Origin of the sequence: Enterobacter sp. 04-C-12-SI-ECC, assembly GCF_047530715.1 — a bacterium.
GTDB classification, from domain to species: domain Bacteria; phylum Pseudomonadota; class Gammaproteobacteria; order Enterobacterales; family Enterobacteriaceae; genus Enterobacter; species Enterobacter bugandensis.
Window position 1 is genome coordinate 1 of sequence record NZ_JBLKDI010000028.1, and the last position, 51,106, is coordinate 51,106.

General features: G+C 54.7%; 58 protein-coding genes and 2 pseudogenes. 15 read left to right on the forward strand and 45 right to left on the reverse strand.

All coding sequences use genetic code 11. From position 1 onward, the window contains the following. Positions 1 to 78 precede the first annotated feature (78 nt). The 3 genes and pseudogenes from ACMWL8_RS23200 to ACMWL8_RS23210 form a co-directional block, all read left to right on the forward strand. The gene (locus ACMWL8_RS23200; RefSeq protein ID WP_308464179.1) at positions 79 to 267 is read left to right on the forward strand and encodes a hypothetical protein; all 189 of its coding nucleotides are present in this window, start codon (positions 79 to 81) and stop codon (positions 265 to 267) included. A gap of 159 nt (positions 268 to 426) precedes the next feature. Continuing rightward, positions 427 to 1,395 (forward strand): IS5 family transposase, encoded by a 969-nt coding sequence (locus tag ACMWL8_RS23205; RefSeq protein WP_013815101.1) that lies wholly within the window; start codon positions 427 to 429, stop codon positions 1,393 to 1,395. Positions 1,396 to 1,510: 115 nt separating this feature from the next. Next, positions 1,511 to 1,840 (forward strand): annotated as a pseudogene (locus tag ACMWL8_RS23210) (ArsC/Spx/MgsR family protein); the annotation flags it as partial. A gap of 57 nt (positions 1,841 to 1,897) precedes the next feature. On the opposite strand, the gene arsH reads toward ACMWL8_RS23210, so the two are convergent. Then, positions 1,898 to 2,611 (reverse strand): arsenical resistance protein ArsH, encoded by a 714-nt coding sequence (gene arsH, locus ACMWL8_RS23215; protein ID WP_025801347.1) that lies wholly within the window; start codon positions 2,609 to 2,611, stop codon positions 1,898 to 1,900. A 5-nt stretch (positions 2,612 to 2,616) separates the two neighbouring features. Continuing rightward, complete coding sequence (locus ACMWL8_RS23220) at positions 2,617 to 2,949, reverse strand: ArsR/SmtB family transcription factor (protein WP_001549890.1); 333 nt, start codon at positions 2,947 to 2,949, stop codon at positions 2,617 to 2,619. Between the two features lie 285 nt (positions 2,950 to 3,234). Between ACMWL8_RS23220 and ACMWL8_RS23225 the strand changes: the two genes are divergently transcribed. The 4 genes from ACMWL8_RS23225 (at position 3,235) to ACMWL8_RS23240 (ending at position 5,438) form a co-directional block, all read left to right on the forward strand. Further along, on the forward strand, positions 3,235 to 3,504 hold the full coding sequence (locus ACMWL8_RS23225) for a hypothetical protein (protein ID WP_033488184.1): 270 nt from the start codon (positions 3,235 to 3,237) through the stop codon (positions 3,502 to 3,504). A gap of 353 nt (positions 3,505 to 3,857) precedes the next feature. Beyond that, positions 3,858 to 4,748: a hypothetical protein gene (locus tag ACMWL8_RS23230; RefSeq protein ID WP_241276709.1), complete on the forward strand. Its 891-nt coding sequence runs from the start codon at positions 3,858 to 3,860 to the stop codon at positions 4,746 to 4,748. Between the two features lie 4 nt (positions 4,749 to 4,752). After that, positions 4,753 to 4,947 carry a hypothetical protein gene (locus tag ACMWL8_RS23235; protein ID WP_123922236.1) on the forward strand — a complete coding sequence of 65 codons (195 nt, stop codon included), beginning with the start codon at positions 4,753 to 4,755 and terminating at the stop codon, positions 4,945 to 4,947. Continuing rightward, positions 4,947 to 5,438, forward strand: a complete 492-nt coding sequence (locus ACMWL8_RS23240; protein WP_050515910.1) for a DUF6884 domain-containing protein — start codon at positions 4,947 to 4,949, stop codon at positions 5,436 to 5,438. The genes ACMWL8_RS23235 and ACMWL8_RS23240 overlap by 1 nt, the downstream gene beginning before the upstream one ends. A 242-nt stretch (positions 5,439 to 5,680) precedes the next feature. Here the strand turns inward: ACMWL8_RS23240 and ACMWL8_RS23245 are convergent, their stop codons facing one another. Then, positions 5,681 to 5,893: a hypothetical protein gene (locus tag ACMWL8_RS23245; RefSeq protein ID WP_032663669.1), complete on the reverse strand. Its 213-nt coding sequence runs from the start codon at positions 5,891 to 5,893 to the stop codon at positions 5,681 to 5,683. Between the two features lie 204 nt (positions 5,894 to 6,097). Between ACMWL8_RS23245 and ACMWL8_RS23250 the strand changes: the two genes are divergently transcribed. The 6 genes from ACMWL8_RS23250 to ACMWL8_RS23275 all read left to right on the forward strand — a co-directional run bounded on the left by ACMWL8_RS23250 (position 6,098) and on the right by ACMWL8_RS23275 (position 9,287). Then, positions 6,098 to 6,400 (forward strand): type II toxin-antitoxin system HigB family toxin, encoded by a 303-nt coding sequence (locus ACMWL8_RS23250; RefSeq protein ID WP_029403837.1) that lies wholly within the window; start codon positions 6,098 to 6,100, stop codon positions 6,398 to 6,400. Positions 6,401 to 6,405: 5 nt separating this feature from the next. Continuing rightward, on the forward strand, positions 6,406 to 6,765 hold the full coding sequence (locus ACMWL8_RS23255; RefSeq protein ID WP_032663667.1) for a helix-turn-helix domain-containing protein: 360 nt from the start codon (positions 6,406 to 6,408) through the stop codon (positions 6,763 to 6,765). A gap of 59 nt (positions 6,766 to 6,824) precedes the next feature. Continuing rightward, entirely contained in the window at positions 6,825 to 7,319 is a 495-nt protein-coding gene (locus ACMWL8_RS23260) for a thermonuclease family protein (protein WP_033488181.1), read from the forward strand. A 12-nt stretch (positions 7,320 to 7,331) separates the two neighbouring features. Next, the gene (locus ACMWL8_RS23265; protein ID WP_033488180.1) at positions 7,332 to 7,829 is read left to right on the forward strand and encodes a hypothetical protein; all 498 of its coding nucleotides are present in this window, start codon (positions 7,332 to 7,334) and stop codon (positions 7,827 to 7,829) included. 349 nt (positions 7,830 to 8,178) lie between these two features. Continuing rightward, entirely contained in the window at positions 8,179 to 8,949 is a 771-nt protein-coding gene (locus ACMWL8_RS23270) for a TraX family protein (protein WP_029403832.1), read from the forward strand. 14 nt (positions 8,950 to 8,963) lie between these two features. Then, positions 8,964 to 9,287, forward strand: coding sequence for a hypothetical protein (locus tag ACMWL8_RS23275; RefSeq protein WP_029403831.1), 324 nt, complete (start codon positions 8,964 to 8,966; stop codon positions 9,285 to 9,287). Here ACMWL8_RS23275 and ACMWL8_RS23280 read toward each other — a convergent pair. From ACMWL8_RS23280 to ACMWL8_RS23460, 37 genes are all read right to left on the reverse strand, one after another. Further along, positions 9,265 to 10,068, reverse strand: coding sequence for a DUF4225 domain-containing protein (locus ACMWL8_RS23280; protein ID WP_033488179.1), 804 nt, complete (start codon positions 10,066 to 10,068; stop codon positions 9,265 to 9,267). The genes ACMWL8_RS23275 and ACMWL8_RS23280 overlap by 23 nt on opposite strands. Before the next feature lie 888 nt (positions 10,069 to 10,956). After that, on the reverse strand, positions 10,957 to 11,970 hold the full coding sequence (repA, locus tag ACMWL8_RS23285; RefSeq protein WP_033488178.1) for a plasmid replication initiator RepA: 1,014 nt from the start codon (positions 11,968 to 11,970) through the stop codon (positions 10,957 to 10,959). Positions 11,971 to 12,549: 579 nt separating this feature from the next. Then, the gene (locus ACMWL8_RS23290; protein WP_032663653.1) at positions 12,550 to 13,338 is read right to left on the reverse strand and encodes a DsbA family protein; all 789 of its coding nucleotides are present in this window, start codon (positions 13,336 to 13,338) and stop codon (positions 12,550 to 12,552) included. A gap of 28 nt (positions 13,339 to 13,366) precedes the next feature. After that, a complete protein-coding gene (gene traI, locus ACMWL8_RS23295; protein ID WP_241276710.1) occupies positions 13,367 to 18,868 on the reverse strand; it encodes a conjugative transfer relaxase/helicase TraI in 5,502 nt (1,833 codons plus the stop codon). Continuing rightward, on the reverse strand, positions 18,865 to 21,465 hold the full coding sequence (gene traD / locus ACMWL8_RS23300; protein ID WP_032663650.1) for a type IV conjugative transfer system coupling protein TraD: 2,601 nt from the start codon (positions 21,463 to 21,465) through the stop codon (positions 18,865 to 18,867). The genes traI and traD overlap by 4 nt, the downstream gene beginning before the upstream one ends. Before the next feature lie 115 nt (positions 21,466 to 21,580). Then, on the reverse strand, positions 21,581 to 21,892 hold the full coding sequence (locus ACMWL8_RS23305) for a hypothetical protein (protein ID WP_032663648.1): 312 nt from the start codon (positions 21,890 to 21,892) through the stop codon (positions 21,581 to 21,583). 192 nt (positions 21,893 to 22,084) lie between these two features. Continuing rightward, a complete protein-coding gene (gene traT / locus ACMWL8_RS23310; RefSeq protein ID WP_032641144.1) occupies positions 22,085 to 22,816 on the reverse strand; it encodes a conjugal transfer complement resistance protein TraT in 732 nt (243 codons plus the stop codon). Between the two features lie 147 nt (positions 22,817 to 22,963). Further along, positions 22,964 to 23,653 carry a hypothetical protein gene (locus ACMWL8_RS23315; protein WP_032663645.1) on the reverse strand — a complete coding sequence of 230 codons (690 nt, stop codon included), beginning with the start codon at positions 23,651 to 23,653 and terminating at the stop codon, positions 22,964 to 22,966. 1 nt (position 23,654) lies between these two features. After that, positions 23,655 to 26,945, reverse strand: a complete 3,291-nt coding sequence (gene traG / locus ACMWL8_RS23320) for a conjugal transfer mating-pair stabilization protein TraG (protein WP_032663643.1) — start codon at positions 26,943 to 26,945, stop codon at positions 23,655 to 23,657. Next, positions 26,945 to 28,309, reverse strand: a complete 1,365-nt coding sequence (gene traH / locus ACMWL8_RS23325) for a conjugal transfer pilus assembly protein TraH (RefSeq protein WP_032663642.1) — start codon at positions 28,307 to 28,309, stop codon at positions 26,945 to 26,947. The genes traG and traH overlap by 1 nt, the downstream gene beginning before the upstream one ends. Beyond that, entirely contained in the window at positions 28,302 to 28,706 is a 405-nt protein-coding gene (locus ACMWL8_RS23330) for a hypothetical protein (protein WP_032663640.1), read from the reverse strand. The genes traH and ACMWL8_RS23330 overlap by 8 nt, the downstream gene beginning before the upstream one ends. Continuing rightward, positions 28,703 to 28,966, reverse strand: coding sequence for a hypothetical protein (locus ACMWL8_RS23335; protein ID WP_029403816.1), 264 nt, complete (start codon positions 28,964 to 28,966; stop codon positions 28,703 to 28,705). Before ACMWL8_RS23335 ends, ACMWL8_RS23330 begins: the two co-directional genes overlap by 4 nt. Positions 28,967 to 28,983: 17 nt before the next feature. Next, complete coding sequence (gene trbB / locus ACMWL8_RS23340; protein ID WP_029403815.1) at positions 28,984 to 29,595, reverse strand: F-type conjugal transfer protein TrbB; 612 nt, start codon at positions 29,593 to 29,595, stop codon at positions 28,984 to 28,986. Beyond that, a complete protein-coding gene (locus tag ACMWL8_RS23345; protein ID WP_029403814.1) occupies positions 29,585 to 29,803 on the reverse strand; it encodes a hypothetical protein in 219 nt (72 codons plus the stop codon). Before ACMWL8_RS23345 ends, trbB begins: the two co-directional genes overlap by 11 nt. Further along, complete coding sequence (locus ACMWL8_RS23350) at positions 29,800 to 30,267, reverse strand: hypothetical protein (RefSeq protein ID WP_045340589.1); 468 nt, start codon at positions 30,265 to 30,267, stop codon at positions 29,800 to 29,802. Before ACMWL8_RS23350 ends, ACMWL8_RS23345 begins: the two co-directional genes overlap by 4 nt. Positions 30,268 to 30,276: 9 nt before the next feature. Continuing rightward, complete coding sequence (traF, locus tag ACMWL8_RS23355; RefSeq protein ID WP_032663638.1) at positions 30,277 to 31,059, reverse strand: type-F conjugative transfer system pilin assembly protein TraF; 783 nt, start codon at positions 31,057 to 31,059, stop codon at positions 30,277 to 30,279. Beyond that, complete coding sequence (gene traN / locus ACMWL8_RS23360; protein ID WP_032663637.1) at positions 31,056 to 32,915, reverse strand: type-F conjugative transfer system mating-pair stabilization protein TraN; 1,860 nt, start codon at positions 32,913 to 32,915, stop codon at positions 31,056 to 31,058. Before traN ends, traF begins: the two co-directional genes overlap by 4 nt. Next, positions 32,912 to 33,535 carry a type-F conjugative transfer system pilin assembly protein TrbC gene (gene trbC, locus ACMWL8_RS23365; protein WP_032663636.1) on the reverse strand — a complete coding sequence of 208 codons (624 nt, stop codon included), beginning with the start codon at positions 33,533 to 33,535 and terminating at the stop codon, positions 32,912 to 32,914. Before trbC ends, traN begins: the two co-directional genes overlap by 4 nt. A gap of 10 nt (positions 33,536 to 33,545) precedes the next feature. Further along, complete coding sequence (gene traU, locus ACMWL8_RS23370; protein ID WP_029403807.1) at positions 33,546 to 34,544, reverse strand: conjugal transfer pilus assembly protein TraU; 999 nt, start codon at positions 34,542 to 34,544, stop codon at positions 33,546 to 33,548. After that, on the reverse strand, positions 34,541 to 34,864 hold the full coding sequence (locus ACMWL8_RS23375; RefSeq protein WP_032663634.1) for a hypothetical protein: 324 nt from the start codon (positions 34,862 to 34,864) through the stop codon (positions 34,541 to 34,543). Before ACMWL8_RS23375 ends, traU begins: the two co-directional genes overlap by 4 nt. Positions 34,865 to 34,919: 55 nt before the next feature. Next, positions 34,920 to 35,135 (reverse strand): hypothetical protein, encoded by a 216-nt coding sequence (locus ACMWL8_RS23380; RefSeq protein WP_029403804.1) that lies wholly within the window; start codon positions 35,133 to 35,135, stop codon positions 34,920 to 34,922. 103 nt (positions 35,136 to 35,238) lie between these two features. Then, positions 35,239 to 35,784 (reverse strand): hypothetical protein, encoded by a 546-nt coding sequence (locus ACMWL8_RS23385; RefSeq protein ID WP_072254587.1) that lies wholly within the window; start codon positions 35,782 to 35,784, stop codon positions 35,239 to 35,241. Next, on the reverse strand, positions 35,775 to 36,053 hold the full coding sequence (locus tag ACMWL8_RS23390; RefSeq protein ID WP_032663633.1) for a hypothetical protein: 279 nt from the start codon (positions 36,051 to 36,053) through the stop codon (positions 35,775 to 35,777). Before ACMWL8_RS23390 ends, ACMWL8_RS23385 begins: the two co-directional genes overlap by 10 nt. Further along, on the reverse strand, positions 36,044 to 36,436 hold the full coding sequence (locus ACMWL8_RS23395) for a hypothetical protein (RefSeq protein ID WP_032638128.1): 393 nt from the start codon (positions 36,434 to 36,436) through the stop codon (positions 36,044 to 36,046). The genes ACMWL8_RS23390 and ACMWL8_RS23395 overlap by 10 nt, the downstream gene beginning before the upstream one ends. Beyond that, the gene (gene traW, locus ACMWL8_RS23400) at positions 36,433 to 37,068 is read right to left on the reverse strand and encodes a type-F conjugative transfer system protein TraW (protein WP_032663630.1); all 636 of its coding nucleotides are present in this window, start codon (positions 37,066 to 37,068) and stop codon (positions 36,433 to 36,435) included. The genes ACMWL8_RS23395 and traW overlap by 4 nt, the downstream gene beginning before the upstream one ends. After that, positions 37,065 to 37,481 carry a type-F conjugative transfer system protein TrbI gene (trbI, locus tag ACMWL8_RS23405; protein WP_032663628.1) on the reverse strand — a complete coding sequence of 139 codons (417 nt, stop codon included), beginning with the start codon at positions 37,479 to 37,481 and terminating at the stop codon, positions 37,065 to 37,067. Before trbI ends, traW begins: the two co-directional genes overlap by 4 nt. Continuing rightward, positions 37,478 to 40,087 carry a type IV secretion system protein TraC gene (gene traC / locus ACMWL8_RS23410; protein ID WP_063438678.1) on the reverse strand — a complete coding sequence of 870 codons (2,610 nt, stop codon included), beginning with the start codon at positions 40,085 to 40,087 and terminating at the stop codon, positions 37,478 to 37,480. Before traC ends, trbI begins: the two co-directional genes overlap by 4 nt. Beyond that, positions 40,084 to 40,338 carry a hypothetical protein gene (locus ACMWL8_RS23415; RefSeq protein ID WP_032663625.1) on the reverse strand — a complete coding sequence of 85 codons (255 nt, stop codon included), beginning with the start codon at positions 40,336 to 40,338 and terminating at the stop codon, positions 40,084 to 40,086. The genes traC and ACMWL8_RS23415 overlap by 4 nt, the downstream gene beginning before the upstream one ends. Further along, positions 40,335 to 40,889 (reverse strand): type IV conjugative transfer system lipoprotein TraV, encoded by a 555-nt coding sequence (gene traV, locus ACMWL8_RS23420; RefSeq protein WP_032663624.1) that lies wholly within the window; start codon positions 40,887 to 40,889, stop codon positions 40,335 to 40,337. Before traV ends, ACMWL8_RS23415 begins: the two co-directional genes overlap by 4 nt. A gap of 58 nt (positions 40,890 to 40,947) precedes the next feature. Next, complete coding sequence (locus tag ACMWL8_RS23425; protein ID WP_032663621.1) at positions 40,948 to 41,343, reverse strand: hypothetical protein; 396 nt, start codon at positions 41,341 to 41,343, stop codon at positions 40,948 to 40,950. 61 nt (positions 41,344 to 41,404) lie between these two features. Beyond that, a complete protein-coding gene (locus ACMWL8_RS23430; RefSeq protein ID WP_196481024.1) occupies positions 41,405 to 42,232 on the reverse strand; it encodes a prohibitin family protein in 828 nt (275 codons plus the stop codon). Between the two features lie 130 nt (positions 42,233 to 42,362). Next, a complete protein-coding gene (locus ACMWL8_RS23435) occupies positions 42,363 to 42,827 on the reverse strand; it encodes a hypothetical protein (protein ID WP_032663619.1) in 465 nt (154 codons plus the stop codon). 95 nt (positions 42,828 to 42,922) lie between these two features. Further along, the gene (gene traB / locus ACMWL8_RS23440) at positions 42,923 to 44,326 is read right to left on the reverse strand and encodes an F-type conjugal transfer pilus assembly protein TraB (protein ID WP_033488185.1); all 1,404 of its coding nucleotides are present in this window, start codon (positions 44,324 to 44,326) and stop codon (positions 42,923 to 42,925) included. Positions 44,327 to 44,328: 2 nt separating this feature from the next. Then, entirely contained in the window at positions 44,329 to 45,069 is a 741-nt protein-coding gene (gene traK, locus ACMWL8_RS23445) for a type-F conjugative transfer system secretin TraK (RefSeq protein WP_033488176.1), read from the reverse strand. Positions 45,070 to 45,080: 11 nt separating this feature from the next. Next, positions 45,081 to 45,662: a TraE/TraK family type IV conjugative transfer system protein gene (locus ACMWL8_RS23450; RefSeq protein WP_033488175.1), complete on the reverse strand. Its 582-nt coding sequence runs from the start codon at positions 45,660 to 45,662 to the stop codon at positions 45,081 to 45,083. A 6-nt stretch (positions 45,663 to 45,668) separates the two neighbouring features. Beyond that, positions 45,669 to 45,971, reverse strand: a complete 303-nt coding sequence (gene traL, locus ACMWL8_RS23455; protein WP_023338040.1) for a type IV conjugative transfer system protein TraL — start codon at positions 45,969 to 45,971, stop codon at positions 45,669 to 45,671. Positions 45,972 to 45,974: 3 nt separating this feature from the next. Further along, positions 45,975 to 46,328 carry a type IV conjugative transfer system pilin TraA gene (locus ACMWL8_RS23460; protein ID WP_032645467.1) on the reverse strand — a complete coding sequence of 118 codons (354 nt, stop codon included), beginning with the start codon at positions 46,326 to 46,328 and terminating at the stop codon, positions 45,975 to 45,977. A gap of 196 nt (positions 46,329 to 46,524) precedes the next feature. Between ACMWL8_RS23460 and ACMWL8_RS23465 the strand changes: the two genes are divergently transcribed. Continuing rightward, on the forward strand, positions 46,525 to 47,166 hold the full coding sequence (locus ACMWL8_RS23465; protein ID WP_032663733.1) for an Arc family DNA-binding protein: 642 nt from the start codon (positions 46,525 to 46,527) through the stop codon (positions 47,164 to 47,166). Between the two features lie 38 nt (positions 47,167 to 47,204). Here ACMWL8_RS23465 and ACMWL8_RS23470 read toward each other — a convergent pair whose 3' ends face one another. Further along, a complete protein-coding gene (locus ACMWL8_RS23470) occupies positions 47,205 to 47,591 on the reverse strand; it encodes a relaxosome protein TraM (RefSeq protein ID WP_032663732.1) in 387 nt (128 codons plus the stop codon). A gap of 644 nt (positions 47,592 to 48,235) precedes the next feature. Here ACMWL8_RS23470 and ACMWL8_RS23475 point away from each other — a divergent pair. Continuing rightward, entirely contained in the window at positions 48,236 to 48,775 is a 540-nt protein-coding gene (locus tag ACMWL8_RS23475) for a lytic transglycosylase domain-containing protein (protein ID WP_032663727.1), read from the forward strand. 28 nt (positions 48,776 to 48,803) lie between these two features. Here the strand turns inward: ACMWL8_RS23475 and ACMWL8_RS23480 are convergent, their stop codons facing one another. The 4 genes and pseudogenes from ACMWL8_RS23480 to ACMWL8_RS23495 form a co-directional block, all read right to left on the reverse strand. Continuing rightward, positions 48,804 to 49,625: a DUF932 domain-containing protein gene (locus tag ACMWL8_RS23480; protein ID WP_032663726.1), complete on the reverse strand. Its 822-nt coding sequence runs from the start codon at positions 49,623 to 49,625 to the stop codon at positions 48,804 to 48,806. 16 nt (positions 49,626 to 49,641) lie between these two features. Further along, positions 49,642 to 49,935 carry a hypothetical protein gene (locus ACMWL8_RS23485; RefSeq protein WP_032663725.1) on the reverse strand — a complete coding sequence of 98 codons (294 nt, stop codon included), beginning with the start codon at positions 49,933 to 49,935 and terminating at the stop codon, positions 49,642 to 49,644. Positions 49,936 to 50,813: 878 nt separating this feature from the next. Beyond that, positions 50,814 to 50,972, reverse strand: a complete 159-nt coding sequence (locus tag ACMWL8_RS23490) for a type I toxin-antitoxin system Hok family toxin (protein ID WP_013087178.1) — start codon at positions 50,970 to 50,972, stop codon at positions 50,814 to 50,816. Between the two features lie 71 nt (positions 50,973 to 51,043). Beyond that, positions 51,044 to 51,106: pseudogene (locus tag ACMWL8_RS23495) on the reverse strand (type II toxin-antitoxin system mRNA interferase toxin, RelE/StbE family); the annotation flags it as partial.

Here is a 51,106-nt window from a genome sequence, read left to right on the forward strand (position 1 = left end):
GCCTCAGCATTTTATTATGGTGATCCCCTGGGCGAAATGCGCCTGGTAAGCAGAGTTTTTGAAATGTAAGGCCTTTGAATAAGACAAAAGGCTGCCTCATCGCTAACTTTGCAACAGTGCCGAAAAAATAGCCTAAATAGGTTGATTCGATGTGTTTGCGGGAAAAAAATCGGCCCAGATCCGCGAAATTTTAATCAGCGAGTCAGCTTGGGAAGAAATGACCTGCTTATTCGCACCTTCCTTAGCAAAACAGAAAGCTGGCACTAAATAAAAATCCGTTTCTGCCGATACTGCCTCTGCGGGCTGTGCCTATTTCAGGCCAATGGACTCTCACCCGTTAAGAGATGGGGAAAATGAACTGGCAGCGCTTCAACAAAGTAAGTAGTTTTTCAGGGGCTTTGTTGAATAAATCGAACTTTTGCTGAGTTGAAGGATCAGATCACGTATCTTCCCGACAACGCAGACCGTTCCGTGGCAAAGCAAAAGTTCAAAATCACCAACTGGCCCACCTACAATAAAGCCCTCATCAACCGTGGCTCCATAACTTTCTGGCTGGATGATGAAGCTATTCAGGCCTGGTATGAGTCAGCAACACCTTCTTCACGAGGCAGACCTCAGCGCTATTCTGATCTTGCCATCACGACTGTGCTGGTCATTAAACGCGTGTTCAGGTTGACCCTGCGGGCTGCACAGGGTTTTATTGATTCCATTTTTACACTGATGAATGTTCCGTTGCGCTGCCCGGATTACACCAGTGTCAGCAAGCGCGCAAAGTCGGTTAATGTCAGTTTCAAAACGTTCACCCGGGGTGAAATCGCGCATCTGGTGATTGATTCCACCGGGCTGAAGGTCTTCGGTGAAGGCGAGTGGAAAGTCAAAAAGCATGGCCAGGAACGCCGCCGTATCTGGCGTAAGCTGCATCTCGCCGTTGACAGTAAAACACATGAAATCATCTGCGCTGACCTGTCGCTGAACAATGTGACGGACTCAGAAGCCTTCCCGGGTCTTATCCGGCAGACTCACAGAAAAATCAGGGCAGCATCGGCAGACGGCGCTTACGACACCCGGCTCTGTCACGATGAACTGCGGCGTAAGAAAATCAGCGCGCTTATCCCACCCCGAAAAGGTGCGGGTTACTGGCCCGGTGAATATGCAGACCGTAACCGTGCAGTGGCTAATCAGCGAATGACCGGGAGTAATGCGCGGTGGAAATGGACAACAGATTACAACCGTCGCTCGATAGCGGAAACGGCGATGTACCGGGTAAAACAGCTGTTCGGGGGTTCACTGACGCTGCGTGACTACGATGGTCAGGTTGCGGAGGCTATGGCCCTGGTACGAGCGCTGAACAAAATGACGAAAGCAGGTATGCCTGAAAGCGTGCGTATTACCTGAAAACACAACCCGCTACGGGGGAGACTTACCCGAAATCTGATTTATTCAACATTTCAATTTAAACAATGAATTAACTTCTTAGCGTACGTTTTCGTTCCATTGGCCCTCAAACCCCTATCTGGAAACGCCGCCGTCACGCGATGAGCTGAAGAAGCTGATTGCGGATATGGGCATCGGCGTGCGCGACCTGCTGCGCAAAAATACCGAACCGTACGAACAGCTCGGCCTGGCAGAAGACCGCTTCAGCAATGACGAACTGCTCGATGCCATGCTGGCTCATCCGATCCTCATTAATCGCCCGGTGGTAGTGACACCGCTCGGCACGAAGCTGTGCCGTCCCTCCGAAGTGGTTCTGGACATACTGCCGGACCCGCAGCAGGGCGCGTTTACCAAAGAGGACGGCGAAGCCGTCATTGATGAGCACGGGAACCGCGTCAGCCACTGATTTTTTACCAGGCTGCGGGCATAACAGTGTGGAAAAAGCCGGCATCTGCCGGCTTTTTTATATGCTGCGCTGGTTGACCCGCTCAGAAAGCTGCGCGGCACTCTCTTTCCTTTCGCTGTAGCGGTCGGTGAGATAATCACTGCGACCGCGCGTCAGCAGGGTGAACTTCATCAGTTCCTCCATGACGTCCACTATGCGGTCATAATACGAAGAAGGCTTCATGCGGCCATCCTCATCAAACTCGGCCCAGGCTTTTGCCACGGATGACTGATTCGGGATGGTGATCATCCGCATCCAGCGTCCAAGAATACGCATCTGATTTACAGCGTTGAACGACTGTGAGCCGCCGCTGACCTGCATGACGGCCAGGGTTTTTCCCTGTGACGGGCGGACCGCGCCTGACGTCAGCGGTATCCAGTCAATCTGGGCCTTCATGATGCCGGTCATGGCCCCGTGACGCTCCGGAGAGCACCAGACCATGCCTTCCGACCAGAGAACCAGCTCCCGCAGCTCAGCCACTTTCGGGTGCGTCTCCGGCGCATCATCGGGCAGTGGCAGGCCGGACGGGTTGAAAATTTTCACCTCCGCGCCCATGGCCGTCAGCAGCCGGGCACCTTCTTCCGTTGTCAGCCGGCTGTAAGAGCGCGCCCGCAGCGAGCCGTAGAGCATCAGGATGCGGGGCGGATGCGTTATCTCTCTGGCCTTCAGCTTATCTTCCGTCAGCGGCGCGTCCAGGAGGGCCGGATCGATATTTTTCAGGGCATCAGTCAGGTTGTTCACAATGGGGTCTCTTCGGGAGTCTTTGCGGGTGACAGACTGCAGCTGCCGCCTGCGCAGCATTCTTCTGTCAGAAAGGCCATCAATTGCTCAAGCTGCGCATAGCAGGGCCTGCAGAACAGGGTACGACTCTGCCGTTCCTGGCTTATGAGTCCAGCGGATATCAGCGCTGAAAGATGATGGCTGAGCGTGGAGGCAGGAATCTCAAGGTGCTTCTGCAGTTCGCCAACCGGCAGGCCTTCATGACCCGCCCTGACCAGCTCCCGGTATATGCTGAGACGTGTCGGGTGGCCCAGTTCTCGAAGTGCGTTTGCAGCAGTGTTTAAATCCATAATACCTCCTTTATCTATATTTCCAGAATAATAGAAATATAGCCTGCGTCAATCGTTTCTGCCGTGAGGGTACCGCTTTCCCAATCATGCTCTGTCCGCCAGGTTATGGGGGGCAGAGCCAGAGCACTACCGAAATCCTTGCGAATACCCGTGCAGGGAATAATTTCCGCCCCCTTTATGGCCGGAAAAAAAACTGATAAACGTCGCCTTTTCAGAAGGTTGCTTTCTTAACGTGGTTTTTCGCATGGTTGGACCTCAGACCCCTTATCTGACGGAGCGTGCAGGATGGATGAGAAAGAAGTGACGTTTCCACTCAGCTATGAGCAGATGACCTCGGCTGCGGAGGAAGAGATAACAAGACTGCTGAAGAACCAGGACACCGCCACTCTTCTTAACCGGTGGGAGCAGGCATCCGGAGTGCAGACCTTCTGGAATAATTTGGCGATCAACTTTTATGAAGCCAAAGATGCTGCCCAAAGGAACAGGATATCTGAGGACGGGAGACGGCTGCAGCGCCTGCTCGGATTGCGCCCCGCAGGAAACAACTCGTTATGACAGAGCTCCGGATGCGCCGCCCTTCACCGCTGCAGCGGCGGGTACTGATTGTGCTGGCCGCCCTCGGTGCGAAAAGTCCGGGACCGGTGGCCACGCGGGATATTGAGCGGGTGCTGGAGCAGGGCGGGGACGCCCCGGTGTACGGGACTAACCTCCGCGCCTCCTGCCGGCGCATGGAAGCCGCGGGCTGGCTGCGCACCCTGCGCGCCCCGAACATGCAACTGGCCGTTGAGCTGACGGACGCCGGCCGGGCGCTGGCCGCCCCGCTTCTCGCTGACGAACAGGCGCGTGTCCTGGCGGAGCAGCGCGCAACGGCGGTCCGGGTTCTGCCCCTGGTCCCGCACAGCCAGACAGTGAAAGCTGACGACCGCCCGGTGGCGCTCGAGGGTTTATGGCACCTGGCGTGCCGGGGCGACTACGTTATCCGTCTTGACGGTACCACCTGCCTGCAGCTGTGGAGCGTGGCCGGGCAGGTGACGCGCCTCGAAGGCGATCCCCTGCAGGTCGCCGCCTGGCTGCAGGCCTGCCATGAAGCGGGGATTGCGTTCCGGGTGCAGATCAATGAGAGCGCCGCGCCGGAGGAAGGTTCACCGGACGGAACCGCGCCGGCGGACCTGACCGGCACCTGGTACCGCCAGCTGGACACCGCGCTGCAGGCCCTGGGGATCACCGGGCTGACTGAGGATATTCGCCTGGCCGTGGTCAGGCCTGAAGCGTCCCTGCAGATGCAAGCGGCACCTGCGCGCCTGCTGCACGTTCTGCGCGAAAGCCCGGAGGCGTTCCCGCTCACGGCGGCCGGCTGTGAGGATGACTCGCAGGCCGCGCTGGCTGACCTGCTGGCCCGCGCAGGGTTCACGGGCGACCAGGCGCAGGAGCTGCAGCTGCACCGCATCCGCTGGCCGCAGATGAGTCAGGAAGAAGCTGACCGGCGCGAGCTGAACAGCCTTCTGGATGAACTGGAACAGCGACAGCTGTACTGCAACCGCGGGCAGCTGACGGAGATTGTGTTTTCGCCGGTCCGCAAACCCGGCGAGCGCTGGACGGAACGTCTGCAGTGGCTCCTGATGACGGACGCATTCGGGTTCCGGAGTCCGCAGTCCCGTGACGCAGGCTCCAGGGCTCTGGCGTTCCTGGCCGGTTACACGGGGCAGGAGGTGGCGGACCATCTGGCCAGGGTGATTGTGTGGAACGACGCCGGAGCAGTGGCCGGTACGTCTTCATTCCCTCGTCCGCATGAGGAATAGAAAATTGCCAGAAAATACATCTATTTATGTATCAATTATTGCCATGATAATTGCATTAACCGCAATGCTGGTCAGTATTCATACATGGAGAAGAGCGAAGAGATACAAAATTATATTTAAAAAGCTGAAACATGGGGATGAGCTGGATGACAGGGAAATTTTACTCCTTCAGAAGCTTCGTAAACCGGTTCGAAAATAATGTCTGTCTGTTATAAAACGCGACCTGACGTCCATCTCATCGTCACCTGCACGCGCCGCAAAACTGTGGCTGCAGGTGATGCGGTCTTCCCGGATGAACGTGACGTGGAGAGAGCTTACAGGCTCTGGATGGAAAGACTGGCGCAGGCCCGTCGCGGATCGCCCCCCATGACCGCCGGCGAGCTATATACAGGCCAGCACTGGAGCAGGGCAGCTGCAGCTGCAGCGCGTAGTGGTGCTGAGATGTGGATTTTATCCGCAGGCCTGGGGCTACTTCATGTCTCTGATCCCGTGGTCCCGTATGAAGCGACGTTCTCCACGATGCCGTTCTGCCATCGCACTTACTGGGAAAGGCTGACAACGCGTCCACCTTCGGAACGACGGTGTACCTCCCTGAAGGCGCTGATGCAGGCAAGGCCTGACGATCGGTTTGTGGTGGCGGCCTCCCCGCTTATCTGCGTGCCGTTGAGTCAGACCTGCTCGCAGGCATGAAAGCCCTCTGCAATCCGGAACAACTGGCAGTGGTCACGTCAAAAGGCTATCAGGGAAGCCTGAAGGGCAATGTCAAGTATACGAGTGCAGACATGATGAAGGCCCTCAATACCAATATGACAGGCCTCAATTTCAATTATGCCCTGGAGCTCATTGGCTGAGGGGATCAGCACATCAGAAAAGCAGTTCAGGTAAGTATCTTCAAGAGCCGCTTTCGCGGCTCTGACTGCAACTGAATAGTTCTACGGCGCGTCAATTGCCAGGCGGTACATTTCTTCCAGTGCAAGCGGACACCTGAGCGTCAGCGTCTGTTGGTCGAAAGCCTCCCTTCCCAGCAGTACATACCAAACTTCATAGAACATTTTGGATGTATCGGTACCATGACGGCGGTAGTTCGCTCTGGCCTGTTCTGTGGTGGTAACGAGTTCGTTCAGCGTCATCTGATAATTCATCATAGATACCTCTTGTGGCCCAGGGGTATCCTGAGCCTTGTGTACCTTAGGGTCATGTCACGACTGCTGGCAGACAACAAAAAATATCAAATCACTCAGTGCAAGCATAGCCGGCCCTGACCCCTGGTATGTCTCCTCAGAAAAATAAAAGTCCCATAATGGGACAAAAAACTTGAGATAGTCCTAAAATGGGACTACCATTATGACATGAAGATAATCGCTATCAAGACACTGAGGGATTTCTGGACGGCGAATCCCGATGCAGAGCAGCCGCTAAAAGCCTGGGTAGATGAGGCCAGTAAAGCTGAATGGAAAACCCCGGCCGAAATCAAAGAACAGTACCGTAGTGCCAGTATTCTTAAAAACAGGCGAGTGGTTTTTAATATTAAGGGAAATGACTATCGGTTAATTGTTGCGATTGCATACCAGCGAGGATGGATGTTTATAAAATTCATTGGTACGCATAAAGAATATGACAAAATAGATGCTGAGACTGTCAGCCTGGAGTAAACCCTATGCAGATTAAACCAATTAAAACTGAACAGGACTATGAAGCTGCGTTACGCGCCGTAGAGCCTATGTTTGATAACGAACCTCCTGCCGATACCCCGGAGGGAGACTTTTTTGAAATCATGTGTGTGCTGATTAATGAATACGAAAATAAACACTTTCCTGTCGAAGCGCCGGACCCGATTGAAGCTATTAAGTTCAGGATGGAACAGCAGGGGCTGACGGTAAAAGATCTTGAGCCGGCAATCGGAAAATCTAACCGGGTCTATGAAGTGCTTAACCGTAAACGTAATCTGACACTGCCCATGATCAGGAAATTACATTCAATGTTCGGTATTCCTTTAAAAAGCCTCGTTGGAGGATAAGCCGAGTTGAAATTTACGTGCTTAATAACCGCAGTGTATACAACCGGGGATAACGAATAATGAAAAGGAAGTTCTGCTCGCTGGTTTTGTTCGTTGTGGCGTTTTCGGCCAGTGCAGATATCATCGGCCGGATTGTGCGCGTGCTGGACGGGGATACCGTTGAGGTGCTTGAGCCAGGAAACCAACTGACGCGCATTCGTCTGGCCGGTATCGATGCGCCGGAAAAGAGTCAGCCCTTCGGCCAGCGTTCCCGTCAGGAACTCTCATCGATGGTGGCCCAGCGGCATGTAACCGTCACCGGAAGTGATACGGATCGCTATGGACGTGTGCTCGGTACCGTGTGGCTTGGCGTGACGGATGTGAATGCCGAACAGATACGCAAAGGCATGGCCTGGGCATACCGGTACCACGGAAAACCCGTCCAGCCAGACTACGCTGTTCTGGAGGCCGAAGCCCGCCGTCAGTCAGTCGGACTCTGGTCAGAACCGGGTCAGACAGAGCCCTGGCGCTGGCGTAGTCTGCATCAGGAAGAGCTAAAAACGAATAAAAATTAAGGAAATTATTGTATGACTTTAAAATTAACCGAAAGCAAACTGGAAATTCTTGTCGATACGTTAAATGCCATTATATGCGGTGAAGTAAATATTACGCGTGAGCAGCGCGAAAATATGGTCAGGACGGTTGCAACCCTGGGTGGGTTAACAGAACGGCAGCGCCTCATCACTGCGGAAAAAGAAGCCAGAAAGCAGGTAAAAGAAGAAAAGGAAAAAAAACCACGCCTTCCTGATGAAGTGTTTCCGCGTTCTGGAAAACCGTGGGCACCGGAGGACCTGGACCTTATTCATTCGATTATTGCTGATATTCCGGATGACAGAATCGATGATCATATACTCTGGCTGTCGAAGAAGCTGCAGCGCACCCCTTATGCCATCACCCTGAAAATTGTCAGTGAAGGTCGTATGAGCGAGGAATGGGCTAAAGGGTGGAAGCCTGCCGCAAAATCTATTCGTGAAGATTTTGCTCTGGTCAAAGCAAAGACTTCAGCAAACAATACAGATAATTAATGAACGGTCTTAACTTACTTAAAATGAGTCGATAAATTGACTAAGTTTTAATGCGCTAATATGAAAAATTTATTAGGAAATTTCCTACTCCACTAAATATAATATTCATGCGGCCGATAATAAGAGTGTAAGAAAGGGGGCGGTGTGAACGATTTTCATAATTTAAGTATTTGTATTCAGAATAAGGATGTGGCAGGCGCAATGCGCGTGCTGCGTGATAAATCAGAATTTGCGGTGCGCAAGATTCTGGAGAAACTTAAGATCAGGGTCGCAACGCATACCGGCAGGGCATTCTGGCATTATGTTCAGAGCTGGCTGTTAACCGCGTGTCGCCAGGGGAATCTACAGCATGAATCGTTCAGTACCCGACGTTCTTCCCGCTATCCGGAACGCCAGCCAGCTCAGTCCCGCTGCTCTCGATATGGTCAAGCTTCTCGCGCTTCTGGCCATGATTATCGATCACACCAATACGGTGTTTCTGTCGCCAGCCTGGCCGGTGATGTATGCGCTTGGCCGGATGGCCTTCCCCCTGTTTACGCTTATATGGGCGATGAACGTACAGCGCACCCCGGAACGACTGCAGAAGAGAGCCAGTCGTCTGTGGATCTGGGCAGTCATCACGCAGCCGGTGTTCAGCCTGGCCTTCTCGCATCACCAGCCCTGGTGGGCCCTGAACATTCTGTTCGTGTTTGCAGGCGTCACGCAGCTGCATGCCCTTCAGTACCGGCACGGCCGGAAGGGAATGCTCGCCGGATATCTGCTCCTGGCCCTCATGATTTGGCCACTGGAGCCGGCAAGCTACGGGCTGGCAGGAATAACGCTCGCTATCAGTATGGCAACGGTTTCTGGCAGCTATACACCCGGAGTGCAGCGGCTGGCGGCCATCACTGCCGTGCTGTCACTGATTTGTTTAAACGGGTTATCGCATCTCCTGGATATGCCCGCAGAAACATTATTACTGGCCACGCTGCCTACTCTGGCATTCCCCCTGGCAGTAGTTTCCTTCTGCAGGCAAATCTGTCCGGACGGCCGCCGGCGTTTCATGCCGCGTAATTTCTTTTATTATGCTTACGCCGGTCACCTGGGGATTATTGGTCTGATACAGTATACTTTCGCCTGATTAGGGAGGACGTGATGGCTATCAGTGAGAAAGAGCTGCTTGAGGCAGGTTTCAGCAAGAGCGAAGTGGACAATTTACAGGGCCGGCTTGCAGCAGGCGGAGGCACCATGCAGCATCTCATCGATGCGCTATCACGGCGCTTCCGGGTGTCGGTATGGATCACTGTCGCGCTGGTTCTGGTTATGCTGGTCACCCTCATTGCTGGCAGCCGGACACACATTCTTTCCGGGGGCATGAGTTCCCTTGTCGTCCTGATCATTGCCTGGGTGACCTTCCCACCTGTACTGGGCTGGAAAGCATTCCGCCTGCAGAAGACTATTTCCCGGAAGGCTCAATAGTCAGTAAATCAAGCGCCACTTTGGCTTTAACTCCCCATCCCGCAATTTTAAGCGCCATTGCGGGACGTGGCGTGCCGGATACTTTCCTGAAGAAATCGGGCCTGGTCCAGTACCACAGCCGTTGTGCTTCGGGTTTCAGCCTCAGGCCATAAGCGCCGTACACTTCGCTGAAGAGTGTGACAGCCTTATAGGTTCCCAGCCCCTGCTGCCGGCTGAAGCCCATAAATTCAGCGAACTCCATCGATCCGTCCGCAAATATCCCCTCCGTCTGTTTATCACCGAGGAGATTGTGCGCGGCTTCCCGTGAAATCGTGTTAAAGCCATTTACGACTATCACCGCACCAGCCACCACGCCCACCGGCGTCATCGAGGACATCATGACGATCCCACCAAAGATGGCCGCACCGGCCACCACGACGTCGACCGCTGAAATGATGTAGCCCACAATTTTGTTCTCGTCCCGGACAACCTTCACCTCGGCATAGAGTTTTGCATAGCCGGTTTTGAGCGAACGGGACTGCTCCAGCAGGCTGGTATTTTCAGCCCGTAAGGCCCGCAAACAGGCCATACAGTCATCATCCGTTTTCGCCCGGCGTGCGGCCTCAAACTGGGCCATGATGAATGCCCTGATCTCATCCACAAACTGAATCCGGATAAAACCATCCTGGAGATGCATGGCCGCCACCGTGTTGGCCGTGTTAACCAGTTTTCTGGCCTCCAGGTTGATCATGGTTTCCGCCCAGGCACGGGGATTCTGGCCGGGTAAAAGCAACGTGTCCATTTTATCGCCTCGCTTATCTGTTTCTGAAAGCATATTCCCGATACGAGTTTTGACAACAAAAAAGGACACACTGCCCTGCAGAACTCACTGATGCCGCATCGCGGCATGGAGGCGCCAGCTGAAGCCAGACAGGGAGAGGAAGTCGACGGGCGCCGTGACCGGCGTAAGCCGCTGCGGTTTGAAAGGTTCTGCCTGTCCCATCCCTTACCCTGCAAAGCCATACCCGTTAACCGCCACGCCTGGTAGTGACGTGCGCGGTCGGAGTGAGCACGTCGAGGCCAGAGGCCGCTGACGGGCTGTATCTCCGCGTTAGCGCCGTCAGGCGCTTACGAGCGTGTACAGCGGGCTTGCCGCGACTCAAACTGCAGCTGCTCTTTTTTCTAGTTACAACATCCCTCTTAAAGCGAGGGTGTTCCGGCCCTGCGGGCCGGGGCGGCGTCGGTTTAGCAGGGGTCAGATATGTATGCGGTGCCGGGTTGTGGCCAGAACGGGGCCCGGCGCTTGCGACGGGAGGAACTTTTGATTTCCTTCTGAGCGCGCGGCCGTGAGGCCGCTGCATGCGAAGGCATTTTACGGTATCCACAGAGTGGCCAAAGACAAAGATCTACTCTGGAATGTAATGAACAGAGAGATAAAAAAGGTGAAGTAAGACTGTTTTGCGGAATGTCTTATATTCATTTCCGGGTTACTTCACTTATTCGTTTGCGGATTTCTGTGTAAAAAAAAGAGACAGTGGACATTGCGGGCCATAACGACCGGCAGAACGTCATGGTGACCGGAAGAAGAAAGGAGTGAAGGATAAAAAATGAGCATAATGGCCGAAAAAAACCAGCACGAAAAGCCCCGGTGAGGGGCCTGTAAACAGAAAGACATTTGTTTCGTCTGTGACTAGTCCGGTGGAGAAAGCGCCAGATCCAGCTGGTAAAGATGCTGGATGGCCAGAGCCTTCAGGCGCTCAGATGTGCACCAGTACGCTTCGTCAGGCGGCAGGGTGCGGTAAATCCATTCAGACATTGCATGGAGTCGTTCATCTGCCGGCAGCTTAATCAGATTGTTGGCACGTTTACGCTCTGCGCCTTTTTTGCGGCGGTAAACGAGTGCCTCCCGGCGCTTACGGTCAGACCAGCATTTCCGCGCGGAGTGGGGCTGAACATCATCATGTTCGCTCATCACCCCTTCCCGGATCAGCTGCTCACGCTCGGCGCTCTGACGGAGCTTCTTCTCCTGCTCTTTAAACAGCTTGTCCATATCGACGCCCAGCATCTGGAATCCCACGGGGGTGATATAGACATACGTTGGCAGCCAGGAGCGGGATTCACGATCCCAGGTGCGTTCTTCCGCAAGGCCAAGAACGCCAAACCTTACCTGTTCCTCAATAAGCCGTGAAAGGCGTGACACCGTCACCTCCGTTTCCGGAATGACATTGCCTTTTGCGTCCTTTGCACTGAGTTCTTTTGCAAGACGGGAGATACACATGCCAATGGTATGCTTGCCGGCATCACAGAAGCTGATGAGCACTGGCCAGAGCGCATCGAGCAGGCGCTGACGTTCCGGACGGAAGCCATATTTACGTCCCGCCTTACGGCGGCCGGCGACATAGAGAGGGTGACGCGAAACATGCATGCGCAGGCTGACCTGCCCGGTTTCTTTGTCTTTTTTTACCAGGCGATTGTAGGCATGACCGAGCTGTCCGGAGAGCTTTTTATAATGCTCCGGGCGATACCAGGCCGGGTTCTCACATTTGGCTTTTGTGGAATGCTCACCGCGTTTGCGGCGGGTCAGTTTTTTGATCGGTGCAATGAGGAAATTACCCTGAGTGCCGGCATCGACATCCTGCCAGAAACGGGTTAGCTCATCTTTCGGTAGATCTGACCAGTGAACAGAAATCTGATTGTCATTCACGGCGGCCTGTTCTTATGGCGGCCGGGTGTTGTTTTCTATGGTGCATGCGTTATAATCCTTCACAGGCAACGCGCCTGCTTTTGGACCCCCTGAATCTGAACCGCCCGCCAAAGTGGATACAGATTTCAGGGGGTTTGTGCATTCAGGCTCCGGGAAATCCCGTTACCTGCTCCTGAACGTTTTACTGGACACGTCCTGTCCCTGTTTGTTTCCGGAAGTCCGCATTTCTTCCGTAAAACCATCTTCTGCCACCCGCCTGCCTCACCACAAAGCAGTCAAACCGTCAGTTTGAGTTAGGTCACAAAAGTAATCTGAATCAACAATCTGTCCCACCACAAGACGATCGCTGACGATCCGAATACTACCTTCTCGTCAGTAATTTTTCCAGATGTTAGACCAGATAACCGTCCATAGTTTGCATGCTAATTGCCCTTAAGGGACTATAACCGGCAGCGCTCGCCGCAGTATCAGGCCGGCAGGCCTGATCGAGGAAGCGCAGGAGAACGGAACGGGAAGATGGCAATTACGCGCGGAACATGAAAAACAGTCTCTGGCGGGAGACGTTCTTCGGGCTGAGGATCATTTCACTCTGGTGGCTTTCCGGATTGCTGCCTGGAGTCTTTCAGCGGTTACGGCTTCCGGGAAAACTGTGATGGTGTCGGGAGTCGCACCGCTAACGGGCATGACGATGATCCCCGGCGTTCCGGTGAGTCCCAGTTCCTCTGCCAGGTTACTGTTTTTCTCAAGGGATGCGGTATGGTCGCCAGGAGCTGGGGCAGCCAGTCCTGCCTTTGACGCTGCCGCGAGAATATCCTCCGCCGTCAGCTTGCCTTCATTATGGCCGGTGGCGTAGACGGCATTGTGATAGGTGACATAGGCCTGCGGCCCTTTCTTTTGCCAGACCGTCAGCCCCTGCTGCGCTGCCTGCAGTGAAGCTTCCCAACGACCACCAAATATTGGCCACTCCTTAAAGAGGTAGCGGACGTCCGGCTGCGCTTTCATAACCTTCTCCAGCTCCGGCGCGAAGCGGCTGCAGAACACGCACTGGTAATCAAAGAATTCAATCACCGCGACCTTTGCGTTATCAGGCCCGTAAGCCGGTGTGTCCGGATCATGCAGAAGGTTCGCCTGATTCTCCATTACGCTGAGTGCAAACATCTTCTGCTTACGTGCCTCCTGCTGTTCCTGCAGCTTATGACTGACCGTCACCAGAATCTCCGGGTGAGAAACCAGATAGTCGGCAGCGATTTCGCCGATACGTGCCTCCTGCTCCGGGCTGAATAATGGCTGAGGGGCTGAAGCGTGTGCCGTTGAAATAAAGCCAATGTATGTTGTAACTATAAATGCTGCTAATTTGTTTGCTTTCATTGTCTGATTCTCGTGGTTAAAAGTGAGATTAACGTTCTTTCTGAATGGTTCGGGTGAGTGTCTGTTCTTCGCGCTCCGGCATCCTTCCACGCTCACTACTGTCTGGCTGACGGACGATATCGCTCTCACTGTTGACCAGCTGTCTGCCCATACGTGACGCCATATGTTGCTCACGGTCAGAAAGGGATTTGTCCGCTACATTATCGCGACCGTCCACTCTTCCCACGTCCTTCGCCATGCTACTGTCCCTGTCCGCTATCTGTTTCACCTTCCAGTGTTCGGGTTTATGTGGTTCTGTGCTCTGATTGTCAGCGATCATGTCAGGCCTGATGCGCACCGTATCCTCAACCGGAATCGAGTATTTTTCCTGCTCATCTTTGGGCGCATTCTCCTGTATCAATGCCTTACTGATACCTGGTTCATCTTGCTGTCGTCTTTCTTCTTCCTGTGCCAGCGCTGCCTTAAGATCAGCAGTTTCCGCCAGGGCTTCGTGCAGCACGGTTTTTGCCGGAAGTACAATTTCGCTTTCTTTGCCGATAACGTGCTGAGCGAGTCCCTCTTCCTCTGCCCTGATAATTCCGCCACTAACTTTTAACAGATGTGTCGAGAGTGACTCATTTCCCGTCTGCCAGACCACGCCGTCCTTTGGATGATTTCGTACTGCCTCGAGTGCGGCCGTCAGGTCGCTGGCCACAATCGTGTTTCCGGACTGACTCCGCTGCAGCACGGCGCCACGGGCACGTTCTGTCATGACCATCCGGGTCTCACCCTGCGTCATCCGTCCTTCCGGGCTGGCAACCAGGGAAACCAGGGCCAGACCCGCACTCCTGCCATTGTTGTCATACACCGGCAGCGCCAGCGCCGGTTCAGGAAAACGCCGGGTGGCCGGGATGATTTTTGCCGTCAGTGACGCATCCTGCATGCCCTGATGGCGCACCCAGGCGCGACCGATGGCCGTTTTCTTCACCGGCTGCCCCATTGCCCAGATGGCTTTCGCCTGTTTACGCTGCGTTTCAGGCGCCAGCGCATCGTGCGCCGTTTTGATATCACGCTCCGGCGTTTTTATCGCCTTAACCCAGTCCGCTTTATTGTCGGTGTAAATCTGGACGTGCTCCTTGACGCGGGAAGTTGAGATGTAGAAGGCCCGACGGGAAGCCAGCGCCTTACGCCCGTCTTTCGTGCCCTCAAGCGCAATGACATAATCGCTACTTGCCCCCTGTGCACCGTAGCCGGTAACGGCCCATCCGTAGTCGAGATGCTGCTGCGCCCGGACCTTCTCCGGATTGATGGTGACGCGACCGTTCTCCCCCTTCAGACGGATATTCCCCTCCTCGCTGACCGACTCCACCGTATAGCGCTGGTTGGCCATCTGCCCCTGTTCGCGATCGGTCGCCGTGAACTTAAGCAGATCGCCGGAACGGACTTCCATCTCGCTGCGGCGAAACAGCTGCACGTCACCGGTGATCAGCTCCTTCGGTGAAACCAGACCAATCTTCCCTTCCTCATCACGTACCGTCACCGTGCTGCCGTTACGGTCAACGGCCAGCACATCCTGGTAGCGATCGCCGCGTTTAACCACCATCCCGGCTTCCCAGGCCTCTGTTTTGTTGAACTCATGGCGGGTATGGGTGATTTTATCGAGCACGGGCACCTTAATGGCCTTCTCTCCAAGTTCCCCCCGCGCAGCAAGCACGGCATGAATGCCGGCATTTATCGCCTTACGGTCGGCGTTCAGCTGCGCAATGATGAGCGTGCGGGACCGGGCCTCCGGCGTCCGGTCCGTCCAGTCCTCCACGATATCGTTAACGGGCGCCTCCGTTTCCTGAATGGCACTCTCCGGGAGCGCGGCTGAAGCGCTACGCGCAACGCGGTCAGCCGTCTGGGTTTCAATACGCTGCAGGGCCGCATCGATCCGGTTATCAATGATGTCGTGAACGGCACCGCGCAGCTGCAGGTCTTTCTGACGGACGATTTGCTTCATGATGGCCACATCCATCGGGCTTCGCTCCTGCATCAGCTTAAACGGCGCGCCCACGTCGACCGCTTCAAACTGGTCGATATCCCCCATCGAGACTGCGCGACCGCCGCCGCTGGCAATGGCCTGGAACAGTGCCGCCGTATCCTGGTTGCCTGCCATTGAGGACTCATCGATAAGAAACACCTGGCCTTTATAGTCAGGCTTCCCGCCTGCGGCCGTCGCCTGGTCATGCTCAACGACAAAGGATTTGATTGTCTGCGCCCGTACACCGACGTCGCTCATCTCTTTCACTGCCTGGTGCGTAGGAGCAAGCCCCGTCATCACCGGGCGAACGTCCGCCGGTAAGGTCTCCAGTGCAGATATCACCGCCTTCAGCTGCGTGGTTTTCCCCACGCCGGCATAGCCCTGAATCCCGATAAACTGGTCCGTGGTACCCAGCACCAGGGTGGTCGCCTTTTTCTGGCCATCCGTCAGGCCGTTCAGCACGGCCTCCGGTACCTGTTCCAGCAACGGCTGCTGCGTGCCCTTTCCTTCCTCCACCACGCGCAGAATGGCTTTCTCCATCTCCCAGGTGGACCGGGAAACCAGTACCGGCTCTCCCCCTGCAGATACGGATAACAGCTCGCCGTTTTTGATCATCGCGCCAATTTCATTCCCGATGGCCTCAAGGTCGGGATGATATTTCTGCGCTTCCGTCGCGAGCTTCAGCTCGCTGATAACCACGGTGCGCTGGTCGTTAATGGCACGCCAGACGGCAAGTCCCGCGTCCGTCCGGACGCTGTCATGCAGTGAATCCACCGCCTGACTGACGTCCTGGTGTCCGCTCAGGTTTTTGACCAGCTGCACGGGAGAGGCATTTGTCTTCATGCGCTGCAACCGGGCTTCAGCCCGGTCCTGCACTTCGGCGGTGAACACTTCCGCACGGTGGCCACTCTGTGCCAGCGAGTTCATGGTCTGGGTCGATATGTCGCGGCTGTTCAGCGCGGCCAGCACCACGCCGGTGTCGTTATCCCGTCCGCCCGGCGCGGTCACGTAAGCATGTGACAGATAGAGCGGCTGGTCTTTTGGCAGCGTCAGGGTGTCTTCCCCCCGTTTAACCTCAATCCCCTTTTCACTTATCCCGGTCACCTCAAGACGATCTTTGGCCTTCAGGCTGTGCTCGCGGTCGCCCGCCACGGACAGCAGTTTTTCGCCGGTGGCCACGCTGAGGGTTTCACGGCTGAAAAGACGCCAGTCAGCGCTGATATCACCGATTTTCATCCGGGTCAGCACGCCGTCCCCGTCGATGAGCGAGAGGACTCGCGTATCCTCATGCACCCGATCAATCACATACGACTTACGCTCTTTTGCGTCCGTGCGATCTTCAAGCACCATACCGGGACGGTATGAACCGGGCATGCGGCGCGTTTTGCTGTCGAGCCAGACCGGCTGCCGGGCCTCTATCTCCACGCCATCGCGGCCCAGCTGCCCTGCGTTCTGCAGCGCCTCACGTACCAGGCCCGTCAGCTGTGCCTGTTCACGCCGGCCGATCACGACGGCGGTGACGTTTTCAGTTCCTCCGCTCAGCTCTGCAAACCGGTTGGCCAGCGCCTCGTAACGGTCGCGTTTGTTCGGAATACTGATCACTTCGGCCTCCAGCCCGGGTGCCGGCTCAGTGCGGCGGGAGCGGACAACCCCCGCGGACTCCAGTACGGACATGGCATTACCGTTCGCCTGCCGCCCGGCACTGTCGAGAAAGACCAGCTGTGCGTCCTGCGCGCGCGCTTCGCCCAGCAGAACCAGCGTCTCCTTTAATCCCAGACGCTCTGCTCCTTCGATAATCAGCGTGCTCTGGGGTTTCAGGTGAAAATCACCGCTCAGAACATGCTGACGGCTGATGATCCGTTCCCGCAAATCGTCGGATTTCGCCAGTGAAATGGCGCGCTCGGCAGAGCTGGCCAGCACCTGCACGTCACGACCGTTCGCGCCGGCAATACCGGCCAGCTGCGCGGTCAGGTCACGGATGCCCGCCACGCCTGACGGGGCATTCATCAGAACCAGGGCGTCTTTCTCTACCACTTCCAGCGCAGCCGGCGCGTACTGCGCCGGGCGGGTGAAACTGACGACTTTTGTGGATTTGAGATGCTCCTGACTCAGCGCCTGGATCGAGAGTTCATCGAGCAGGTGAATACGGGAGGTGAAGACCCCTTTCTCACTGTCCAGCGGCACAATCATGCCGTCCTTCAGCGCCGCATCGATGGCCACACGAATATCCTGAATCTCCGGCAGCCGTTCGCTCAGCTCAGCGGTGGTCATCATCAGCTCGCCAAAGGTGAAGCGCGTTTTACTGTCGCTGAGCTGCGAGATGGCCATACGGACAGCCTCAGTCAGTTCCGGGCGGGGTATTTCAGTGTCCAGCTGCGCTGCAGGAATGCTCCTGGTCGCCGGCGTCTTTTCGGGAACGGTCTGTGCCGGCTGACTCAGCGTGTCAGTCTGTTGTGGTACTGGCTGACGGGACAGGCTCTCCCGTTCTGTGAGTTGAGCAGGTGTGTCGACGCTCTTTTCTGCCGTGGACGACGTCTGCGGAGAAGCCTGTTCAGGCCCGGCAGGAACCGGCTTAGCCTGGTGATCTCGCTCCGGCTGAGGCGCGGTCTCACGAAGACCTGCATCACGCGGCACCACGCTCTCCTGGTACGCCTTCAGATCAAATCCCTTCTCCTTCATCTGGCCCAGCCAGCGCTCCATCAGGCGCATCCGCGAAGGGTCAACTTTCGCTCTGCGGGTGTCTTTGGCCGCCACATCCCGGCTGCGCAGCGTGGCTTCAGCCCCCACGGCCCCCTGAATTTCCCGGCCCCGTGAGGAATATTCGTCCCGGACTTCTTCCGGAACGCCCTTGATTTCCCACATGCCATGCTTGCCTACTTCTTCCACTTCATGGCCGAGCGCTTCAACCCGCTCACGCAGCGCGCTGCGATAAATTTTCCCGAGCGTGACCTGATGCTTCATGACGGTTTCGATAAAGCCGGCGTTATGGATATAGTCCGTGGCCAGGGCTTTCCATTTGCCCGCATACTCCGTCATGTTGGCAATCAGGAGATGGGTGTGCAGCTGCGGGTCGAGATTGCGCGAGGTATCATGCGTATATGCGGCCGCCACCATCTTGCCGGTGTGCACAATGGACGTAACGCCGTCTTTCGTGTCGCGGGCCGAGATGAGTTTCTCGACATAGCCGGCCGCAACGCGGACGGCATGGTTATGTGCTTCCACCATTTCTTTATCGTTGCCGATGAGTGCCAGAATGGACACGCTCTTGGGGGCGGAAAAGGTCAGGTCATGACCGGGGCGGTGGACGTGCTGTCCGTTAACCTCCTTGCCAAGCCGTGAGCCGTCCGGCAGACGTCCCTCGAGCACGGCCGTCAGGTCATCGCCTCGGACATTGCCCTCAAGGCCCAGCTCTTTTGCACCCTCTCCCATCCAGAGGCTCTGCAGGCTGCCCAGAAAATAGTAGTTATCGGAATTGCTGTAGTAGCCTGCAGCCTCGCCGGCTGACGCTACAGGGGCGACTGACATCATAGTTCAGGCTCTCTGTCGTAATAGTGATGGTCGTTTTCGTCGTAACCCGGATCGTCCGCGTGACGGTGAAGTAAAATGTTCTCTTCTTCCTTCGCCAGCTGCCGGTGGGTGCTGTGGGCTTCATCCGGGGATTGCGGTGTCACTGACTTCCCTGCCGTCGTCATACTCAGGCCGCCGTCAGGCAGTGCCGTCACCTTCATATCCAGATTCATTGATTCGCCACCGCTTTCTTCGGTCTGCTGATCGCCTTCTGAAGTGGCAGGACGCTGACGCGCCCTGTGCAGCATGCTCAGGGGTGATGCGACGGGCGGTTCAGATATGTGCTGACGATTTCGCAGGGCTTTGAGAGCATCCGGCATCGGTTGTACGGAGCCAGCAGGAGATTTGCTGCCAGATACATCGGCCACGACCGGTGCTTTGCCCGGTGCTTCAGCGGTACGTTTAGCCAGCCCGACAATACGAAGAGAAACAACGTTGTCTTTTTTGTCTTCGGTGACAGGGTCTGTCACCGTGCTGTGTTTTTCAGTCACTACTTCCGGGACCACTGGCGCTGTTCGGGATGTCACGGGCTCCCTGGCTGGTACCGGCTGCCGTTCAGGTGCAGCGCTGCGTGATGGATTCGGTTCCTCCATTCGGGCACGAGCCACTTTTTCGACGGGCGATGCCGCCGGCGAGCCGGTTGCCCCTGCTGATGAAACCGGTGCAGAACCGTCAGCAGCAGATGATGTCTCGCTTCCCTTCTCCAGCATTTCGTCTCCGGTCGGGAATGTCAGACCTGCAGCCGCCGCTGCGCGCTCGTTCTCCTGAATAACCCTCTCAAGCTCTGGACTAAGCGCATCACGGATGTTGCGCTCGATCAGGCCTGCCTGCCGCTTCTTCGGGGCGCGATATTTCAGCTTCAGACGGACGACCGGATACTCACCCGGGAGGCGCACGTAGAAGTTGAGGTTTGGCAGACGCATGATCTGCTCGTAGTCGACAATGGGGTTATTGACCTCGTCCTTACCGAGGGACACACCGTCACGCACCTGGTCCAGACCGTAGCTGTTCTGCTCGCGGATTTTGCGCTTACGCTGGTTGCCCAGCTCCTCTTCCACCACTTTGGCCATCTCGGCACTCGGCGAACGACCGTACATACGGGTATTCATCAGGTCAAAGATGCTTTTGGCCAGCTCGCGGCCATAGACGTGAACCAGCTGGGCCATGTTCTGCATCCCCAGCACGAAACAGCCGCCGAACTTACGCGCCTCAGCAAGTGTCTCGGCAAGCTCGGGGATGCGCTGCAGGCTGGGGGCTTCATCGATAATGAACCATACGCGGCGGTCGCTGTTCTCCCCCATGCTCTGCAGCATCAGCGTGGCCAGAGATACCCACAGTGAGATCAGCGGGCGTACACTCTTGCGGTGACGAGCCTGGGTTGAAATAAACAGCCAGCTGCTGTCATAGCGTTCCTGCGTCATCCACTCTCTGATGGTGAATGGTGGCTTTGTTCCGTCATCCAGCCCCTGCAGGTAGCGAAGGGCTTTGGCGTAGTTGGTTACCACTGAGCGAATGGAAATGGCCGTTTTCTCGATCTTCTCCTCAACCAGGTTGGCTGAGGGCGTGTTGGCCAGATAGTCACGCAGATTTTTCATGCTGAGAGACAGCAGGGTTTTGAGGAACTTCTCAATACTGCGTTCCGGGTCCGTAGACATACGAATGGCCAGGTCGGCATAGATGGTTCGCGAGCTGGATACCCAGAACGGATCTGAGTCGCCTTCCACCGGAATAAGGCTGGCGGCCAGGTTGTCATAATCAACGGCGTCGACACACTCGCCCCACATCTGCCAGTTGGCACAGCGTTCGTCGTGAGCACAGAGTATGAAATCGGTGGACGGGTTGTAATGGGTTTCTGTGAAGGTACAGCCGGAGTCGTAGATGATGGCCCGGTCACCACGTTTGCGGATGTAGTCGAGTAACCAGCGTATTAGCGTCGACTTCCCCACCCCGATAGTGCCATGCATCAGGAAATTGAGTACCTCCGCCATCCTGACCATATGCAGATCACCCACGCGCAGGTCAGAGAACTCACCGTTTTTACGCAGCAGCTTATTAACTTCGGCAGGCTTGTCAGTCAGCTGCATCCCGGAAATGTATTCGTCTTCACTTTCCTTACGACCGATATTGGCGATAAACCATGTCACGGCGATAAACACCACCATACTGAACAGCCCGCTGGCACAGGCCGCCCACTGCAGCTCAGTCAGGCACTGGTCACCCATAGCCTGCATGTACGGGTCCGCATAGATCTGCGGCAGGGTCATTTTGAGCACCATCATCGTCGCCGTTGGCGCATACCAGTAGTGGACGTCGTAAATTTTTGGCGTCCCCGTTGCCGGCATCAGTTCGATAAAACTGCTGTTGATGCTGGCGAACCACCACAGGGAGCCGTTATCAAGGGCTTCCTGTGGAATTCGCCAGAGAAAAATGGCGGTAGTCAGCACGGCGAACAGGATGAAGATCCAGAATCCTATCCAGTTGTTCACCTGAATGAACATGCGCCAGCGATAGGCGGTCATCTGCCCGCCCTGGGTGAGGTTTTTTCCTGCGAAGCTCATAGAGTGTTGTCCGGCCGTTATCGCATCACCTGCGCGGTGATGTGTGTTATCAGAGAAGAAACGTTGAAAAGGGTGATGAAATACGTGGTACCGCGAGTGGGAAAACGTCAGGTTATTACATCAGACTCAGTTCATATCTGGCCTGCTGACATCCGTCCTCCCAGTCCTGTGCATTAATGTATGCAGCCATAGAGCGGACTGAGGAGGCCACATCCTTATAAACCGGTGAATACCATTCCTGGGGTTCCAGACCATATAGAGTGAATTCATAGCCAGCCCAGCCAGTAATGAAGGTCATTCCGTGCCCCTCAGGAAGTGAACCAAAGACATTCAGATAAGCCCTCGCTACCATCAGCTCACTTTCCAGATGGATAAGCGACCAGAATTCAGCTGAGTAATCTGCACGTTCATTTATCTGATGCATCATGATGGACGAACTCCTTTGAAATTAAGGACGCAACGCTCGCCGCAGGCAGGGCTGCGCCTGGCGCAGTCATGCGAGGAAGCGTAATTACTGGTAACTGACAGAAAGCACTGACGCACCCTGCCCGGAATGAGCACAGTTAAAAATCAGCGGGGGAAGAAGAACGGCTGCGACGATCGCCGCAGCCGCAGGGCATTACATGATGCCAGCGATGGATTTGGCCAGCTGTGCTTCGAGAACAGGTTTCGCCTCTTCAAACTTGAGGTTCACCTTGTTGGCGTTGGATACCACGCGGGTCTGATATTTAGCACGGTTGCCCTGCTCCGTGCTGGTCTGCAGCTTAATGCCGGACGTTCCCTGCTTCAGGGCGGCAATATTGTCGGTCGTGACGGCCGCTTTGCTGCGCTCGGAGATTTGCAGATCGGTCACCATCGTGTAGTTGACGTCTTCAACCATTGCATCTGCAGCCATACCGATCAGCCCGGTGGCCAGACCGACACCCAGCGTTGCGCCAGCAGACGATGAGTTATACGCCGTAATACCCGCGCCCAGTGCCGCACCCATTGCCGCACCTTCATAGCCGGTCTTGAGGAAGCCCTGGGCATCGCGCAGATCCATTTTCTCGGCTTTCAGCACGTTTGCCTGAATCCAGTAGTAGGCCGTGTCCGGAGAGCTGGAGACGCGGTAGCCTTTCGCGGCCAGTTCATTTGTAATTTGTGCCTGCAGACCAGACATGTCCTTGTCAGATGTATTACGGATTTGCAAATAAACAGTCTTCTCTGATGATGGCTCCAGCCAGATGGTTTCACTCATCTGGGTTTTGACATCGAGATTACGTTTCTTCACCGCTGTGGACATGGCACCACAACCAGACAGAGCGAGAGTAGATGCGATCAGACCTACAACGGCTAATTGTTTTAATTTCATGAATTCATCCTGTGCATAGAAAAACGTCCCCGTTAGCGAGATATAGCTAACAGAGACGTTATCGGCTGATTTGAAAGGGAATTTAGGTTAAATAGATGATTGACTTAGATTACTACAAAAATTAAGGGGGCCATTGCCCCCTTACTCTCAGTATCCCCGGTTAGGGTCATACGTATTTGAAGGTTCGTTGAAGTTTGTTCCCCAACTGTTTCCGTGTATATCCAGGCCAGAGATGCCACCAACCATTGGCATTCCTGACGCAGGGTTCACAGTTATTCCGTTACTGAACGAATCGTTGAAGGAAGTATTCAGAGGAATATTGGTTATTCCACCATCCTGGAAACTCATATGACTGCCTGAAAAACTGATAATTTTGTTGTCACTAGTGCTGAGGAGTTGAGCCTCATTATCTGGCAACATATGAGCTATCCCATTTCGGATAACATATATCCGGCCATTATCTTCATCCTTAAGAAGGGTATTATCCTTGAAAGTAATAGGCCGCAATACTGTTCCCACAAAGATGAAAGCTATCAGCGAGTGAACGGCTATGCCTGCTATGAGAGCACTTTCGGTATCATTGCCAACAAATGCCACCAAGAAAGTTAGCAAGACTGCAAGCATCGTGTTACACAGGAGCGTCGCTTTTAAGCTCATCCCTCTTTTGCTGTTTCGTAACTTCCAAATGCAGAACATATATATGGCGCTGGGTATGACTGATAAGAGCATGCTCTTAGCCATAAATGGCACGTCAAAAAGTAATTGCAGGCTTACAGAATAAGCTGCATAAATGCCGATTGGAATGAAACAACAATAAGCACTTACCTTTTTGGTCATTTTACCCTCCAGTTTTCTTCCTTAATTCTGCCACTCTCTGTTGCAGCTCATCTGGTTGGAGATCATTAAACGGATTGAGTTTACTTGATTGATCCAGTTCAGCTTCGGCACGACCAAGCTTGAATCGCCCTTGACCGATTAAGTTTTCTCCTTTCAGGATATCACTGGATGCCTGAACAGTGGATTGTTTTTTGCCAATTTCTCCAGAAGATTCGTTGATTTTATGCTCATTTTCAGATCTTTGTTCCGCCACTCGGCGCTGTAACTCATTCTGGGGACCAAAACCCTGCGAGGAATGTTCATGCAGCTTAGTCTGATTTTCTTTGTATGACTCCTGCATGGCATCACCACGTACTTTTTCTCCGCCAGCATTAATGCCTAAACGGCTATGAGTAACATCACTCCCCTGTCCATGCGTGGTTCCTTGCTCCCTGACGGTACCTGAATGTTGGAACTCAGGATGCGATTCTGCAGTGTGGCCTGTCCTTTCATCTGCAGTGGTGCGTCCACCGGCTTCAACCATCCCTGCCGACGAGGTGATATTACCCGAGCTGCTTCTCTGTCCGCCTGCTTGCCCTTGATGAACAGTTGACTGCCCAATCCCCGGAGAAACAGAATCATCTGTTCTGGCAGAATAATTTCCACCCTGCAGGCTTCCATATTCAGCGCCCTGAGTCGTTCCGTTAGTCTGGGCATTGCCAATACCTCCCGAGCTATGAGCACCGCCATCCTGAGAGCTGTAACTGACTCCAGCATCATGGCCAGATGAACCTGATACCTGTTGACTGCCTCGCGCTGGTTGTACGATATGCTCCCCACTGAATGCTGCATGCTCCTGGCCGCTGGTAAGATCTGAACGGCCCTGCTGATAATCCCCCATGATTTCAGGTTTGAGACGTTCATTTACGAATTCCATCGCTGCTTCTCGCGCCGACGGCGCACTTGTCAGCATGGACTGTGCCTTATCACCGTACTTATTAGCCGCCCAGTCCACAAACTCCTGCGTATAGTTCGTATCGAGGCTTGCGCTCTGGTTCTGCGCAACGGTGGCCATACGGCTGAACTCGTTACTCTGCGTCGAACTGGTGGTGTACTGATGGTACTGGCTTTCTGCATCATTGAGCGTTGCGGCCAGCTGCTGAACATTGCTGCTTGCAGCATTCTCAGAATGATTCGCGCCATCGGTGATACGGCTACTTTTAACCATATCCATACCCTGGCGGAAGTCATTAACTGCCTGGCCATTCTGATCATGTCGCATATCCTGCGAATGGGAATCAGAATCCTGAATTCCTCTGGAGCTGCCCGTAGAATGCCGCAAATCGCCTGAAATACTTCCTTCGGCACCAAACTTAACAACGCCCAGATTAAGCCCCCCTCCGGCCGTCCCTTTAATGCCTGCAGATACAGACCCCTGATTACTGATATCCATCAGCTTGTTATAGGCTTCCTGCGTCGAGATGTTGTTTGCTTTCGCATAACTTTCAGCGGCAGACAACATCATGCCAGCACCGCGTGTTGCGTTAGTGGCCTGACTGTTTTCACTGCCTTTGATCAGGCTGTCGCTGGTACCGGTCTGGTTAGAAAGTTGAGAGAGCTGTGACCAGCCGCTGGTAACGCTGTGGTTGTAGCCATCGAGAGCAGTCTGCGCCTGAACCTGCGACTGACGGGCAGACTCCTGGAATCCACTGCTGGCCAGCTGGCTGAGCTTCATGTTCACCGGCAGATTCGACATTGCACCCGAGCCGTCGATAACCGTATGGCCACCTGCCGTCTGAGTCTGCGTGGAGCCATTATCTGCCTGCCACGTCTGCTGACCCTGACGCTGCATCAGGTTAGTATCCATCTTGTTCTGGCTGACATTGTCCATCGACATGTTGTTAAACGACCAGTTACCGTCCGCTGTGGTTGCTGCCACACCTGCCGACGTGAAGGCACCCGAGCTGAGTACACTCCCTGCCACCTGAGAGCCCATCGCCGCCGCACCTTTGGTCAGATAGAACGACAGCACCGGAATGGAAAGGGACAGATACCCGGCAAGATTCGCCACGTCAGAATGCTGCAGTGCAACCACATCCTTGTTGGCCAGCACCAGGGGCGTGCCCCCGGACTGACTCTGCAGCCAGTAGTTGGCGGCATAGTTAAGAATGGCGAACATAACCGGCCACATCTGGAAGTAGATAAAACCGGAAACGTATATTTTCAGTGTGTTCAGACCAAAAAGCGTGTGGTTTGACGCAGCCAGCGCAATCATCAGCGGGAACAGGCACACCAGGATAAGCATCAGCAGGGACTGTGCAAACGGCAGCGTTCGGGTCGCCAGTTCGTTACCTGCAGCCCAGGCGAGACGCTGTTTGGTTGCCGCGTTCTCTGTGGCCAGATTAAGCAGGTTAGCCGTGTCGGACGAGCGAGCGGCAAAACCTTTAATCCCCTGCCGTACTGCACTGTTCGTGATGTTGTTCTTCATGATCTGCGCAGCCGTCATGCCACCGGCATAGAAGAATCCATAACTTTCACCCATTGAGTTGGCCAGAAGCGACGCGCCATTCAGCTTGTTGCCGAAGACCTTTCTCGTCAGCCACGTGAACGTCGCGCTGCCAGGGTTAACGTCAGTATTGGCCAGCTTCTGGATCTCCGTTGCGGCCTGCTGGCAGGTCAGGAATTGGCGCGAGGTGGAGGTCATCTTAAAAATGCCCCGCAGCGGGCTTGGGTTACTGGTTATCAGCGTCAGCGGGTCAGTGGAATTGAGCAGCTGATTGATGGTGTATTTACCGTTAAGGAGAATGTCGCCAATCACACAGTTTTCCACGTAATCCGGCAGCATCTGCGCCAGCTCCGGGTTTTGCGTGGCAAAGTCACTCGTCTCCGCCACAATTTGCGAGCCAAACAGCATCCCGGTTTTGCTGTAGGTTACCGAGTCGGGTCTGGCCATCAGCATGTCGTAAACCGACGCCATCTTGTACCCGATACTGGTCGTCAGCGACGCGATAGCCGCCAGGCCAACCGGTACGTTATCGGTTACCCAGACTGCACCGGGATCAGACAGGTCAATGACCTGCACTGAGCGTTTCGGAACCAGCAGGATGGTTGTCAGGATCATGAAGACCGCCAGCCACTGGACGAAAACCATCGGGTTACGTTGTTTGATGAACGTGAGCAGTACGGCCAGCACCCCAAAGGTGCCGGCAATACGCATTAAGGTGTGGAAGGTATTCTGACCGACAAGGGTGACAACGGCGTCCAGCGCCGTTTTCCACATTCCCCCGCCATAAATGGTGTATATCTCAAGCATCAGCGATCACCCCAGTGATAGTTGCTTTGATAGGAGCCTGAAACAATGGTGGATACCTGCTGCTGCAGGTACTGCATGTTGCGGTCGATGCCGTCCAGGGCGTTCTGGTCAGCGGCAGACTGCAGCTTCATGTCAGCGAGAAGTCCCTGCGCATGAATGATGTTGTCGCGTAGTTTAGCGGCCGCCTCTTCAGGGAAGTTCTTGCCGGCCAGCGACAGGCTTGCCTGTTTTACCAGCTCCTGGAGGTACTGAATCATCAGGTCCTGGGCAATGAAGTCAGACACCTGCAGCAGGTATGTGGCGCTCATCCCCATACTCTGGGCGTTAGTCAGGTACTTCAGTACCGGCACAGAGGTGGTGTTCACAAAGCCTTTTTCCTGATCGGTCAGCGCAGTATCGTCGACCAGCTTGTTCTGCATTGAGAGCATCAGGTTTTTCACCAGCGTGACCAGCGCATTGGACTCGGAAATCGTCAGGTTAGTGACAACAGGTCCCAAACACAGAGTGGATTCATCACATCCGTAGACCTTCGCCGTTCCCCCGCGCATCAGGACTTTAATCAGGTCGCGGTTATCAACCAGTGGCGTTAGAATTGTTACATCGCCGTTTTTGTTGAAAATGATGGAGCCGACGGTACTCATGACCAGCTCCTTCAGCGCGCGGTCGTTGCCGAGAAGACCATTCTTACTGAGGGTGTCCCAGATAAGGTTTTTGTTCTTCAGCACCTGATCCTTCTCAGCATCACCGGCTTTAGCTGTGACTTTGTCACCCTGTCCTCCGACGGTACAGCCCTGACGGGAAGCCGCCCAGTCGGAAAACATGTTGGTTTCGCCGGCAATGTCCTGGCAGATTTTCTGCTGGGAAACCTGCGTCACGGGCCACAGCCCGCCGATAATGCCCTGAGCTGCCTGGCACGAACTCATGTTCATGGAGTTAACATCACTGGCCAGCTTCTGCAGGAAGTCTTTAGCCTGCTTCAGCTCTGGTACCATCGTCTGCAGGGCCAGGTCGAATGCATAGCCAGCGGCGTTGCTCATGATTTGCTTCACAAATCGCTGGATTTCCTCACCGCTGATCATACTGAATGCCCCGAGATAGGCATCGATACCGCCGCAGCCGGCGTTCAGCGAAGGCAGCTGCATTGAGATCAGCTGGACGTTTTTGACGGGGTTCCGGAGGTAAACTGAGCCGCCGGAGAAGTACCCTGCCGCCTGCCCCTGCCAGGCCTGCGCCTGAGTCACGTTGCCGCTGTAGCCCAGATTATTGAAGAAGCCGTTCAGATCGCCGTTGACGTCCGCCTGAGCAGGCAGAGCTGCCAGACCTGAGAAGAACACGACACCTGCCGTAATAAGCGCCTTAATCATTTGGCACCTCCACAGCTTGCGTATCCTTGCCTGCCGGGCTGTCAGCACGGTTAATTTTGCGGCAAAGATATCTGGCCAGACAGAGCCAGCTGCAGACAAGTAAATTCACCGCAATGAGCACCCAAATCGCGGCCATAACGCCCCACAACAGGTACTGCGGATAGTGGATGAGAAGCGAGAGCGTAAACTGTTCGGCGCGGTCAACGGACAGCTCACTGAGCGTTGTGATGGCGCACGTCACGTATACCCTTTCGACTACGGCGGTAAAAATTAAGGCATAAAACAGTTTCAGGGTTAACAAATCCGTCCATTTTCGGGTTTCAGTATCCGCACTACAGTCTGTCAGTATCGCGAAAGCCTGGTTTCGGATAAGCGTCTTCAGTCTGATGGGCCTCATGCAATCTCCTCCCGGGGTTTCCTGGCCAGGGTCTGCCGGCAGACGTACAGCCCGGTAACAGTGAAAAAGAATCCGATGCTCAACGAGATGAGCAGAAGCACCGGTAAGTCCTGAAGACAGGTTGTCAGTTCAGGGCGATCCATGACGCTGACCACCCGGTGGGCCAGCACCCCATAGAACGCTGCGGACACAAGCAGCGTCACGCTGAATAACAGCCACACGCGCTCGGTACGCGATAACGCATACGTATTTGTCGTCATTTTGTAGTCCGTTTGTATTACTGAGGGGTGACCTGCGCGCTTGCCGGCATTGGCGGCAGCATTTTTGGATCGACGTTATCCATGTCAGCCTGAATCAGGCTGGCCATACGGCTCTCAAGTGCCGGGATGTCCATCACCCCTTGGGTGAGTGGATAAGCTTTCAGGGTGTTGACGTTGACCATAAAGGCCGTCGGTGTCGCAATTGGCAAACCGTTTCCGAAGAAGGTGACAATCTCGTCTGCGATGGGAGAGTTAGGGTCCGTCTTACGCGGGATCATCGGGGTCGGGTAAGATACGTCCCCGCCGCCGTCAAGGGTGTACGGGTACACCCTGATGGCATGCTCATCGGCCCAGCCCTTCAGCAACGGGTCAAACTTAGCGCTGTACTGGCAGTGCGCCTGCATAAAGAGCACCACAGCATAATCTTTCATGTTAGCCCGACGTCCGTCCGGCAGCGCCATCAGGCTGGCTTGCGCGGGTACAGGAATGGTGGAAGCGGTGATGGCTGCAGCGTCTGCAGATGAGGCCGTTTTTGATGCTTCAAGCGCCATTAACTCCTCTCGCGCACCGGCATTCGCCAGCAGGGGCAGGGATAACAGTAGCGCAGTGAGTCCGGTTTTAATGTTCATGATCGGCTTCCTTATGCGCCTGCCCTCTTTCGTAACGGAACCAGCGATAGACGGCATACGCCACCATGCCAGCCGCCACGGCCCACATACCATTGCACAACCATAAGAGCCCCTGCTGCGTATGCTCAACCGACCAGGTCATCAGCTCGCTCAGTACGCGCGCCATCGTGCCCCAGAAAATCAGCCCTGCGAGAATAGCGGGTTTCATTCGTGTGTCTCCCTTTGCCATACCCCCGGCATCTGCCGTGAGGTGGTGGAACGATGAATATAAAGATGAGCCAGAAAGGCCACAGCCGCGCCGAACAGCGCGCCCATCAGCCAGAGGTTGAGGAGCGTTGCATTCATCGGCTTTATCCACAGCTCGCTGTCAACCGGTTCACGATGGCAAAACTGTACCGGCGGGAACTCATAAGGAGGGGGACTTGCGTCCTCGCCGGGCTCAGGTAGCCGGGGTTGTGGTGCCGCTTCATGATGCGTGACGCACTGCATCACCTTTCCGGCGGGCGCGCCTTCGGTTAGCGTTTGCGCCTCTTTCACAAACTGTCCCGCCAGCGAGCCCTCCAGCGAGATGGCTATCACAATACCGTACAGCAACAGCGCGGGGCCGAAGACAAAGGTGTACAGGGCGAAACGCCCTGCATCACGGATGAGGGGTAAAAGCATCTTTGTCATAAGAGACTCTCAGGAGTTGGGTTTAAAGCCGGTGGCCACGTTCAGGAATCGCTTCGACAGGTCATCCTGCGTCATGAAGCCGTATGACAGCGCGCGGTAATTCTTGCTGCGCGGGTCAACGAGGTAGAGCGCCGGGAAGTGCGTAATATTCATCGACCGGGACTGGCCCGTATCCGGACGGCTCTGCGGCAGGGAGGCTGCCACCTGGCCATCAACCGATACCGGGATAAGCGAAATACCGTTGGTTTTCGCAAAGTCCGCCACCACGCCCGCCATCTGCACGTCAATCGGGTCGCTGCCCCGGTAGAAGTAGAACAAACCGTACTGCTGCGCCAGCTGCTCCACGGCGCTCTGCCGCGTCTGCTGGTCGCGGGTCTGCATAAACGGCGCAATGCTGTTGTAGTGCGGATACTCCAGGTTGTAGTCGAGGTCCGGGTGGCTCAGCTGCGCCGCCGCAAAGGACTGACTGAACATCGATGCCCGATCTGTCCAGAACTTCTGCCAGCGCAGGAACGTCGCCGTGTTTTCCCTCGACGGGAACAGAATCGCGCGGTTAAGCGCCTCCTGGGTGTATCCTTTCAGTACCCGGGCCTGCTCCATCGGGGACATTTTACTGAGATCCGGAATGGCCTGCGGTGCAGGCTGCTGTGGCTTTCTGGACTGCTCCGGCGGCTTTTTCGGTTCGTTGTACCAGGACCAGCCGGTGAACGGCTCTGCCGGCGTAATAATCTCCTCGGCCAGCACCGTATGGCTCGCCAGCACCATGAGCAGGCCACAGAGGACACGGTTCATTTGCCACCTCCCTGCTGATTCACCTGCGCGGCAATACGCTCCTTAATCTGCTGGACCTGCGCGCTGGTATCGGGGATTTTCTGGTTCTTCATCAAATCCTCGTAGAAGTCAGAGAAGTTGATTTTGTCGAAGTCGATACGCTGCAGCTCCGGGACCGTGATCCCCCGGCAGTTTGGACTGTCACCGCTGCCGAACTTCACGCCCAGCTGGTCGCGACGTCCCTGCTCCTGAATGATGCGGGCAAGCTTGCCGTCAAAGACGCAGTAAACCTGACTTTTCTGGATGCAGGCACCCAGCACCTGGCGATCGCACCGCTCGCCCACGCTGACGGTGATTTTTTTTGCTTTGGCCTTGCCGATTGCTTTTTCTTCGTCATCACATGCGGCCAGTCCGGCGCTTTGTCCCCAGCCAGAGTCTTTGCAGCAGTTAGAGAAACCAGCAAAGGCTTTACGGCAGCGCATGGCTTTCCCCGTGAAGGCTTTGACCTCAATGGTACTGCTGGCGTCTTTTGCGTCTTCAGCCGCCGAGGCAAGTCCTGCCAGTTTGGCCACGGCCGTATCAAAACCGCTGCTTCCGGCACCATTGGTGTCGTCACACTCGCCTGACTTACAGATGTAGTCGCCGCCGCAGACCAGGCCGCCCGACTGATGCGTGGTCTGACACTGGTAGGTGTAGCTCATATGGGTACACTGCCCGTCGGTCGATTCAGTGCAGGTGTTGCCTGCCGCCGTACAGGAGGGGTTCGTCATCAGCGTTCCGCAGGTTCCGGTGGAGTCTGACGGCACGACATAGTTATCGGTGTACTGCCAGCAGTCGCTGTAAACGTTATAGCTCTGACCGTTGTTCACAATGGTTTTATTTCCGCCCGGAGAGGTGCAGGTTGACGTGGTTTTTTGCGCCTTCGACATATCCAGGCCACAGGATGAGGACCAGTTCACTTCCGGGACAAAAGTAGTCTCGACTGCATTCATAACGAGCACGAGCGTGAAGCCTGACGCGCCTGACTGAAAGTCAGCTATCTGCTCCCGGATATGTTTTCTACAAACATCCTGCTTTCCGCTAACACATCCGGTGCTTTGATAGGAACCGGCAGGTAACGAGCCCCCCTGCGACAACGGTGTCCCCGGAGCGCCCGGCATTTCCCAGTTAAAGGCTTTTCCGACAATCGTCTGACTGACGCCCCACCAGGAGATTTTCCCGGCATTGACATCGCGATCCGCCCAGTAAAAATGCGCGCTGATCACCGGTCCTGATGCCGGCGCTTTAAAACTAAAACTTAAGGAAGTACCGTTATTCGTAAAAACAACATCGCCATTGGCCGCCGTCAGTGTGAAAGTTTTCTGCACTGTCGTGGTGGAAGTATGTCCGCCAGGTGTTGCCGTTCTTGAACAGGCTTCCACTGAGGCCACATCCTTATCGCAGGTGTAATTTTCAAAGGTGGTTTTCGATACCGTCACCTCCTTACACTGGTTCGCGGTCCCGTTTAGCACACCGTCAGCGCCAGCTTCCGCATTTTTACCGATAGTGATGAAAGGTGCGTTCGGGTCTATGGCGGGCGTCGGGTTCGTTTTTCCGGAGTTGATAACCGACTGCGCTGCGTCATTGCCCTGCAGAGCGGCCTGCCCTTTGTTGGCGAGCCCACCGTCACCACCATCCACGCCGCCGTAATACCCTTTCTCCGGTGGGTTAGCGGTATAGCCTGGTATTGCCCCCGTGACGGTATCCGGATTTTTCAGGGCTCCCGTCCCGGCGGAAGCATTACCTTTGCCAAAGCTCGCTCCCGCCTCAAAGGCAGGATCAGCTGCGCCAGCCAGAAGCGGAAACAGCATCAGCACCGTTGAAAGCAGTTTTTTCATTTTCCGGCCTCCAGAAGATGGCGTGCCGTTGCCGCACAATCACCACTTTCAGCTACTTTTTCGAGAGCCTGCTGCAGGGGCAGACTTCCCCTGATTACGTCATAGCGGCCTGGGCAGGTCACCACCAGGGCGGGTACCGTGGTGATGTTGTACTGAGTGAACAACGTTGGATCGATTTGCACGCCGGCGTCCTTGTCCTCCTTACTCAGCTCAAACATTGCCGCCGCGGTCTGTCGCATGTCGTTATTAACCAGGCCGCGCAGCGTCGGCGGTATGTTGTAACGACGGGCATCCTTCAGCATCGGCAGCAGACCTTCACGCGGAATACCGAGGCTCACAAAGTAAATAGCCGGGAACGTGTCTTTTTCCCCCATCTTATTGGTCTGGGCTGCGATATCGCCCTGCAGGCGGTTAATCAGGTCCAGTTGCTGCTGCGGTAAGACGGGTGCGGCCGCAGGATGCCCCTGCAGGTCTTCCTTCATCGCTGCCAGCGCATCCTGCTGACCTTTGATCCAGCTGTGGTCGGAGACGGAGATATCGGTCTGGGCGCTCGCCAGGGCCAGCGGCGCGAAAGCAATCATGACGCTGATCGTCAGCGCCCGGAGATAAGCGTTTTTCATTGTCATGTCCTTAAAGGAATACGCAGTTACGTTTGCGCCAGAAGAGGTAGCCGAAGTTCTTTTTGGAGGATGGAGAGTTATGCGTTGTGCCCCAGAGCTGCGTGCTGGCCCCGAAGGGATGGCAGTTGCCCGGTTCGGGGTACATATTCACCATCTGGTATCGCCATCGCTCTTTCGGGATGATCGGGGATGGATACTGGTTACATACGGCGACGTCCGCGCCCACAGAGTTCCATACCAGCCCCTCACGATGCAGCTTGAAGGCCATTCGCTCTCCGACCAGCAGAGAGGCCTCGAGCGGAGAAAACTCACCGCTGGTAAAGCCTGTTAGCGGGTAGATAGAACCCTGACTACCTGCGCACCAGAACAGCGGTGACAGAGGAAGGCCAGCTGATGATGCAGCTGCGTCAGCAGCACAGGCCCCCTGAGCGATCAGGTTGCCGAACAGCGCTGCCTCGGGGTTAATCAGCATCGAGAGTGTGCTGTCATTCCAGAGAGGATCGACTTCGGAGAGATAGGCAATATCCATGTCGCCGGTCTGCAGACACCCCAGACTGGTGATGATGTTCAGCCAGAAAATCAGCGGGTATTTGTACCAGTGAACATGGTAGAACGTGCCGGCAGCGGGCCGGTCACTCTGCCCTGCGGTTCCCGTTCCCGTTCGTCCGAGATCTATTTTAAAGCCGCCCATGTTGACCATGACCCCAGGCTCACGGGTTACGTCCACCATCGCCATTGGCTCCCAGAACCCGATGGCCAGACCGATACGATAAAACACACCATATGGACAAATCTGGATCGGCGAAGCCGGGTTGTTGGTATCCTTTTGTGGACCGGCGGCCAGCTGAATATTGCCGAGCGTCATCGGAAACAGACACTTCCAGCAGACATCGCTTATCGGGTTAACCCAGCGGCCATCACCCGCGTTGCTGGCTGCAGCCGTTGCCTGAGCTGGCATCCAGGACAGCAGGACCAGCATCACGCCGGCAAGCCATGAGAAACGCTTCATTTCACCTCCCGCAGCCATACACAGACCGGGCCGTCCTCAGTGTCATGAATGGAGCCAATGAACCAGCCCTCCCCCTCTGGCGCGGAAGGGAGCCAGTCACTGATGTTTTGTTTTCCCTTTTCCCAGTCGGCGATCACCTGCGGAGGCGCGTCGTTTTCCATCCAGCGGGTGGCACAGGTCAGATTGTGCTGGCGCATCCAGTCGCCGAATTCAGTCTGTGTGGCCTCATCACGGGCAGGTACAAAATAATGAGGGTGCGTCCAGAAGCCATTGCGGTCACGGGTAACCGTCACCGGCCTGACAGATTCAGGGTGAGTCATGGGGTATCTCCGGGAGTGCCGCAGCCACCGGACGGCGGGAGGGCTTATAAAAGGATTAATGGTTTTTGGCTTTGCCGGCCGCTTTCATAATGATGGCCAGACGTTCTTCCTGGCTCATTTCGTACAGGGCAAGAATGGCTCCGCGCAGAACATGCGAGGGTTTGTACAGTGGATTATCGTTGAGGATTTCATCCATCTGTCGGGCCGAACCCTCATCGTGACGTACTGAGGTGACATTCCGGCCCTTTTCAGTAACAGGGTCTTTTTTCATGGCGTTACCTGGTCGGGGGTTAATCGGAAACCGGGATGACATTCAGGCTGAGGCGGAGCGCAACGCAGTGAGCACCGAACATCCTGAAGGGCAGCGCGGTTGATCACTGGCTGTTTGCCGGTCTCGTGATGTACCAGCCAATGCGCTCACTGCCACGTATGAGTAAGCTGAGCCAGGAGCCGGCGTACCCATCGTTCACTGCCGCATCTAAGTTGTCCTGCATCGCCTCCTCAGAGACTCTCGGCGACGTATAGTTCTGGCGTGCCCGGAAAATCCGGCGGCTAATTTGTAGCCGGTCAGCCTCTGGGATCGTCACGCGCAGTGATTCATCGCGTGTCAGTGCATAGCCCGCCTCAGTCAGGCCTTTTTCCAGCTCTGCGAGCAATATCTGATAGTATTCCCGGTTAGCAAAGGCGTGAACCGCATCGGCATGCCGGGCACTGCCAAATTGCGCCAGAGGGACAGGTATTCCCGGTCTGCTCTCCCACGCCCGGCGTTCACGCCGGGCACATGCCACGTACTGAACAACAATCCAGCCAGCGAGTAGCGCAATGACGACCAGAATACCGGTCATGCCCTCAGTATCACGCAAACAGGTGAGCATCCCCTGCAGCCCCTGAGGTCCGGTGAAGCAACTGATTAACGCCATGCGTTCATCTCCTCCATTCTGTTGCGGATAAGCCTGACGAGGTACAGGGGAAACGCCTCATCTCGTTCTTCCGGCGCTACAGGCTGACGCTGGTTATTCGCGCACCACTGGTGCCAGGCACCGGCGATCAGCGCCGGTTGCCATGAAGCGATCTCAGGGTATAGCTGACAGAGTTGATTTACGGTTTCGTCACAGCTTTTGGTATAAGCATTGTGACCAGCCATATGCTGAGATGCTGGCGGCACAGCGGTATTGTGTATCAGTGACATTCGGCGTTCTCCTGCCCTTCGCCTGCAAACAACCTGTCGAGACGCTCGGAAAGTGACAGCGTCGGGCCCTTTTTACGTTTCGCGCTGTCCTCGGCCCGCATGTTCTCCAGTAAGAGGTGAATGATGTAGTCAGGGAAACGTTCATCACGCCTGGACGGCTCCCGGCTGTCCTGCTGGTTCTGCTCACACCAGTGGAGCCAGGCTTTGGTCACCAGTACCGGATGCCAGGAGTCAATTTCGGGATACAGCGTCTTCAGCCGTTCTGCTGTTCCCATGCGCGGCGTTATCTCAGCGGGTTTACGCGGTTTTCTGCCGTAACGTCGATGGGATGTGACCGCCTGACGCATTTCGGGAAACAGGTCACCTAACGTTGTTGCACTCATTTTTTCGCTCCTGATACCGGAATTTCTTCCACTTTCATCACGTGGCCGTCGCGCGATATCCGCGCGGGGATGTGTTCAAAACCGAATTTACGGGTCAGTACGCCAGACTGGTCGAAGTAGATACGTTCATTCAGCGCATCACTGGTTTCTTTGATGTTGCCGTTCACCAGGATGACCTTCACGCTGGTCTGGCCGGCGAGCTGCTGTCGGGTCCAGTTCACCTGCTCCTTATCATCGCCGTCGATAAAAAAGAGCACCTGGCTGAAAGGCACCTTATCCAGAGGATTGACCGTATCGCCCTTGCGGGCGATCACGTTGCCCTGCATGTCTGTGATCGTTTCCTTCACGGTAAATGTCGGGTCCCAGGCAAAGCTGCGGTATTCCTTCGCTTTCGTTAGCCCTTCCACAGGTGTCGGACGTACCGCATGCTCCTTCACTCTTTCCGTTGCCTCTTTGCGAAGGCGGTCCAGCTCGCCCGTCTGCTCCATTCCCTTTAGGCGATTCTGGATAAACGCCAGCATGTCCTGCTCTGCAGGCTCGAAGACGTTGCCCCAGGTACCGAGATCTTTCGCCCCGCTGCCGGCGGAGAACATCAGCAGCAGTATTGCCATCAGCTGCGGTCGTTTTTTCACTGGCCCCCCTGGATGCGTCGGGCAATATCAGCACGGACTTCATTCGTGATATCGCGCTGCGGGCTCATCACCGCCGGCTTCACCAGAACGATGGCGTTGTGTGAGGACTGCCACGCATCCAGGCTGCCGGTCAGCGCCGCGTTGAATTGCTGGGTCATCGCTTTAGCCCGGTTTTCATCGAGCTGTAACTGAGCGGACTGCTGCATGAAGAGGTCCACCGTCCCCTTCATGTCGAAAACGACAATCTCTGGCTCTGTGTTTTTCATGTAAATCCATGTTATCCCCGTCATAACCATCTGCGAGACAAGCACACAGATTGCTAATTTCATTCTTCGGGAGGTCAACCATCCCGCCATAGTTGCACCGTCCCGAACGGTGTCGCCGTCATACGGTTTGCTCTGTTGTTCACTCATGCTGCTTTCACCCACTCTTCAAGTTCACGAAGTTCACTGCCGTATTTTTTCTCCGCCAGCAGATACGCCGCTTCTTCCGCAGTCGCCCCCGCTTCTTTCTGCACTTTCTGCATGAAAGCAAAGTCCTCGCCGCGCGAGCTGAACATGGCGCGCGTCACGGGGTCGACGAACAGGCGATGGAAAGAGCTGTATTCACCGGCGTTTATCAGCAGGGAGCTGTAACCGGTCTGCAGGGCGGGCTGGAAGCCACGGATAACTTCTTTTTCCATGTCCGAGAACTGATCCGGGTTATCGGCAAGGTACTGTTTAAATGCCTTCGCATCCTGCAAGAGGGTGATTTTGGTGGAGCTGTTGTTCCACGCGGCTTCTGCTTCCTTACTGGCGCTGAAGTCCTTGATGCCCTGGGTGATAGTGATAAACGCCCCACGGTGACGACGCACTGTGCGGTAGCCGGTTTCGATAAACCTTGCCGCGTGTGGGTTGGAGCCACCCAGCAGACGCCAGGCCTCGTCGATGATGCAGACTTTTTTGAGGTCGCGCGGGCTGTGGTACATTTTTTCCTGTATCGCCAGAATGAGCGAGAACAGGATGGACGAGAGCAGCTTCGGCTTGTCTTCCAGGCTCAGCAGCTCCAGCACCGCGAAGCGGGTTTCACCATCGAGCGTCGGGGTGTCGGCGTTGAAGTATTCTCCGTCAGGTCCCCAGGTGCAGTACGTATCGAGCAGCATGGCCAGCTCAGCGAGACGCGCGTTGATGGTCGGCTTGTCAGCGGACGCCTGATTCACATCCTCATTAGTCAGGTAATTATGAACGTCGTCGATACGGGCTTTGTTTGCCTTCTTCTCCCACGCATCCATTACCGCTTTCTGCAGGATCGCTTCACAGATGCCATCCAGCGGCTGCGTCGGACTGGCGAGCACCGTCAGCAGGCGCACAATCCCTTCCGCTGAATGATTAATGTCCTTAACGTTGGCGAACGGGTTAAAGCGCAGTTTAGAGCCATCGAGATAAACCCCGCCGGCCTGGTGACAGTAGTTCTTGTAGCTGTCCCCCATGTCGATAACCCAGGCGTACCCCCCGGCATTCAGTACATCGCGAAGGATGCCCTGCGTCAGGAAGGATTTACCTGCCCCGGACGTGCCGGTGACGGCGATATTAAAGTTGGTACTGCCGTTCTCCTCACCAAACATGTCGTAGAACGCAACCTGGTTCCGGTAGGTGGGCAATGGCATACCCACGTTGGACAGCTGGCGCTCGGCGACGACCGGCATCAGGCTCACCGCGTTCCATGACTTGGAGCGCAGCGTTGCCCCCGTCATCTTCAGGTCTTCCCACATCCCTTCCTGCATGACGAACGGGAAACTGGCCAGCCAGTTACGCATCTGCTGGTACTGTATCGTCACCATTTCCAGCTCGTTCTTACGGAACACGTTCACGGCGGCCAGTTCACACTTCTGTGCCTCGGTATTGTTATCCGGGGCGAACAGGGTCAGGTTGAAGTAGGTATTGCAGAGCGCGATTTCATTGCTGTGCAGCTGCTCCCGGGTGCGCCGCCATTCCTCTGCAGCCTTTTTGGTGTTGGGGAACAGTGCAGCGTAGGCTGAGTTGGCTTTTTTCGAGAGGTCCTGGTCTTTACGGAAAGCCTCGCTCTGGCTTTTGGTCTGTTCTTCCAGCGCCGTCGTCCAGGTCAACATAAAGGGACAGGGTATCCCGAGATCGGGAAAGCGCAGGTTCTGCAGATTGTCAGCCCCCTGCCAGAGCGCGAATCGACGCGGGTTTTTAGCAAGCTGCATGTTGATGATGCGGCATGCCGATGCCGGCAGGCGTGTCCCGCGCGCGTCTATGGTCTCCGGCAGCTCCATCCGGATATGCGATGGATGAACCTTAAGGTCAATTCCCGGATCAACCACCTGGCGGTTAAGCTTTTCATCCTCGTTGTAATCCCCGGAGGATGTCAGCACCTGCTCCTGACGGTAGTTCATCTGCTCGCGTACCGCAGACAGGAAAGCGTGCACATCGGTGTTCATGCTGTCGATGCGCGCGGCCCCCAGTGAGACGCGGATGGTGTTACGTATCTGAATCAGGTCATCCATCACCCGCTGAACCTGGGAAGCGCGCTTAATGGGCTGACCGTAGACAATAAAGATACGGTAGTTACGCAGGTAGAGCGGGTATTCCCGTTCGTTGGCCAGGCCGTGCAGAGCGGAACGCTGCCAGAACGCGCGGGTAATTTTATTGAGGTGATCGGCCATCCCCCCTTTCCACATGTCGTTACTCACGCCGCGATCGATACGTTCCCCGACACACTTACTGGCCAGCATAATGACGGTCACAGGGGTCTGGCGGGGCAGCTTCTTACGCAGCATGTCATCGAGCGCGGCCATCACCTGCTCGTTCGCGCCGGGAAGCGGCGCGGCTTCCATAATGAAGCCCGCAGAGCCGGCATTGACGAAAATTTCATTTTTGTCGTCGTAATACCGGTAAGGCAGCGCAGCAACCAGGGACGGATAGTCCCAGGTCTGGGAAAGGTTGTTGCGGGCCGTTGCTGCACCGTCTTCCTCTTTCCCGTTTTTCAGCATATCCATCAGGCTGTCGACAAAACTCATTTTCGGCCCTCCGCAGCGGCCCGGATCAACTCCAGGCGACGCAGCTTCTCTTCGTTCATCTGGCCGGAGTGCGGGGCATCACCGGCAGTTTTAATCTGCCAGTCACAGCTCACGCTCAGAACGGCCAGCGTTTCATCGTCGGTATCGATTGACTGTGTGGCGGTGATTTGCGTCGTTCCTTTCCGTGAATGGGCTAACGATTTCGCCAGATATTCGATGCCGTTCCTGCCGGAAATGTAGTGGCTGCTCATTCCCCTCCCTCCCCGATGACGCGGTAGCTCTCATCCCAGTGGGATTTGTTTTTCACGAACTCGACCACAGCCGGCTGATGAAAGTTGTCGTCCGTGTCCACCCAGGGTGCAATCCACAGGCGCTGCGTGGCGTCAGGAATACGCTGAACCGGAACGCGGCCCGCAGTGTTAACCGGCACAGGGGTCGCATGACTGGACGTGGTCAGCGGCGTGACCAGCGAGCCAGACGATTTCGCCGGCGCAGTGGTCAGAGGGCGCGGTGCAACAGGCTTAGCGGCAGTGGTTCCGGTTGCTGCGGCGGAGACGGGACGGAAGGGATTCACGACCGGTGCTGAATTGCGCAGTGCCGGCAGGGTTTCACCCGCAGGCTTTTTTGCGGTTTTCTCTGCCGTCAGGTCATCCAGACTTTTACCCTGAGCGGCCAGCTTGTTGGCCTCACCGGTGGTCAGGCACTGGTCGGTCGCGGTCTTGTTGCAGTCGAAATCAGAATTGAGACCGGCGCAGCCGGTCAGTGCGCTGCACAGCAGTGCAGCACCCAGTAGATTTTTCATGGGGTAACTCCGGTTTTAATTTAAGGGGTATTCAGGGAGGGGTAATACTCAATTTCGATTATTTGCAGTTGCACTGAATCACAGTGAAAAGCAACTGCACAGCAAGGCTACAAAACACGCCGGCATAAAACATGTCCAGCGTCAGGAAGTTCAGGTTCATCTGGATGAAGCCATAAACAATGGTCCCTATCAGCATTCCTCCCCACGGAACGACTGAACCATACATAAAGTACCAGTCATCGCGTTTGTTAAAGGCAGAGCCGCTAAAGCATACGAGGAACACGCTTAATAGCAGGGACACTCGCCAGGAGACCCAGCCCATATCACCCACGCCTCTAAGATTGAGCACTGCCCACACTGTCAGTTCGATAGTGAATACCAGTGCTGGAATGAGGAAATAGCGATAGTTGTGCAGGGTTTTTAGTAATGAAGAACGTGCCCTAATTGCAGACATAGACACTCCAGTGAAATGAATTACAGGGTTGTGATGGTGAACAATTAGAGGCTGTCAGAGGTTACTTCACCGAAAGGAAAGGTACGGTACCTCCGGGGATCATTGATGCCGGAAGCTTTCCATCCCAGCGTTCAGCCGTCGTCAGACTGACCAGGCCGGGATTATCCCGAAGTGCATCGCCGCGCTGGCGTATGGATTCAGCTTCTGCGGCTCCGCGAAGGCGTATTGATTCAGCTTCTGCCTTTGCTGCCGCCAGTTTACTGTCAGCCTGGGCCTGAGCCTGAGTGACCGCTATCTGAGCCTGAATTTTCTCTGTCTGGAGGTTCTGCGTCCGTGTGGCAATGGCCACCTCTGCTTTCATTCTGTCTTCAATGGATTTCTCATACGCCGGCGAGAAGTCGATGTTTTCAATCTGTACGGTATCAATCACCACCGGTCCATCAACACTTTTCCGTAGCGCGGCCTGCATATCCTGTACCAGCTTCGCTCTGTCCTGAACCGCGCTTATTGCGGTATATCGTCCAAAAACGTTTTCCAGCTGTGTAGGTATCTGCCGGGCAATCAGCCGCGTTTTCATGTTCTCAACCGTCTGATAACCACTGTAGACGCGTTCCACTTCGGTCGGCAGAACATGGAAGTTCACGGATACGGTCATTTTTGCGGGTTGCTGATCGAAGCTGTAGGCGCTCATACCTTCATAAAGCATGGCCTCATTCCTTACGGTTATTTTCTCCACGCTTTCGATGATCGGCCATTTCAGTCCCAGGCCGGGCTGAGCGACTTTAACAATACGCCCGTTTCGCAGCAGCACTCCCCTTTCACCTTCGTTAATACTGTAAAATGAGAGCCAGGCAATAAGCAGGCTGGCGATGACGATAGCTCCCCCCATGATGAGGAAAAGCCCGCGAGGGTTAAGACCTATTTCTGAATCGGTTGTGTATCTCATATAGCCACCATTGATATTGATTTCAGTTTTGATGCGGGAGGTGGGGTGATTAGGGGGATTGCCGTATTACGTTTCACTCCTCTCCCGTTTTCCCGCGACGGTCAGTAGTTTTATGGAGAAACTTCAGGTCTGGTTTCTTTTCTGGCCAGACGGACCTCGCTTCCTCCTGATACCAGTTGCTGACAATGCTGACCGTCAGCCCCTCCGTTTCGGCCTGGTGCTTAAGGTGTTCCCAGGCGGGCAAATTCAAGGGTTCATAATCAGAAAGCTTCCTGTCGAATACCTCCGCCCAGCTTTCGTTGTAGCGGGGGACAATTCGCCTGCATATCCATTGACTCGGAAAGAACCAGATAACCAGAAAACCCAGCGCCAAAAGTGGCTGGCAGTACGCGAGAGCCGGCCACGCGGTCCCAAGGTACATGGCAAGCCAGATAAACATGAACCGGCTTCCTTCCGGAGTGGCGCGTCCCGCCTCCCATTCAGCAATATGTATCCGCATGCTCCTGAGCAGGCTGTTATTACGCTCTTCGCCACGCATTACGTTTATCCTTTTTGCTGCCGCTTTGGATGTCAGGTCCGTTGTAACCGCCTCCCTGTGCTGTTGTTTTACGAGCAGACATCTGCATTTCCTCATCAATTGATGGTGTCACCAAGGCGCAGCTGACTGGCCTGACGGAGAACGTCATCCGGGTTGATGTTGCCGACTGAGGTGGTACTGGATGCAGTGGTCTGGCTCGCCGGTTGAGGAGTCACGGCGTTCTGCGCGGCGTTGCCGGCTTTCTGTAGTTCCTCTTTCGCTTTAGCGTCCTCGGCGTCCTCGATGGTTTCAAGGCGGAAACCCTTCTGGAACACGACTGTGACCTGGTTGCCGGCACCGATATCAATTACCGGATGGTACTGCTCGGCGCGCTTAATCCAGTACTGGCTCAGCGTGTCGGCCGCCTTGCTGGCTCCGCCTCCGAAGCCCTGCTTAAACACATCACCTGCGCCAACACTTGCAGTGGCACCGAGGCCGACGGATGGTGTGGCGGCAGATTTGATGCCTTCTCCAAAGCCTGACAGGAGGCCGGAAGCGCCGGCATAGCCGACAATCATGCCGTTTCGCATGACCGGCTTGCCGCGAATGCCGCCTTTACCCTGGAAGCTGACATGCCCCTGAAACTCCATGTCCACGTGCTTGCCGTTTTTCAGTATGCAGCTGATGGATTGAGTGCGGACGTTTCCGCGTTCGCTGGAAATATCGCCCCACATCTCACCCACAATAAAGCAACCGTCAGCGTTGAACTCTTTGTTGTTGGGCATCTGAATGTTGCCCTGCAGGCGGATAGTAACAGGGCTGGTATTCTGCTGACCGGTGACGCTGGCGTTCGCGTCGGCCCCCTCAATCAGAACAGCATCAGAGAAAGAGCCAGATGGAATCCAGGGGAGTTTGGTTGGCTTTTTCTTCAGGCTGTCGTAGCTGAACTTTGTTGTCGACAGACCGCCTGTCATGCGCTGGCCGGAGCCGCCCGGGTAAAACGCTGCACCTTGCCCCATATTCACACCGGTGGCGGCCGGTGCACCTGTGGGGGTTACATTGTATTCCGGTGGTCGGGCCTGACCGGCAGCAACGGGACCTGGGAGTGGTGTTCCGTTCGGACCTGCAGGTGGTGTCTGCTGGCCAGTGGTCTGGTTGCTGCCGGGGCCTTTCGTAAGCTGGTCGTTCAGGCGCTGAATTTCAGCGTCCTTTTCGGCCAGCTTTTGCTCGGTGGTGAGCTTGTTCTGCGCGAACTGCTGGGCAAGCGTGGCAAGGTTTTGCTCAAGAGCGGAGGTCTTTGCCTGCTGCTGCGTCAGTGCGGCATCGTTGACCTGCTCGTTAAACGTCGCGGTCACCACGCCGGTCAGGTTTGGTGTTGCAGCTGGTGCGGGTTGCTTTTGTTTTTGCTGGTATTGCCCATACCACATTACGCCGCCTGCTGCAGCTGCGCCGCCAATGATGACGGCGGCCAGGATGGCCAGCTGCTTGCGGCGGGTTTTCAGGTTTTCATTCAGGCTGATGGTCATGGGTGGGCGCCTCCGTCATCTGAAAACACAATCCAGGCATACCCCTCACCGCCAGCGTAGAGCTGATTCTGTGACAGCATTACGGCCCGGACGCCCTTGAGCCAGAAATCGCGCTCGCGGAGGCTGCGGGTGATGCTGCCCGGGTTGCTCATCCGGAAGCGAACCACGCGAAGGTGGTTGCCTACGAACTGGCGTTCAGGCGTCAGGCGTACATCACTGGCGGGTGAGTAAGCCGGCATGCGGCTGACCGGGTATTCCCGGTAGTCGTCCGGCACCTGACCATTGACTACGGCGCGGGATAGCGCAACCAGCGTTTTTTCATAGGTCTGCCCTTCTTCCCATGCCTTCGCATCGTCGTTCTTGCGAAGTGGTGGTGACATCGGGGTGAAGCGCAGTGTTTTGCCGTTACCCGGCTGCGGCCTGACGTTCAGGCTCAGCGATGAACCGTGGTCAGTCTGGATAAACAGGGTGAAGTTCTGGCCGATAAGCGGAGACAGAATGAGCGCTCCGTCCTCGGTCTGGCTCTGGTCATACGCACCGGTTGGTCCGCTGATGCTGGTAATGAGTTCTCCGTCTACAACAACCTTGCTCGGGTTGGTGTTGCTGAGAGTGACGTTAAAGGCGGCGTCGTTCTCAAACGGAATGGCTGCGGGTGCGGAAGCGGCCCGAAGGCCGCTTGTAAATAATCCCGCTGCCAGAAACACAGCAGCAGCTGCCGGTGAAATGCGAAATTTCATGGGCAGTCCTGTCAGTTAGTGGGAGATACCGGCTTGAGTTCTTCAAAGCTGTGGAGGTTAATCACACCGTTGTCATAGCTCAGTTTCAGTCGGTAGGTTTTTTCCTGGTCTTTCAGTGGCGTGATGATTGCGCCGTTTGTGGTGGAGGATTTCAGTACCCCGCTGTACTGCACGGAGCCATCATCCATGACGCGAATTTCTTTCGTGTCGAACTGAGTGGTGATGCCCGCTTTCTGAATGCGCTCAGTTTCTATGTCCAGGGCTTTCTTGAGTACGTCCCGTTCGGCGGAGGGGACAAATCCAAGAATCATTTTCTGGTTATGTTCGATGTTTTCCGGAGTAACGTTCAGTCGCCAGTAAATAAAGGAAGCGGCGAACTGTGTCAGGCCGGTGGCATCGACACTTTTAGAATCTGATGCAAATGGGCGGTTAAACGTTAATGGCGTAGTGATGGTTTTCTGGGTTGTGGCGAAATACCATGCCAGTGACCCTGTCAGTACATTCCCTGCGCCCATGAGTAAAGTTAAAGCTGAAAGACCAATAAACGCATAGCGGAGTTGTTTATCGCGCTCTCCTTTAATATTCAGTTTCATGAAAAACTATGCCCTCCAGTGCCGGAAACTTGAATCAGGTATCTGGCGAAAGGTTACTTTGAATAAAAGTGATGGCAGGTGCCAGTAACAGAAATTAAGTAACCAGTATGACCCCTGCCCTTTTTTCAGATATCTGACGATAAACCAGAGGATTCCCGCGATTACACCAAGTTCGAGTGACAGATTGTTAAGCACCCCCAAAACTAAAAGGGGTGCAGTAACAATCAATTCGTCAATCGGTAAGCCTAAATAGCGGTCCTGCTGGTTCATTGTTTCCGGGAAGTTATATTTATCTCCTTCCCCATTCATCATTTAGCTCGCGATGCCAAAGGCGACACGGGTAAAGATGATTGCCATAACGATACCGACGAACACCAGTGGTGAGCGGGCCTTAATGTAAATAAACAGGCCCATGATGATTTCGGCGATGTAGAACCATTTAACCAGTGAGGAACCAGAACCGAAGGTGGAATTAACCGTGGTGTTCTGTGAGGAAAGAAGGTCAGTACCAGATGCGAATGCCGGGTGAGTGACCATGAGTGCAATTAAAAAAGCACCTGCTGACTTTAAGTAAAATTTAGCTTTGCGATTTTCGCGAGCTTTGCGGAATAAAGACGCTACCGCCCATCCCTTACCGACGTTAAGGGCACTGCCTTTGGTTAACATGTTTGTTTTCTCCGAAGTAAACAAAAGTGAATCGCGTAAGTGCTTGTTTACGCGGGCGCAATTGTCCCATGACCCTAAAAAAAAAAAACTGTGACGCATGTCACATTTTTTGGAATCATTCAGATTTATCCGAATATGTAAGTGGGTAGGCTTTGTTGACCAGAAAGTTCAGAAATGGCCTCCGGGATCTATAGCTATGAAAGTAAAAGAGAAAATGTGGGATGGTCGCGGCCGTCCACGCAAGTTCCAGCCAGGTGAAGCGGTGGAGTGGCGATTGCGTGCTCCGGATAATCTGCTTATGGAGCTGAGAATATGTGCCAGGGCTGGCAATAGAAGTGTGAATGAGGAAATTATTGCCAGGCTTTTGTTGTCGCTGAATTATCAGCCCGGGAAACCTGTCATTAAAACTGCGGAGGGTGAGCGGCTTATTGCACTGGCGGTGAGATTTGAAGAATGGCTAGGGCAATTACTTGATAGTGAATCCGTTGATGCCGTGAGTGAAGTAAAAACTCCGCCAAAACAGGAGCAATTATGGATGTGGCGTGAGGGTGAAAGGGTTTTGCTTCCAGGAAAAACAACCGGATATAGCATGCGTATTCCTGAGAATCTTGCGGATGAAATCAGAGCAATGGCGAAGGTGCATAACCGTAGTCTGAATGATGAAATGCTTACCCGCCTGATGAATACTCTGGGTTATTTTACGGAAAGGTTGCTTGAACAGAACGAGGATGCGCAGGCGCTTAAAATTCTCTGTATGGAATTCGAGGTGTTTCTGAAGGAAAAAATAAGGGAGGTGGAAAAAAGTGACCTCCCGTGGGATGAAAAGCCGTCTCAGTGATCGATTCTGGCCGGAGCTTTCCGGCCAGTTGTGCTGATTTACTCTGTGAGGAAATGGTCCTTTTCAGCTTTATCTTCTGCATCATTAATTGCACTAATGTTCGTGTTTATAAGTTCTTCAAGTTTCAGTCCGGAGTCTGGTCCTTTGAGCATTACGAAGATATCGGAAATCAGGGCGGTTAGAATCATAATGCCTTCACGTGACCCTGATACTTTTTTAATGAGGTCCCGCCTGAAACCTTCAAGGTCGAAAGAGTTGCCTTCTTCTTTCGATTTATACACCATGAGTCCCAGTCTGACTAGTTCGTTCACAATGGATGAATAATTCATATCTGAGGTTGTGGCGCCCTTCTGAAGTTCTATTTCCAGAATATCCTGTATCTCACGGTCGATTTTGTCTTTGAAGTAGATGTTTTTTCTTGGCATGGTATTTTCTCGTGAATTTCATGCAGTGCCTAATGCGGCACTGCAATTGAGTTCTGTGGTGACCATATGTGTTTAGTTCCTGTGGCAAGCTATTGAATTTCAGTATGAATACCTTGCCTGGGTGTGTGCTAATCCAGCACCGTGGAGTGTGCTAATTCGGCACTATTATGTGTGTTAATCCGGCACCATCAAGTGTGCTGATTAGGCACTGCTTCGTTTTAAGTTACTCTATTTATTATGTACACACAATCCCCACACTGAGCAGTGCTTGATTGACACACACAGCAGTGCCTAAATAAGCACTGGTGTGTGTGGGGTAAAGGCACTGTAATGTGTGTTAATCAACACACATTAAGAGCATACACTTTAACATCTCGAAAAGTCGGCACATTCATATAATTGAAATTAAAGAAAAAATCTGCAAGACGAAGTCTTGCGTGGGGTGTGATGTTTTAAAGGGTTAGTAAAGAGCGGCATGTTAATACCGCCTACTGCTCTGACATGTTTATTTCGGACAGATGTAAAATCCCATCAGGAAAGCGTTCACGCGCGTTTGTAGTGAATTTACTTGATTACGACGATCCGCCGGGGTATTTTTTAATGCGCCTCTCCAGGGCCCGTTTATTTCGCTAAAAGGCCAAACCATGAAAATATCGTTACTGCCTGCTGCTTTGCTGACTCTTTCGCTATCTGCTGGCGCAACTCCGCAGATGTGCTTTGATCAGGCCGGGAAAGATTATCAAATTGATCCACTACTGCTTATGTCAATTTCGATTAAAGAGAGCCATCTGGTACCGGATGCGATAAATGGATCAAACAGGAATGGAACGGAAGATGTCTGTGGTATGCAGGTGAACAGTTCCCATTACGGTAAACTTAAAAACTTCAATATTACCCGTGAGCGCCTATTGAATGATCCATGTATCTGCGTCTATACGGGTGCATGGGTACTGGCGCACAACTTCAGGTCATACGGAAAAAACTGGGACAGCGTAGGGATGTATAATACGGGGCCGAGCAAAAAGCTCATTGCGCAGCGCAAGGCCTATGCACAGAATATCAAGAATATATATCGCGTATTACTGGCCAGAAAAAAAATACTTTCTGAACGTCTCGCGCCAGCTGCGGGTAAGGAGCATGAGATAAAAACTGCAGAAACAGCATCGCTTAACAGCGGACAGTAAAAAGCCGCTCTGTTGAGCGGCTTAATTTTCAGGCCTTCAGTTTTGCAAACTCCTCAGCCATTTTCCAGAGCACCTGATTTAATTTGATGTCACCATCTATTCCGGTGACTTCCCGCGTTCTGGTGATCTTCCCTTTTTCCGTTCTGCCACGAATCCCCCCACGGATCACATTTTCCTGCACCACGTTAAACGTGGTCCATAAATCCTGGCCTCTGTCGAGCACACGGCGAGGGTTAATAATTTGCTCCGGTGTAATCGGCGCTGGTTTTCCATCGTACTTAAGTTCCAGGGCGGTCGCACCAAAAAGGCGTTGCTCAGGCAAAGTCAGCTGAATGCTTTTCATGAGGTCTATATTTTCATCAACCGCGTCAAATGTTTTCAGCACCGTGTAAGCGCCTTCGATAACCTGCCCAACAATATCTCCTTTGTGGGGTACGCGGATTTCACCAAAATCCTTCCACGCAACCAACCCATTACTGCAAACCTGACGGAACATACCGGGGATCATTTTATAGCTGCTTGAACCATCATGGCTATTCAGCAGAATAATTTCCGGTACTTCTTTTCCGTTAATCTGGTCATGACGACGCAGGCGAAGCATATGCTTTGTAAAGTCGCGTTTATCCTGGTCACGTGTACGTGACTGCGTTGCATAATACGGCTGAAAACCTTCATCACGTAAACGATCAAGTATGTTTATGGTCGGGATATATGTATAGCGTTCAGAGCGTGAATCGTGTTTATCCGATGAAAACGCGCTCGGAACGATGAGCTGTAATTCCTCATTCGTCAACGGACGGTCTTTACGGATCGAGGTAGGCATACGATAGCGGCTTGCGAAACTGACCATTTTTATTTACTCCTGATTATTTAGTAAGTGATGAAGGAATAACGCGGTGAAAATTATCCAGCGGCATTGCAGCTGCCACCGGGCGACCATCTGCAACCCAAACAGAGATATAATCCGGGCATTCGTCATTAATTAACGTCAGCTCAGTGGCATTCTCTGGCGGCGTAAAAATTGCCGGTTGTGGCTCCCCTTCCGATGCTGCCAGGACCCAGCAAAACAGATCCATGAACTGGGACATGGTGAGGTTTGAATCACATCTTCCGGTAGATTCTTGAGCGGCGGTTTTGACGTTGACGTTTCGTGTGTGCATCCTGGTTTTCTCCTGTGGTGATGGTTGTCCATCTCCCTGGTGAGTTCTCTCGCGGCAAAGGGCAAAGGAGCAACGGCAGGGCGGCAGGAGAAGGGCGGAGACGAAAGTTTTTGCGGCACGCAAAAAGTTTTGGCGGAGTGCATTTCACCCTTCGGATGACGAACTGACGGTGCTACAAGCAGCCCTCCGCGTGAGGACACACGGGGGATGGCTTCACCGGGGGGAACAGGATGCACACACCCGACACGGCGGAACGGCGTGGCGCCATTAAAGCGACGGCATCAGCCGGCGCGGTGAAGGCGTTCCGGACGGCACGGCCGGAGAAGCCGCAGCCCTTGACCTTAGCCATCAGACCCTAGCGTCAGCCCGAAACCCGAAGGGGTTCGGCGGAGCCCGGCGGGTGCGCAGCAGCCGCCCTGGCGGAGTGGGGCTCGACGACCGGACAGCAGCGCTGGCCGGGAGCCGAAGGGGGCCATCGCCCTGCCCTGTTTTCGGGTTATGGCCACGGAGCTGCAGCGGAGAAAGATAACCAGCAGGACGACGGATATGACGCCCGGGATGAAGAACACAGGGAAAACCAGGCTGAAGCCAGGTACAGGCAGGTAACTCATGGCGCTCTGACTTCAGCAAAATCAGGCAGGAAGGGCAGGCGTTTTGACAAGACGGAGGGAGCCGAGGGGCAGCGCCGGAGGCGCGTCCCCCTTCCCCCGTTCCCCGCAGGGGAACAGACCTTCCGGGTTGTTCATGCATGCGACTGCACCCTTCGGGATGGAAAAAGGGGCTACCGGTAAACCGGCAACCCCTTCATAAAGGCGCTTCAGGCATGTCCACACAGTCTCAGCCCCTGAATGGCGGGGGTTTCCCCCCGCCGGGGTTAGCTACTTAGCGGATTCGTAAGCCATAAAAGCCGCCACCTCCCTGTCCGTGTCCCTGTACCGGATTTCGCAGAGCGATTTCCGTGTCAGGTAAGTGAATATCAGCAGTGTGAGACACACTATTAATACGCACCAGAGCAGGGTGTTTCGCGGCAGTTTCATGGCCTTCTTCTCCTGTCAACGCAAAGCAGAAGTGTCACCTTCGGTGCGAAACAGAGATGTCATGCTTTGGTTCAGAGAATGCGTTTGACCGCCTCGCTATATACTTCCGAGCGTTCTCTTTTCCCAACAGAAAT

Bases quoted from the DNA above. Each gene is read 5' to 3' on its own strand.
- ACMWL8_RS23220 (WP_001549890.1), bottom strand. From the start codon at position 2,949: ATGGATTTAAACACTGCTGCAAACGCACTTCGAGAACTGGGCCACCCG.
- ACMWL8_RS23225 (WP_033488184.1), top strand. From the start codon at position 3,235: ATGGATGAGAAAGAAGTGACGTTTCCACTCAGCTATGAGCAGATGACC.
- ACMWL8_RS23240 (WP_050515910.1), top strand. From the start codon at position 4,947: ATGTCTGTCTGTTATAAAACGCGACCTGACGTCCATCTCATCGTCACC.
- ACMWL8_RS23245 (WP_032663669.1), bottom strand. From the start codon at position 5,893: ATGATGAATTATCAGATGACGCTGAACGAACTCGTTACCACCACAGAA.
- ACMWL8_RS23250 (WP_029403837.1), top strand. From the start codon at position 6,098: ATGAAGATAATCGCTATCAAGACACTGAGGGATTTCTGGACGGCGAAT.
- ACMWL8_RS23255 (WP_032663667.1), top strand. From the start codon at position 6,406: ATGCAGATTAAACCAATTAAAACTGAACAGGACTATGAAGCTGCGTTA.
- ACMWL8_RS23260 (WP_033488181.1), top strand. From the start codon at position 6,825: ATGAAAAGGAAGTTCTGCTCGCTGGTTTTGTTCGTTGTGGCGTTTTCG.
- ACMWL8_RS23265 (WP_033488180.1), top strand. From the start codon at position 7,332: ATGACTTTAAAATTAACCGAAAGCAAACTGGAAATTCTTGTCGATACG.
- ACMWL8_RS23270 (WP_029403832.1), top strand. From the start codon at position 8,179: ATGAATCGTTCAGTACCCGACGTTCTTCCCGCTATCCGGAACGCCAGC.
- ACMWL8_RS23275 (WP_029403831.1), top strand. From the start codon at position 8,964: ATGGCTATCAGTGAGAAAGAGCTGCTTGAGGCAGGTTTCAGCAAGAGC.
- ACMWL8_RS23280 (WP_033488179.1), bottom strand. From the start codon at position 10,068: ATGGACACGTTGCTTTTACCCGGCCAGAATCCCCGTGCCTGGGCGGAA.
- ACMWL8_RS23290 (WP_032663653.1), bottom strand. From the start codon at position 13,338: ATGAAAGCAAACAAATTAGCAGCATTTATAGTTACAACATACATTGGC.
- traI (WP_241276710.1), bottom strand. From the start codon at position 18,868: ATGATGTCAGTCGCCCCTGTAGCGTCAGCCGGCGAGGCTGCAGGCTAC.
- traD (WP_032663650.1), bottom strand. From the start codon at position 21,465: ATGAGCTTCGCAGGAAAAAACCTCACCCAGGGCGGGCAGATGACCGCC.
- ACMWL8_RS23305 (WP_032663648.1), bottom strand. From the start codon at position 21,892: ATGATGCATCAGATAAATGAACGTGCAGATTACTCAGCTGAATTCTGG.
- traT (WP_032641144.1), bottom strand. From the start codon at position 22,816: ATGAAATTAAAACAATTAGCCGTTGTAGGTCTGATCGCATCTACTCTC.
- ACMWL8_RS23315 (WP_032663645.1), bottom strand. From the start codon at position 23,653: ATGACCAAAAAGGTAAGTGCTTATTGTTGTTTCATTCCAATCGGCATT.
- traG (WP_032663643.1), bottom strand. From the start codon at position 26,945: ATGCTTGAGATATACACCATTTATGGCGGGGGAATGTGGAAAACGGCG.
- traH (WP_032663642.1), bottom strand. From the start codon at position 28,309: ATGATTAAGGCGCTTATTACGGCAGGTGTCGTGTTCTTCTCAGGTCTG.
- ACMWL8_RS23330 (WP_032663640.1), bottom strand. From the start codon at position 28,706: ATGAGGCCCATCAGACTGAAGACGCTTATCCGAAACCAGGCTTTCGCG.
- ACMWL8_RS23335 (WP_029403816.1), bottom strand. From the start codon at position 28,966: ATGACGACAAATACGTATGCGTTATCGCGTACCGAGCGCGTGTGGCTG.
- trbB (WP_029403815.1), bottom strand. From the start codon at position 29,595: ATGAACATTAAAACCGGACTCACTGCGCTACTGTTATCCCTGCCCCTG.
- ACMWL8_RS23345 (WP_029403814.1), bottom strand. From the start codon at position 29,803: ATGAAACCCGCTATTCTCGCAGGGCTGATTTTCTGGGGCACGATGGCG.
- ACMWL8_RS23350 (WP_045340589.1), bottom strand. From the start codon at position 30,267: ATGACAAAGATGCTTTTACCCCTCATCCGTGATGCAGGGCGTTTCGCC.
- traF (WP_032663638.1), bottom strand. From the start codon at position 31,059: ATGAACCGTGTCCTCTGTGGCCTGCTCATGGTGCTGGCGAGCCATACG.
- traN (WP_032663637.1), bottom strand. From the start codon at position 32,915: ATGAAAAAACTGCTTTCAACGGTGCTGATGCTGTTTCCGCTTCTGGCT.
- trbC (WP_032663636.1), bottom strand. From the start codon at position 33,535: ATGAAAAACGCTTATCTCCGGGCGCTGACGATCAGCGTCATGATTGCT.
- traU (WP_029403807.1), bottom strand. From the start codon at position 34,544: ATGAAGCGTTTCTCATGGCTTGCCGGCGTGATGCTGGTCCTGCTGTCC.
- ACMWL8_RS23375 (WP_032663634.1), bottom strand. From the start codon at position 34,864: ATGACTCACCCTGAATCTGTCAGGCCGGTGACGGTTACCCGTGACCGC.
- ACMWL8_RS23380 (WP_029403804.1), bottom strand. From the start codon at position 35,135: ATGAAAAAAGACCCTGTTACTGAAAAGGGCCGGAATGTCACCTCAGTA.
- ACMWL8_RS23385 (WP_072254587.1), bottom strand. From the start codon at position 35,784: ATGGCGTTAATCAGTTGCTTCACCGGACCTCAGGGGCTGCAGGGGATG.
- ACMWL8_RS23390 (WP_032663633.1), bottom strand. From the start codon at position 36,053: ATGTCACTGATACACAATACCGCTGTGCCGCCAGCATCTCAGCATATG.
- ACMWL8_RS23395 (WP_032638128.1), bottom strand. From the start codon at position 36,436: ATGAGTGCAACAACGTTAGGTGACCTGTTTCCCGAAATGCGTCAGGCG.
- trbI (WP_032663628.1), bottom strand. From the start codon at position 37,481: ATGAGTGAACAACAGAGCAAACCGTATGACGGCGACACCGTTCGGGAC.
- traC (WP_063438678.1), bottom strand. From the start codon at position 40,087: ATGAGTTTTGTCGACAGCCTGATGGATATGCTGAAAAACGGGAAAGAG.
- ACMWL8_RS23415 (WP_032663625.1), bottom strand. From the start codon at position 40,338: ATGAGCAGCCACTACATTTCCGGCAGGAACGGCATCGAATATCTGGCG.
- traV (WP_032663624.1), bottom strand. From the start codon at position 40,889: ATGAAAAATCTACTGGGTGCTGCACTGCTGTGCAGCGCACTGACCGGC.
- ACMWL8_RS23425 (WP_032663621.1), bottom strand. From the start codon at position 41,343: ATGTCTGCAATTAGGGCACGTTCTTCATTACTAAAAACCCTGCACAAC.
- ACMWL8_RS23430 (WP_196481024.1), bottom strand. From the start codon at position 42,232: ATGGGGGGAGCTATCGTCATCGCCAGCCTGCTTATTGCCTGGCTCTCA.
- ACMWL8_RS23435 (WP_032663619.1), bottom strand. From the start codon at position 42,827: ATGCGTGGCGAAGAGCGTAATAACAGCCTGCTCAGGAGCATGCGGATA.
- traK (WP_033488176.1), bottom strand. From the start codon at position 45,069: ATGAAATTTCGCATTTCACCGGCAGCTGCTGCTGTGTTTCTGGCAGCG.
- ACMWL8_RS23450 (WP_033488175.1), bottom strand. From the start codon at position 45,662: ATGAAACTGAATATTAAAGGAGAGCGCGATAAACAACTCCGCTATGCG.
- traL (WP_023338040.1), bottom strand. From the start codon at position 45,971: ATGAATGGGGAAGGAGATAAATATAACTTCCCGGAAACAATGAACCAG.
- ACMWL8_RS23460 (WP_032645467.1), bottom strand. From the start codon at position 46,328: ATGTTAACCAAAGGCAGTGCCCTTAACGTCGGTAAGGGATGGGCGGTA.
- ACMWL8_RS23465 (WP_032663733.1), top strand. From the start codon at position 46,525: ATGAAAGTAAAAGAGAAAATGTGGGATGGTCGCGGCCGTCCACGCAAG.
- ACMWL8_RS23470 (WP_032663732.1), bottom strand. From the start codon at position 47,591: ATGCCAAGAAAAAACATCTACTTCAAAGACAAAATCGACCGTGAGATA.
- ACMWL8_RS23475 (WP_032663727.1), top strand. From the start codon at position 48,236: ATGAAAATATCGTTACTGCCTGCTGCTTTGCTGACTCTTTCGCTATCT.
- ACMWL8_RS23480 (WP_032663726.1), bottom strand. From the start codon at position 49,625: ATGGTCAGTTTCGCAAGCCGCTATCGTATGCCTACCTCGATCCGTAAA.
- ACMWL8_RS23485 (WP_032663725.1), bottom strand. From the start codon at position 49,935: ATGCACACACGAAACGTCAACGTCAAAACCGCCGCTCAAGAATCTACC.
- ACMWL8_RS23490 (WP_013087178.1), bottom strand. From the start codon at position 50,972: ATGAAACTGCCGCGAAACACCCTGCTCTGGTGCGTATTAATAGTGTGT.